Consider the following 48,628-nt stretch of genomic DNA (forward strand, 5'->3'; position numbering starts at 1 on the left):
GTTGCGGGGGCCGGATTTGAACCGACGACCTTCGGGTTATGAGCCCGACGAGCTACCGAGCTGCTCCACCCCGCGTCTGAGGTCGCCAATAATAGGCGCCAGCGCACAGATTGCAAGTAAATATCTCAAAAAAAGTTTATTCGTAGATTAATCGGACAAATAGTGCGGTCATTAGCAGCATCATGCTGTTTTTTCAGGCAATCGAGTCCTTGCCAGGCATCCGGCACTACACTCAATAAGGTGAACACTCCTCATTTTGGGTAGGTAGAATATGCGCATCTCCGCCGGTCACTGCCGTCAGTTGGGGGCCACACCCGACAGTCACGGCGTCAACTTCGCGATCTGGGCACGCCTCGCCAGCCGGGTCGAACTGCTGCTCTTCGCAAGCGCAGACGATGTGACCCCCGAGGTGATCCCCCTCTCCCCGCGCCTCAACCGCACCGCCTACTACTGGCATATCCATGTGGAGGGGATCTCGGTCGGGCAACGTTACGCCTATCGCATTCAGGGCCCGTGGCGCCCATATGGCGGCACCCGCTTCGATGCCGAGAAGGTGTTGCTCGACCCTTACGGCCGCAGCATCGAGCTTGGCGCCCATTACGATCGATGGGCGGCGGCCCGTCCAGGCAGCAATCTGGCTTGTTGCGCCAAGAACAAGGTGGTCGATACTCGCTACTACGACTGGGAAGGAGACAAACTGCCCGCTCACTCCCTCTCCCGCTCGGTGATCTACGAACTGCATCTGGGGGGCTTTACCAAGTCCCCGAGCTCCGGGGTCGATCCGGCGCTGCGTGGCACCTATCTCGGGCTGATTGAGAAGATCCCCTATCTGCAATATCTCGGTGTCACCGCCGTCGAGCTGCTGCCGGTGTTCCAGTTCGATCCTCAGGATGCGCCCAAAGGACTCTCCAACTACTGGGGTTACAGCCCCATGTCCTTTTTCGCCCCCCATGCCCAATACGCCTGCGGCGATGATCCGCTGACCGAATTTCGCGACATGGTCAAGGCGCTGCACAAGGCCAATATCGAGGTGATCCTGGACGTGGTTTACAACCACACCGCCGAAGGGGGTGATGATGGCCCCACCTTCTCGTTTCGCGGCATCGACAACGAGGCCTACTACATCCTCGACAACAACCAGAAGGACACCAACTATTCGGGATGCGGCAACACCTTCAACGGCGCTCATCCGGTGGTGCTGCGGATGATCATGGACAGCCTCCACTTCTGGCGTCAGGAGATGCACGTCGATGGCTTTCGGTTTGATCTGGCGGCCATTCTGTCGCGGGATGAATCGGGTCAGCCGCAGGCCAATGCGCCTACCCTGCGCACCATAGATACCGACCCCAACATCGCCGACATCAAGCTGATTGCCGAAGCCTGGGATGCGGGGGGACTCTATCAGGTGGGGTCACTGGCCGGCGCCCGCTGGCGTGAGTGGAACGGCCAGTTCCGGGATGATGTGCGCCGCTTTCTGCGCGGGGATGACAACAGCGTCACCGCCTTTGTCGAGCGGCTGTGCGGCAGTCCCGACATCTACCACTATCACCACGCCGATCCCGAGAAGAGCATCAACTTCGTTACCTGCCACGACGGTTTTACCCTGTGGGACTGGGCCAGTTACAACAGCAAACACAACGAGGCCAACGGGGAGGAGAACCGTGACGGCTGCGATCATAACTTCAGCTGGAACCACGGCCACGAAGGGGTGACGGAAGATCCCCAGATCAACGCCCTGCGGATGCGCCAGGCCAAAAACATGATGGTGGCGACCCTGCTCTCGGTGGGATCCCCCATGCTGCTGATGGGAGACGAGCTGCTGCGCACCCAGCGGGGCAACAACAACGGCTACTGTCAGGACAATGCCACCTGCTGGATGAACTGGCTGCCCAATGCCCGCAGTCAGGAGATGTTCCGCTTTATGAAGGAGCTGATCCAGTACCGGAAACACCTGTTTCAGCGCCCGGAACAGGAGAGCATGCCGCTGTCGCTCACCGAGATCCTACGCCACAGCGAGATCTGCTGGCACGGGGTCAACGCCGGACAACCGGATTTCAGCCCCCACTCCCACGCCATCGCCATGTCGGCGCTGTCGAGCGAAACCAAGCTGGCACTCTATGTGCTATTCAACGCCTACTGGGAGCCCCTCACCTTCAACTTGCCGAGCCCCCCCAAGGGGGTCGGCGGCTACTGGCGGCGGATCCTCGATACCGCCCTCCCCTCGCCGCAGGATATCTGCACCTTCGGCATGCCGCTGGAGGGACTGACCCGGGAGTATCTCGCCCAGCCGCGCAGCAGTTGCCTCTTTATCTGCGGGGCAGACGATTTCTATTGATCGATTGCTGTGAATTGATAGCAGCGATACCTGCAAGCCAGATATGCAAAAGCCCCGAGTGTTGGCTCGGGGCTTTCTCTTTTCAGCACTAGTGTCAGATCAGCTGGTGCAACACGCTGGTAGCGGCGATCTGGGCGATCAGCAGGCCACACAGGGAGGTAGAGACCACCACTGGCGCGGTATCACGCTGCAAGTAAAGCGGGCTGAACCAGAGCAGCAGAGAGGCCACCAGCAGCGCTGCCTGGGTCACCACCGCCGGGATCAGGGCATCGAGATTGGCCTCACCCCCTTGCCAGCCCACCAGCACTGCCAGCCAGACAAGGCTGGCCATCGCCCCCACCAGACCGGCCAGCGGCAACAGGGTGTTGAATGCCTTGAGACGATGACGGGCCCGCAGCAGCATCAAGTGGGCAAAGGCCGCCCCCAGCATCGCCATCTGCAGCAAACCGCTCACCCAGCCCTGCAGTTGCAGCAGCCCGATGCCATAGACAGCGAGCGGCAACGCCGGTAGCCAGAGCAGTGTCGAGGGGACTGAACGCTTGCCCTCCAGCCGTGACTGGGCCAACGACAAGCCAACCCCGAGCACCAGTGCGGCCCCACCACTCCAGATGAGCCAGCTGGCCGCCTTGGCCTCTACCGCCAGCATCAGAGAGAGCGCGGTAATGACCCAGATGGAGAAGAGCTGCTGACTGATGCGCGAGCGCTGGCCAGGGCAGATATCACCGCGCCACAGCACGATACCGAGGGCGATCAGGGCGCCAAGCGCCATCAATCCGGTGAGGGGAAAGAGCCAAAAAGGGAGTTGGACGAACACGACGCCTCCAGCAGTAAAGATTCGAGGTGCGCCACCGAGGCGCCAGAGAGGGGCGAGTATACCCAAACCGGCGGCTATCCCCAATCGCGACAAACAATCGTGGGCAAACAATCCGGGGCAATTTGTCGCCAGCAGGGCTCACCTTGAGGGGCGCCCTGCTGGCAGCCATATCATAGTGACGGGATGCGGTGGTGGCGTTAGCCCTGACCGCGGGCCAGCGCCACCACCCGGGCAAACATCTGGCGGATCACCGGCGGAATATGTTCGGCGCCGAGCCGCTCCGCCTCTTCCACCACCGCCAGCGCCATTCCCGGCTTGCTACGGTGATGGATAGCCTTGTTGATGATGTGACTGGCGCTCCACATGGCGCGCCCGCCCACCCCGGCCTCGCGACGAAACACAGCTTCAAAACCGTTGTGATAGAGGTAGTGCTCGATGTCGGCGGCAGGGAGCTGGGTCAGTCGGTCCCGCTCCCGCTCGCCCTTGAGCTGGCCACGGGCCGAGGTGGCATACTTGAGCCCCGCCTCGTCGCCATCGGTCAGCAGGTGCCACTCGATGCCAAAATCCCGCGCCACCTTGATGAGCGGCGACTGGCCGCACTGGGCAAACTCGATGATCCGCACCCCTTCGGCCCGCAGACTGTAACCGCAGATCTGCGCCAACTCGGAGAGCAGCCAGATCTCGGTCTCCCCCTCCACCAGCAGCCAGCAACGGGCAAACAGCGACATGGGGCGGTTGATCCGCACGTGAAAGGCGATCTTGCGCAGATCGTCGCTGCTGTAACGCTCGCCCCCCAGCTGGTGACAGAGGATATCCTGCTGACGGCGCACCAGCCGCCGCACCTGATTGAGCGGCAGGGAAGAGAGCAAGTCCCCCGAGTTGGTGGTGAGCAGCTTCTGACCCGGCAGTTGTTCCAGCAGCCCCCACGCCAGCGCCAGCATGGTCGGGTGCAGCCGGCTCTCAGGATCCTCCAGGATCATGATGGGGCGAGCCCCCTCCTCCAGCTCGCGGTTGCCACGCGCCTGCAACAAGGTAGCCGCCATCCCCGCCATCGCCAGCTGCAGCGCACGGTTATCGGCGCGGCGCAGCAGGGTATGCAGGTTGCCCGGATTGCGCAATGTCATGGGGCGATTGATGATGTCACGCTGACTGCGCGGCTTGTTCTTGATGGGGGCCAGGGCGTTGAAGTAGTGATCCATCAGCTGGCGCACCGCCTGCAACGCCTCTTTGAGCTCCGGCTCGCCGATCCGCTGGGGTTCGTCGATCAGCTTGTCTGACAGCTCGCTCAGACGATGTTCGGAGAGATCTCCCCACTGCAATGTCTCCACCCCGTTGCGAGCGGTACGGGCGTCCCGCAGCCGGAACAGCGGGTTCATGGTGATGAGCATGCAGACAAGCTCGTGGGTATTGGCGATGGGCAGGCTCTTGCCTACCCCGTCGAGAAAATCGTGAATGGTGAGCACAGAGCCATCCGCCTGCAGCTCGGCGCTGGCGCGATAGTGAATGCGGTGGAATTTGTCCTTGTGCAGCACCCAGGAGGGGCAAAGACGGGCCAGCCGACGGGAGTGCTGACACATCTGGGGTCTGTGCTCACTGAAGGTGAGCACCAGTTGCAAGTGGCGCGCCGGGGCCAGTTCGGGATCTTCCGGTTGGTGAAAATCCTCGGCGGTGAACTGATAGGGCTCGGCATCCTGCCCCAGCAAACACCAGAGGGCGCGCAGCAGGCTTGATTTGCCCCAGGTATTCTCGCCAATCAGCACTGTGGTCTGATCCAGCCCGAGCGACAGGCGATTTATACCGCGAAAACCTTTGACTTCAATACGTTCCAGAAACATCCAGCCATGTCCACATCATTGTGATGGGGCAATAGTGGCAAAGTTACCGGAAAAATCCTATCGCAGGCGGGGCTTTTTCAACGTGAACTGTGAGGCACTGCAGGTTCGGGAGGGGTAACAACAGCGGTGCGATCTTGCGGGGCATTCCAGTGGCTGAACCAGAGATGACGGGTACGGATTTGACGTTTGCGATAATTCAATGGGCATTCCTTTCAATGGATAAGTGGTAGAGAGTACACCTCTTTTGCCCAAAGTCTCAGGGTTATCTGTGACGAGAAGATGACAATTGCGCCCGCCACTGCCCCGGCGTCAAACCAAACGCCTCGCGAAAACGATTGCCGAAATGGGCCTGGGAAGAGAAGCCACACTGACTGGCGATACTGGCCAGCGGCTCAGGGCCGGCCAACAGCTGCTTGGCCCGTTTGAGCCGCAGCCCAAGCAGATAGCGGTGGGGCGGGCAGCCGAGACTCTGGCCGAACATGCGGGCAAAGTGATACTCGCTCAGCCCCGCCTGCTGGGCCAGCTCTGCCAGCGTGACCGAATCGGCCAGATGGGCCTGCAGATACTCCTGCACCCGCTTGATCACCACGGGCGCCAGCCCGCCGCGCAGAGGCGGCAAACCGAGAGCCTCCTCGGTGTGGTGGCGATAGGCGTGGAGGATCAACATCCAGGCGCCGTGGGAAAGCGCCAGCCGATCGACCCCTTGCTGCCACTGCAGTTGCATCAACTGGCGCTGCACCAGCGAAGCCGCCTGCGGATCGTCGATAAAGGTCTTGTCCACCAGTTGCAGGTGGCGCCCCTCCTTGTCACACACCTCCTCGGCGATACGGGTGAGGTGAGCCGGGGTGAAGTAGAGATGAAAGAAGCGAAACTCTTCGCGCACCAACCACTCGGATCTGTGGTGATCCGGCATGATGCACACCTTGCCGGTGCCGCCGTGGCCACCCGGCCCATCGAGTCGCTCGGTCTGCTCGCCCCCCTGCAGATAGACGCTCAGGGTGTGGTGGCCCGGCTTGTGATAACGGGTCTGGTCATAGCAGTTGCGCCAACTGGCGACGCCAAGCCCGGGTTCGAGCCAGCAAGCGTCCTCCAGCCGGGCGCCGGTGCTGACCAGTGCATCAAATACCCCTGCTGTTTTCATTCGCCCCTGCCGCCTGTTCCGGTGTACGTATTATGCCGCTGCCATCCATCTTACCGACCGCGCCCGCAGATGACAGCGCAAGGCGATGAAAAACCGCAAGATGGTGCAATCCAGCCATCAGGGCTCGCCCCATAGTGGGTCATCTCTCCCTGACTCACCGGAACTGTGATGAATCTGATGCTCTATCTTGCCACCGTGCTTATCTGGGGCAGCACCTGGATTGCCATCGCCTGGCAACTTGGCCCCATTCCCATCGAGGTGTCGGTGCTCTATCGCTTCCTGCTGGCGGCGGTGGCACTGTTTGCTCTGCTCACCGCCAGCGGCCGCTTTCCGCGCCTCCCCTGGCACGGCCAGCGTTACGCCGCACTGCTCGGTGCCCTGCTCTTTTCCACCAACTTTCTCTGCTTCTACCACGCCACCCGCTATATCCCGAGCGGAATGTCGGCAGTGATCTTTGCCAGTGCCAGCATCTTCAACGGCCTCAACCTCTGGCTGTTCGAGCGCAAGCGCCCCACCCTGCGCTGGTTGCAAGGCTCCTTGCTGGGTCTCTTTGGTACCCTGTTACTGTTCTGGCCGGTGCTGGCAGATGCGCAACTGGGTGCAAACGGCTGGAAGGGGCTGCTGCTCGCCTGTGGCGGTACTCTCTGTTTTTCGCTGGGCAATCTGGTCTCGGCACGGGGCCAACGCCATGGCTACCACGTACTGCAACTGGTGCCCTGGGGCATGGTTTACGGCGTGGTGCTGTTGCTGGGCTGGGTCACATTGCTCGGGCAGCAACTGATGGTGCCAACCGATGGCCACTATCTGGCGGCCATGGTCTACCTCGCCCTGTTTGGCTCGGTGATCGCCTTTACCGCCTATCTGACGCTGGTGGGGCGCATCGGTGCCAGCAAGGCCTCCTACGCCACCGTGCTCTTTCCGCTGGTGGCACTTACCCTCTCCACCTTTTACGAAGGTTTTGTCTGGCAGCCGGTCTCGGTGGCCGGAGTGGTGATCAGCCTCATCGGCAATCTGGTGATCTTCGCACCGCCCTTAAGCGAATGGCGCATTCGACCGGCCAAGGCAGCAAACGACCCTTGCTCCTGAACCAGTCAGCCCCTAAGGTAGCGCTGATCAATCTGTGACGATCCTGATGGCGATAAACAAGGGGGCGAGATGTTACTGGAAGGGCTGGAGACGCTGAGCCTGCTGGCAAGTGAAGGAACCATGGCCAAGGTGGCCAGTCGCCTCTATATCAGCCAGTCGGCGGTGAGCAAGCGGATTGCCCAGCTGGAGCAACGCCTTGGCAAGAAGCTGATTGAGCCGGAGGGGCGCCAGATCCGGCTCACCCCGCAGGCAAAGGAGCTGCTTGAGCGAGTGGCCCCGAGTCTGGCAGAGATGAAAGGTGTGCTGGCCGATAGCCAGGATCTGGCGGATCAGAGTCCCCTCCCCATCGCTTGCTCCGAAACCCTGCTGGCCGGTTATCTCGCCCACTTTATGCGCGACTATCTGGAGCGCGATCCCCATCTTGCCCTCTCCACCCACCACACGCCGGTCATTCTGGCGCGGGTGCGCAGTGGTGATGCCCTGCTCGGCATCTGCGCCGGTCGGCTCCCGCCCGGCCATGGCCTCGGCGCCGATCTGCTGCTTGAGGAACCCTTCTATCTGGTGGGCGAGGCACAGCAGAGCCTGCCGCCAGCCAGCGCAGAAAGCAGGCGCAAGATCCTCACCATGGATCTGGAGAACCCCTCCAACCGCTACCTGCGCGAAGCGCTGGCAGATATGGGATTGGAGCCCACCATGGAGCTCGACTCCTATCTGGCGCTCATCGAACTCGCCAAGGCAGGCATTGGCCCTGTGCTGCTCCCCGCTGGCCTGCTGGGGCTGGTGGGAGAACAGGGGGAGATGGCGCGCCCACTGCCCGGACTGGGCCGCCCCCTTCATCTGGTCTACCGGCCAAACAGCCTAAAGCGCGAGCGCATTGCCAGGCTGGTGAGCGCCCTGCACCAACACTTTCGCCACTGCAGCGACACACCGCGCTAGCGCTGTAAAACACCAGATATGACAACGGGGCCCGAGGGCCCCGTTAACAATTGCGATTCGGCAAGCAAGGCGCACATCAGATCCAGGCAAACAGCTCCGGATACTGGCTCCACACCAGCTTGGCGGACATCAGCAAGGAGACGGTCACCAGTAGCGGCTTGATCAGCTTCACCCCTTTTTTCAGCACCATCTTGGAGCCAAAACGAGCGCCGATGAACTGCCCCAGCGCCATGCAAAAACCGACACTCCACACCACCTTGCCGCCGAGCGCAAAGAACAGCAGGGAAGCGATATTCGAGGTGAAGTTGAGCAGCTTGGTATGGGCGGTGGCGCGCGCCATGCCAAAGCCCGCCAGCGCCACGAAACCAATGGCAAAAAACGAGCCTGTGCCCGGCCCGAAAAACCCGTCATAAAAGCCGACACCACCCCCCACCAGCAACGCAAACAGCATGGGAGTCAGACGGCGGGAGCTCTCGGCATCGCTTACCCGCGGCGAGAAGTAGAAGTAGCAGGCAAAGGCCATCAGCAGGAAAGGGAGCAGGCGCTCGAGAATGGCGGCGTCTATGGTCTGCACCGCCAGCGTGCCGATGGCCGCACCGATAAAGGTGCAGATCACCGCAGGCCAGATCATCGCCCACTCAAGCAGCCCCTTGCGAGCATAGAACCAGGTGGCGGAGAAGGAGCCAAAACTGCTCTGCAGCTTGTTGGTACCGAGCACCAGCGCCGGGGGCATGCCGGTCGCCAGCAGGGCCGGCACCGTCAGCAGGCCGCCACCACCGGCGATGGCATCGATAAAGCCGGCGACAAGCGCTACACCGAACAGGGCAAACAGGGTAACCAGTTCCAATTCCATCCATAGACCTCACGAGAGTGGGTTGCCCGAAGGGGCTGGGCAACCGGAGCTAACCAAAAACGATGTTGTGCGGGGGGCTGCACAGGCTGTCCGCTATCCTAACGGGCCACTGACCATGAATCTAACGAAACAGTGGCAGCCAATTGATTCCTGATTTTCATTGATTTGAGCTGTCAGGCCCTGCCCCCTCAGAGGGCTCCGTTAGCAAGCCGTTGAAGCGACGTTCGCTTCCTTGATGGCCGCCAGCGCCTCACAGAGATGATCCTCATCGGCACCGGGGAAACGGCTGACCCGACCGGCCATGTAGCGGCTGCTGAACAAGTTGAACCAATGCTGCAGTGCCTGCCCCGCCTTGAGCTCCCCCGCAACTTCCAGCACACAGGCCGCCACTTCGGCGGTGCAGAGGTGCTCCTCGCTGTTGGCCACCCGCATGCCATAGGTGGAGAGGGCATCGGGTTTGATGGCGAGCACCGGAAAACCGTCCAGATAGGGGCTCTTGTTGAACATCTTGCGCGCCTCTGGCCAAGTGCCATCGAGCAGGATAAAGAGCGGTTTTTTACCCGGTGCCAGCGTCACCTCGCCGGTCAGGCGGGCAGGCGCCTTCTCGCAAGCGGGAAAGACCACATAGGGCTGCCAGGCGGGATCGGCCAGCAGGGCCAGCAACTCTGGATGGGGCTGGGTACGTGACCAGAGAAACGCCCAGGTGGTATCCGGCAACACATCGGCGATCAGGCGACCGGTGTTGGAGGGCTTCATCGGCTCGCTGTCATACATCAGCAGGCAAAAGCCCGCCTCCGCTTTGAGCTCGGGGCGCCACTCGCAGGCACACCAATCCTCGCGCAGCTGACAGGCCGGACAGCGGGCCAGGGTGCCGCCACGGGCAAGAAACGGTCGGGTAGAGATACTCTTGCGCCAGGCCCGCAGGCGGTTGACGGCGTGATCAGGAACAGGCTTCATCTAGGTTCACAACTGGAGTCAAAACAGGAACGGCAGCGGTGCCAACATGTCACGGCGCCATAGGGCGCGATAACAGGGGGCTGCCGGAAAAGCGCAAGATTGTACCGAGTTACGCGCTGGCGGAACAGCAATCCCTGCCCCTTTCGCCAGATGCAGTGCCAACTCCTCTTGCCTTACGACTCCTGACAGCTGCGCAGCAGCTCCAGCAACAGGCTGCCATCGCGCAGTGCCTTGTGCACCTGCACCGAAGTGGGCTTGGTGGGATCTTCGTAGAAGTGGGTGGATTCAATTTGCAGCCGCACCAGATATTCGGCGGGCAACTGGCTGGCCAGCGACTGGTGCAACATGGGGAACAGCAGCCGATCGGCACGGGTGATTTCCCCACCCAGCAGCAGCTTGCCCGGATTGAGCAGGCAGATGAGATTGGAGAGCACCTTGGAGAGACGACCCGCCGCCTGATGGAGAATATCCTGACAAAGGCTGTTGCCTGCCAGCGCCAGCTCGCACAGCTCGCGGATGGTGACGCTCTCGGGCAAGTCGTGCTCCTGCATCCGCTCGCGCAGATCCCGGTATTGCGCCTCCAGCGCCTGATTGGTCACCAGGGTGCAGGCACAACCAAAGCCGCCGCAGTAGCAGCGCTGGCCATAGGGCTCGAGCTGCAGGTGGCTGAGATCCCCGAGCAGCGCATTCTCGCTCTCGATGAGCTGACCATTGACCACCATGCCGACCCCGATGTCGTTGTGGACAAACACCAGCACCGCGTCGGCGCAATTTTTGGCGGCCCCCCACTCCCGCTCGGCCTGGATCCAGGTGCGCACGTCACCGCTCACCAGCACAGGTACCGAGAACGCCTGTTGCAGAGTCGGGCCAAGGGGCCAGTTGCGCAGATCGTAGAAGGGGAAGTGCTTGACCATACCGGAGTGGCGCTCTACCTGACCCGGCAGACAGAGGGCGATACAGGCCAGACTGAGAGATTTTCTCGGCAAAAACACCTTGATGGCGTGTACCAGACTGCCCAGCAGATCGGCGCGCTCCTCCTCGGTAAAGAGGTGGCGCTGGCGAGCCAGCGAACGGCCGGAAAAGTCAAACAGCGCCATATCCACGTAGCCACGGCCGAGACGCATGGAGAGAAACTGGAAGCGGCGTTCGTTGATGCGCAGCAAGGTCTGACGACGGCCGCGCCCCACTGAACTTTCACCACAGGTGACCACCAAACCGCCATCGAGCAGTTCCCTGGTGATCTTGGTGATACTGGCAGGCGAGAGGCCGGTCAGGCGGGAGAGATCGGTGCGCGACAGCTCCTTGTGCTCTTCCAGGCTGGCATAGACCAGGCCGTAGTTGAGCTGCCGGATCAAATCGATACTACCTTTCACGATCTCATTCATAGGGTATGGGGCAAAGGCTGAAAAAAAGAGGCTGGCAATTTTCACACATTATTGGTCAATCCCCAAATAAAGTGCGGCCTGAACCGGGGGTCAGGCCGCATCTTGTGGTGGCCGTCACGGACCATTGCAAGATCAATAACGGAATTGCGAGACCAGTTTGCGCAATTTGTCGCCGGTACTGGCCAGATCCCGGGTGGTGCTGTTGGATTCCACCGCCGCGCTGGTCAGCTCGCTGACAATCTGCTGAATGGCCACCAGGTTCTTGTTGATCTCCTCCGATACCGCGTGCTGCTCCTCGGCGGCGGTGGCGATCTGGATGTTCATGTCGTTGATGGTACTGACCGCCATCACCATGCTGTCGAGGGAGCTGGCGATATGGCTCGCCTCCTGCACCGTCTCCTGGCTGCGATCCTCGCTCGCCTGCATCACCTCCACCGCCTGCTTCACCCCGCCCTGCAGACGTTGCAGCATCTCGTTGATCTCCTTGGTGCTCTGTTGGGTACGACCGGCCAGCGAACGCACTTCGTCCGCCACCACCGCAAAGCCGCGTCCCTGCTCACCGGCGCGGGCCGCCTCGATGGCAGCGTTCAGCGCCAGCAGGTTGGTCTGCTCGGCAATGCCGCGAATGACCTCCACCACCGAGCCAATCTTGGCGGTCTCTTGCGCCAATTGCTCGATAACGCCGGAGGCGGTATGCACCTCCCCCACCAACCGGTTGATACTGTTGATGGCCCCGCTCACCACCCCTCGAGCAGCGTCCGATTCACGGGCCGCATCGCTGGTTGCCGTCGCGGCATTGGAGGCACTGGCAGCCACCTCCTGCGCGGTGGAGCTCATTTCTGTCACCGCGGTGACCACCTGATCGGTCTCGCGACTGTGACCCTGCATCTGATGGTCATAGTGCTCGCTCAGATGGTGCAACTTGTCGACCGCGCTGAAGAGGTGGTTGCTGGTCTCGCCCACCTGACTCACCACCGACTGGATCCGCTCGACAAAGCGGTTGAAAGCGCTGGCCAGCTGGCCAATCTCGTCCTGGCTCTGCACCTTGAGGCGCTGAGTCAGATCCCCGTCGCCGTTGGCGATATCGTTCAATGCCAGCACCGCATCCGCCAGCGGCTTGGTGACCCGGTTGCCCACAATAACGGTCGCCGCCAGGGTGATACCGAGGATCAACAGGATCACCAGCACACTGCTCTGCAACGAGGCATGCATGTTGCTCTCGCGCTCTGCCCGCAGGGCCGCAAGCTCGTTGTCGATATCATCGATATAAAAACCGGTTCCAATGGCCCACTGGTATTTGTCCAGCACCAGAGTAAAGGCCAGTTTGGGAGCATCGCGACCGATGGAGGGCTTGGCCGTCCAGTATTCGGTAAATCCATCCCCCTGACGGGCCGACTTGAGGATCTCCTGGATCAGCAATTTGCCCTTGGCATCCTTGTCGTTCCAGCGGTTTTTCCCCTCCAGCTCGGTACGCACCGGCAGCAGTATGGTGTTGCCCTCGAAGTCATAGACAAAGAAGTAGCCGTCACTGCTGTAACGCAGCGGCCTGAGCAACTCTTTGACCTTTTGACGATTTTCCGGTGAATCCGGCAGAGAATACACGGCATCGACGGCGGTTTTGGCCATCATGATGTAACTGCTGAGCAGCGCTTTACGCTCCTTGATGGCATTTTCCCTCGCCACCACCAGATCAGACTCCAGATCGCGCTTGGAGACCATGTAGTTACTGAGATTGACCACCAGGGCCATCAACAGTACGGGGACTGCACCCAGTAACAGGATTTTCTGCTTTAGCGTCATCTTTCACATCCTTGCAGCTGTTTTTATTGGAATTCCTTGCTTACTCATCAGTATAGGTGCTGGCAGGGCGAGCCCAGCTTTCGTTACAATTCCCTTAAACAAATCGGCCAGAACGTGAAAATCATGAATCTTTGTCCTTGCGGCTCAACCCTTTCTCTCGAATTGTGCTGTGGCTCACGTCACAGTGGCGCAGTGGCTGACACCCCGGAGCAGCTGATGCGCTCTCGCTACAGCGCTTTTGTGCTCGGTCTGGGGGAGTATCTGGTCCATAGCTGGCACCCGGCCCACCTTGGCGGTCTCACCGCCGAAGAGCTTTCACGCATCGACACCCGCTGGGATGGTCTCGAGATCATCGCCAGCCAGGGCGGCCCGGAGGATGAAACCGGGATGGTGGAGTTCAAAGCCTGGTTTCTGGAAGGAGATGAGCGCCACTGCCTCCATGAGCGCTCCCGCTTCGTGCGTTATCAGGGGCGCTGGGTCTACACCGAAGGGGAGATCGATCCCCTGCCGCTCAAAACCGGCCGCAACGATCCCTGCCCCTGTGGCAGCGGCAAAAAGCACAAGAAGTGCTGCGGCTGATGCATCACACCCCCACCAGACTCGTCAAACAGTGACAAGGGGCATCCGATGCCCCTATTTTGTGCCTGTTATTCGCCACCAGCCCACAAACCGATGCGATAACAAGCGTGACAAATGTCACATAATGCTCATTAACGCGCGAGCAAATGAGCGTTTGCGAGCGCAAATTTGGCCCATATCAAACATTTCCACTCAGAAGTAGGCCACACTGGCCTCATCTGGAAGAGATGAGACGGGCAACAATGAAAAGAATAACTACACAAGTCGTCATCATAGGCGGCGGTGCCACAGGGGCCGGCATCATGCGCGATTGCGCACTGCGCGGCATCGACTGCATCCTGCTCGAGCGCGATGATATCGCCGCCGGCACCACCGGCCGCAACCACGGCTTGCTCCACTCCGGTGCCCGCTACGCGGTGACGGATCAGGAGTCCGCCCGCGAATGCATCCAGGAAAACCGCATCCTCAAGCGGATCGCCAGCCACTGTGTCGAGGACACGGGCGGCCTCTTCCTCACCCTGCCGGAAGATGACATCAATTTCCAAACCACCTTTATGGATGCCTGCGCCCTGGCCGGTATCGAAACCCGCCAGCTCGATCCCGGTGAAGCCCTGCGCATGGAGCCCAACGCCAACCCGGCGATGATCGGCGCCATCCATGTACCGGACGGTACGGTCGACCCGTTCCGCCTCGCCGCCGCCAACGTGCTGGACGCGAAAGAGCACGGCGCCCGCATTTTCACCCACTGCAAGGTGCTGGGGCTGCTGCGCACGCAAGATCGGGTACACGGGGTCAAGGCGATCAATACCCGCACCGGCGAAGCGTTCGAGGTGGAGTGTCAGGAGGTGATTAACGCCGCCGGCATCTGGGGCCAGCAAATTTGCGAATACGCCGATCTCGGCATCCGCATGTTCCCGGCCAAGGGATCCCTGCTCATCATGGATTACCGCATCAACCAGCTGGTGCTCAACCGCGCCCGCAAACCGGCGGATGCGGACATTCTGGTGCCGGGCGACACCATCTCCCTCATCGGCACCACCTCCAGTCGCATCGATTACAACAAGATTGACCAGCTCACCGTCGAACCCGAAGAGGTCGAAGTGTTGCTGCGCGAGGGGATCAAGCTCGCTCCCATCATGGCGCGCACCCGCCTGCTGCGCGCCTATGCCGGGGTACGCCCGCTGGTAGCGGTGGACGGTGACGACACCGGCCGCAACATCAGTCGCGGCATCGTGCTGCTGGATCACGCCGAGCGTGACGGCCTCAAGGGCTTCAACACCATCACCGGCGGCAAGCTGATGACCTACCGCCTGATGGCGGAGTGGGCCACCGATCTGCTGGCCAAGAAACTCGGCAACAGCAAACCCTGCCAGACCGCCGAACTGAGCCTGCCCGGCTCGCGGGATCCGGAAAAGGTCTCCGCCCCCGGTCTCTCGGTGCCGGTCGAAGGCTCAGCCCAATACCGCCACGGCGAGCGGGTCATCGCCTTCTTCCGTGACAACCCCAAGGCCAACGCCCTTATCTGCGAGTGCGAAATGGTCACCGCGGGTGAAATCGAATACGCCCTGCGCGAGCTGGATGTGGACAACCTCATCGATCTGCGCCGTCGAACCCGCCTGGGCATGGGCCCCTGTCAGGGCGAGCTGTGCGCCTACCGCGCCGCCGGACTGATGCAGGAGTACGGCAAGGCAGACGGCCGTCAAGCCTGTGTAATGCTGCGCCAGTTCCTGGAGGAGCGTTACAAGGGAACCCGCCCCGTCCTGTGGGGCGATGCCCTGCGCGAGGCCGAGTTCACCTACTGGATCTACGAAGGGCTGTTTGGCCTGGGAGAGTGGACGGCGCCGCAGCTGGTTGCCGATACCCCACGCGGCCCAACCAGCGAGACCACTCACAAGGAGAGCCGTCATGAAGTTTGACAATATCGTTATCGGCGGTGGCATGGCGGGACTCTCGGCTGCCCTGCGGCTGGTGGAGGCAGGCCAGAAGACCCTGCTGATGGCCTCCGGCCAGAGTGCCCTGCACTTCTCCTCCGGCTCGGTCGATCTGCTCGAAAGCGAGGGAGATCCCCGCGCCGCCCTGCCCGCCTTTATGGCTGCCCATCCGGATCACCCCTACAGCAAAGTAGGAATGCAAAATATCGAAGCGAGTCTGGCCGATCTGCAGCGCCACTGCGCCGAACAGGGATTGCCGCTGGTTCGCCAAGACACCAATCACCAGCGCCTGACTCCCATCGGTACCCTCAAGCGCACCTGGCTCTCCCCCGATACCTGTGCCTGCGTCACCGATGCGCCGCTCCCGGACGTGCTGCTGCTGGCCACCCTCGAGGGCTTTCGTGACTTTCATCCGGCACTGGCGGCAGCCAATCTGGCGACCCATCCCCGCTTTGCCCACTGCCGCATTCTGACCGGCGAAATCCGCCTGCCCCAGCTGGCGGAATTCAGCCGCAATCCCCACGAGTTTCGCTCAGCCGACATCGCGCGCCTGTGTGACAAGCATCATCTGGTGGCCGATCTGGCCCGCGAGATCAGCCGCATGGTGCAGGAGAGCGGTGTACCCGGCTGCCGCCATATTGTGCTGCCCGCCTGCCTGTCGCTCGGGCTGGTTGGCCCACGTCTGGCGGAGCTGGAACAGCGTACCGGCTGCACCATCAAGGAGGTGGCCACCATGCCGCCGTCACTGATCGGGATGCGGATGCAGGAGGCGCTCAAGCGCCGCTTTATGGCCCTTGGCGGCACCTTCCTCACCAGCGAGCGGGTACTGGGCGCCCGCTACGAAGGTGACCGGGTAGTCGGCGTACATACCCAGAATGGCGATGATCAGCTGTTCGAGGCGGACAACTTCGTGCTTGCCTCCGGCAGCTTCTTCAGCCGCGGGCTGGAATCCCGTCTGCGTGGCATTCGCGAACCCATCTTCGATGCCGATGTGTTGAGTCTGGAGGAACGTGATGCCTGGGCCGGTCGTCGCCTGTTTGACCATCACCCCTTCATGGGCTTCGGGGTCAAGACCGACGACAAACTCAGAGTGCTGCGTGGCGGCAAGCCGCTCACCAACCTCTATGGCGCGGGCAGTGTCTTGGCCCATTACGACCCAATTCGTGAAGGTTCCGGCTCCGGCGTTGCCGTTGCCACCGGCTGGCAGGCTGCCGGCCATATTCTGGGCGCGGCCCAATGATTACTACGTCCCATATCCCGTGTCTTCATCATCGCCGGGAGGAGAACTGACATGCTACTGGATCACGCCAACCAAACTTTCGATCAGTGCATCAAATGCACCGTCTGTACCGCCTACTGCCCGGTGGCCAAGGCCAACCCCGCCTACCCCGGCCCGAAACAGGCGGGCCCGGATGGGGAGCGGCTGCGGATCAAGAGCCCCGAGCTCTTTGACAGCGCCCTCAAGCACTGCACCAACTGCAAACGCTGCGAAGTAGCCTGCCCGAGCGGGGTGCGCATCGGCGATATCATCGCCAAGGCCAAGCATCAGTACAGCGGTTTCAAACCGGGGATCCGCGAGTTCGTGCTCTCCCACACCGATCTGATGGGCAGCATGTCTACCCTGATGGCCCCGGTAGTCAACTTCACCACCGGCCTCAAGCCGATGAAGCTGGTGCTGGACAAGGCGCTGGGGGTCTCATCCCACCGCGACCTGCCCAAATACTCCCAGGGCACCTTCCGCGGCTGGTACAAGAAGCAAAAAGAATCTCAGGCCCGCTTTGCGCGGCAGATCGCCTACTTCCATGGCTGCTACGTCAACTACAACCACCCGCAACTCGGCAAGGAGCTGGTACAGGTGCTCAACGCCATGAACATCGGTGTGCAGTTGCTTGAGCGGGAGAAGTGCTGCGGCGTGCCGCTAATTGCCAACGGCTTCATGGACAAGGCCAAGCAACAGGCGGCCTTTAATATCAAGCAGATGGAGAACTCCCTGCTGGGTAACGAGATGCCGCTGCTGGCTACCTCCTCCACCTGCGGCTTTACCCTGCGCGATGAATATCCCCACCTGCTGGAGCAGGACAACCACAAGGTGCGGGATCGCATCTCGCTGGTGACCCGCTTCCTGTGGAACGAGTTCTACAAGGGCAACAAACCGGCGATGAAGCCGCTCAATCTGCACATCGCCTACCACACCCCCTGCCACATGGAAAAAATGGGGGGCGTCATCTACACCCTCGAATTGCTGCGCGCCATTCCCGGGGTCAAGGTGACGGTACTGGAGTCCCAGTGCTGCGGCATCGCCGGTACCTACGGCTTCAAGTCGGAGAACTACCAGACCAGCCAGACCATCGGCGAGGGGCTATTTGATCAAATCAATCGCCTCTCCCCCGATCTGGTGATCACCGATTGCGAGACCTGCAAATGGCAGATCGAGATGAGCACCAGCTTCCGCTGTGAACATCCGATCCACCTGCTGGCCCAGGCGCTGGCCTGAATCCCCCGGCCCTTGCGGCCGCATAAAAACAATCCACGCAGAGATAAACAAAGAGCCGGCAATTGCCGGCTCTTCTTTTTTACGCTTCACGCACGCTATCAGGGGTGCTGGATGATCAGGCTATGCTGATCTTCCAGCATGCTCTGCAGGATATCGTGGGACGAGGTGCTGGTGAGATTCCAGCTGGTCAGGTCCACATCCTTCAGGGTGATCTGCTGGGTCACATGACCATCCCCGGCTGGCGCCACCGAGAGGTTAACATCGCTCAGGCCATTGCTCCCCGTGGTCACCGAGGCTGAGAGATGCTTGAGCAGGTCATCGACACCATTGCCAGTGACCCCTTGCAGCATATCAGCCAGATCGATCTTGTCCCCTTGCTCCGGATGGAAGTCGGTGATGGTATCGATGGCGGGCTGCCCCTGACTCCCCTCATCCCCGTACTGCCAAACGAAGAGATCGCTGCCAGCCCCGCCGGTGAGGATGTCGTTGCCATGCCCCCCCAATAGACGGTCATCGCCGGAGGAACCAAACAGCCAATCCCCCTGATCGGAACCGACCAGCTCATGACCACTCTGGCCATGCACCGTGATGGTCTCAAGGGGCGTGCTGACGGTTGAACCGCCGACACTCGACTCGGCACTGATCCCCAGCACATGGTCACCGTCGCCAAAACCGCTGAAGTAGAGCGGAACCGAGTGATCGGCTGGGATCAGCCAGTCGCCATTGTTATCGGCATGACCGATGCTCTGACCATGCTCATCCTGCACCTGCGCCCCATTCAGGCCGCTGATGCGGATGGAGAGTTCACCGGAGGCCGGATTGACCACGCTGGCATTGATGCCAAGGGGGATAACGGCCCCCTGCAAGGCATGGAACGCATGCTGATCCACCGTCAGACCCGGCATATCCGGCTCGGGAGTGACCGTGATGGTCACCTGATCGGTGTCGCTCAGAGAACCGCCCGCACCGCTGTTGCCCTGATCGGAGGTAGTAACGGTAAGGGTATCCTCTCCCCAGAAATCTTTGGCCGGTTCATAGTGCAGGTTGCTTGCCAGCAACTGGTTGAGATCAGCCAACGACCCCACCAGGGTGATCTCGCTGGTACCCGCCCCCTGCACCATCACGGCACCGGTTGCACCCAGCAAGGTCAGTACACCATGTTCGACCCGCAGCACCATGGATACAGGCGCACTGCCTGCATCCACATCCTTCACGCTGACACCGGAGAGCGACAGGGAGCCATCTTCCTTCACCGTCATGCTGCCAAGCAGCTGATTGACCGGCGCATCGTTGACCGGCTGCACCTCGATGGGCAGCACATCGGTATCGCTGAGTGCCCCGCCACTACCCGTGTTCCCCTGATCGTTGGTGACCATGGTCAGGGCGTCATTGCCGTAGAAATCACTGTTGCCCTGATAGGTGACCCCACCAGAGAGCAAGGCATTGAGATCGGCCAGCGTGCCGGTCAGCACCAGCGAACCGGTGCCGTTGCCGACTACCGTCACGCCGCTGCCAGCAGGTAGCGTCAGGGTGCCATGTTCCACCGACAGGGTGATCTTGATGGGACTGTTGCCCGCATCCACATCTTTCACCTGCAAACCGTGGATGACGAAGGGCTGATCTTCCTGCGCGACCTGAGGGGTCGTTGGCAATACGTTGATTGGCGCATCGTTGACCGGGCTTACATCCACATGGATGGTGCCATTGACCTCGGGACCGAGGGCGCCGTTGTCGAGGCTCTGGGCCGTGATCTTGAGATCCAGTGCACCGTTGGCATCATTGGTCACCAGCTCGACAGCACCCAGCTTGCCTCCCTCGGTAGTGACCTGCCAGCGACCGCCACCCAGATCAACAACCGTCCCCGCCACGCCATTTGGCAAGCGGATCTCGGCACCATCAGGCACCCCTTCGATAGTGACCCGCACCTGCTCGGGCTTGTTCTCATACACATTACCCGCACTGCCGCCGGTTGGCTGGGTATCCCGGGTCTCCAGCCCCAGATCCAGAGTAATCACATCCCCTTCGGTACCGCTCGCCTGACCCTGAATGTCGGCGATAAGGGCATCCCCCACCGGATTAACGGTAACGGTAAAGCTGCCACTGGTTTCGAGCGGGATGGTGAGCCCCTTGTCCAAGGTAAAGGCGCTGAGTGACAGATCCACGGTGCCGCTGAAATCAGCTGGCGGGATCAGGGTCAGCTTGGAGAAATCGGTCCCCACCGGGATCTGCCAGACGCCGCCGCCATTGTTGACCGCCGGAGCCGACAGGGTGAAGCCATCCGGTACCCCCTTGATCTGCAGCGCGACGATCTGCTCCGAGCCATCGTTATCGATTAGGGTTGCGCCAAATCCGGCAAGGTTGACCGTGCCATCCTCGCTCCCCGTGACGCTACGCACCGAAAGCTGGGCCGGATCGTTGACCGGTCTCACCTCAAAGCCGACCTGTCCGCTCCAGCTGCCGCTGTCAGTCACCTGCTGGCCGCCGACCAGCGCGGTATCGACGATATCGACCTTGATGTCGAGCGGTACCTGACCGCTGAAATGCTCTTTGGGCACAAACACCAAATCCTTGAGGGCTGCCACATCGTTGACCACCAGGGTGTTGACCGGCTTGCCGCTGCCATCGAGGAAGTAACCATATTTCGCATCCACCGTGATGGTGACCCGCTCCACGGTTTCGAGGCCGCCGCCCGCGATGGAGGGACTGATATCGGCCAGTTTCACCGAGAGATCGAGGTGGATCTCGCTATCTTCCAGATTGTCCGGCTGCCCGTCCTGGTTGGTGTCCTGCACGGTCAGTGTCAGTTCCGGATGCTCGCCACGGCCACCATTCACATCGACCACGGGGGCCACATCGACCCGTACCGTGCTGCTGTCAACCTTGATGTCGCCACTGGCGGTATCGGTATTCACCACCTTCACCTCGATATTGAGCGAACCGGCAAAGTCTTGCGGCAAGCCGAGGGTCAACCCTTCCAGGCCCGCCAGTGACGGCGGCACCTTGATGACGTACTCACCGGTCGAGATGTTGTACTCGGCCCCGCTGATGGTGACGCCCGCTGGCAGCCCCTTGAGGACAATGGTCACCTCGTCGCTCGCCTGGTCGGCGGCGCCGATATGGATCACGCCTTTGAGCTGCTGACCAAAATCAACCCGGATATCCTCCTTGCCCACCAGCACGGCGTTGTCGTCGATATCGACAGTCGCCGCCGGCGTCTTGGGCGTCACTGGCTGGTTCTCAAATTCGGCGCTGGTTTCCAGGCTCACTTTGACATGGGCACTGGCATCGCCATCGTCGCCCCGGTCGATAACCATGGCATCGATGCGGATCGGTTCGACCTTGCCGACAAACCCGTCCGGCGCATGCAGCTTGAAGCTGCCGAGGTTGCCCGCCGGCACGATCCAGCTGCCGTTACCGTTGTTGATACCGCCAACCACAACGAACTGATCGCCTGCACCACCGTTCAACACCGGCAGGTTGATCACCAGATAGTCGATCTCCTCCACGCTCGAGGGATCGAGGTCGGTAAAGACGAAGCGTCCAGTCAGGTCTATATCAGCACCGCTCTGCCCCACGAGAGCTCCACCGCTCTGGGTCAGCACGCCATCGGGCTCCACCACGGCCTGGATATCGACATGCAGATTGCCATCGATCACCTTCTCGGCCACCGCGCCCGAATCCACATCATGCTGGGTCACGGTGACATGGCTCTGGATATTGGTATCCCGATCGCTATCCTCCGGTGCCTTCACCAGCAGTTGCCCCCCGTTGAGCAGGCTGTCGAGCTGGGTGGCTGTCAGGGTGACCTTGCCACTGACCACGGTCAGCGGACTCTCGACACTGCCGACTCGCAGCCAGATCTGGTAGCCATCTTCCACCCCGGAGAGACTCAGTGCCGTGACCTTCTCGGCGCCGTCAGTAAGGGTCGGATGCCAGTCCAGCACGGTAAACTGATCTTCCAGGCCATGGCTGGTCTTGCTGTAGTCGGTGGCGTCAATCTCCGGTTCAACCTTGATATGCAGCGGCACATCGAAGCTCTTGTGATCGCCATCGTTCTCGGTCACTACCACCTTGGCGATCAGGTTCAAATCCGCCGTGCTGTTATGGGGCGGCTGAATAAGCAGGTTGCCAAAATCGGAGACATCGACCTGATAGGTCGGCTTGCCATGTGCGTCGAGTCCGGCAAAGGTGAGGGTCAGCTCCTTGCCATTGGTATCAAAGACCCGGGCACCTTCCGGCAGCCCTTGCAGCACCACGTTGAGGCTCTCGGAAGTATCGTGTGGGGTATCGACCCACTCGCCCGAGGTGAGGGTAAAGTTGAGCGGTGCCCGTCCATCCTCGCCCACTGTGATGGCATAGCCTGTCCCTTCGGCCTCCCAGCCGGTATTGCCAAGCTCGAAGTGAGGCTGATCCACCACCCCCACCAGATCCACATGAAGGGTCTGGGAGCCGGTCTCCTTTTCGTTCACCACGGTATGGGTCTGGCCGTTGGCATCGGTCAAGGTCGCCGTGTCTTTCACCACCCCCTTGATGGTCAGATCGAAATCGACGTTGCTGTTTTTCGGCGGTTGCAGCTTGAGTTCGCCAATCCGATCAAAAGGAACCTCATAGTAACCGGCTATGTTTTGTGCAACGGCGGAACCACCCAGCAACAAGGTTGCACCGTCAGGCAGACCACTGATGCGGACAAACATCTGCTCGGAGCCATCGAGTTTGTCACCCAGATGAGCAAGGGCAATCTTGCTGCCCAGATCGAGCAGGGTGTCTTCCTTGCCCTGAATGTCACGCACGGTGAGCTTGGCGTCATCGGCCACCGGATTGACGTTGATCACCAGATCAATTTTGTCTCCCTGCGCCGTACCCTGACCCTGAACGATCGGGTTCTTCTCGGTGCTGATCGGCGTCACCGACAGCTTGATGTCACCACTGAAATCCTTGCCGGGAACCACAGTCACCTTGTTGATGTCGCCAGCAGCCACCGTATAGAGGCCGTTTGCCCCCGGGGTAAGCACCTTGCCGTTCAGGGTAAGCGTCCCCTGACCCGACTCCCACTTGATCTGGTAGCTCAGTGTTTCGGAGCCATCGATGTCGGTGAGAGTGGCCTTCACATTGAGAGCGATGCCAGTGCTGTCTTCATTGGTGGTGTAGTGCTGATTTGTGCTCGCTCCATCCCAGAGTGGCTTGTCGGCAATACCTTGCACCGTGATGTCCAGATTGCCGGTGAGCACCGGGGGCTTGCTCCCCTCGGTGACGCCCACCTGCAACTGCACCGGGAAGCGCAGCGGATTGCCACCGAGGTCGTAGTTCGAGTAGTCGTGGTTAGGCACGAAGGTGACACCGGTGAGCTGGAACTTGTCGTTGGTGTTGGCCACCGCCACCATGGCCTCAGGCGGCACCTGATACCAGGTCTTGCCACCCAGGGTAATGGTGGTCAGCGCGACACCGTTGAAATAGAAGGTTCCCTGGGCATTGGCAGGTGCCTGGATAAGCAGCTGCTCCACATGCTCACCCCGATCGAAATCCCCCACATCCAGATTCATGGTAATGGGGATCCCCTGGCTAGGATCGGTTGCTCCGGCATCCTCCTGGCCGGTGACGGCGCTCACGCTGAGCGTGCCAGCCTCGTCCCGGATGGTCAGGGTCAGGACCCCATCATCGATATCCCCGTCACCGTCCATCAGGTGGAACTCAATCTGCTGCACCAGAGTGTTGTTGCTGTGATCAATGCCCGACCTGGCAGTGAAGCTGTAGTTACCCTCGGCATTGATCACCAGAGTGCCGATGACTTGTCCTGTGCCATCTGTTACCGAGATGGTGGTATTGCCCGCTGCGGCGATGGGGTGCTCGGTGCCATTGATGGTGACCGATTTCACTACTGCATCGTCCGCCCCCTCACTGGCGGTGGCCAGCAGATCGCCGGTCACTTTCGCTCCTTCATTCAGGGTCTTGTTCGCATCCACGGCGACGGGCACATCATCCTGCACGCTCACATGACCAATCACTTCTGCGCTGAGGTCTCCATCACTGTCCCGCGCCTGTAACGGCAGCTGGATATCCAGCAGATCCTTGCCCTGAGCCCTGTGATCCAGATTGCCGATGAGCTCGAAGGTGTAGCGGCCGGAGACATCCAACGTCAGCTTGAAGATGAGCTTGCCTGCGCTGTCCTTGCCAAGATAGACACCCGGCTGGCTATCGGCGCCAATGGTGACAACCTTGCCCCCCGACGTGAGGGTGTTGAGGGCGTTGAAACGGGCCACATCCAATTGCAGAGAAGCCACCCGGTCGCTCCCGGCGGCAATCGCCACCTGACCGATGGCAACTTCTCCCCTGCCTGAGGGACTTGTGCCACTATGCTGGCCACTGCCCCCATTGAGATCCGACTCCTTGACGGTGACCCCCTCGATAGATGTGATCACGGGATTGTCAGCATCGGTGATCACCGCAGTGGTACTGCCAGTGATCACGCTGCCATCGCTGTCGGTTACCTTGATTGGCAAGGTCAGGTTGAGTTTGTTATCCGCCCCGTGATCCAGGTTGGTATGCACCGTCACCTGATAACCTATCTCTGCGCTGGTATGAGCGGCGATGGTGGCAGGGACGGTGGGGATGGAGACCGTCATCACTACAAGACCGCCACTGGTCACCGCCTGGAAGGTGTGGCCATCGGTGCCAACCGCTTTCCAGGTCAGGGTTTCGCCGTTATGGGTGATGGGCTTGCCGCTGGCATCCATAACCTGACCGAAGAGGGTCAGTCGCACATCGGTCACCGGATCCGAGTCAGCCTTGATGGTGATCTTGCCGCTCGCCTGCTGGTCATCCACGGCCGAGTTGGCGCCATCGAAACGCCCTTCGCTTAAGGTGACGCCAGTCAGGGTGAGGGTCGGTTTCTCCCCCTCCCCAATCTGGATATTGAGGGTGCCGCTAGTGCTGTCGTTGTTGCCGCCCGCCTTGTCGTAGTCGTTGACGATCACCTTGATGGGCAGCTCGGTCACGGCGTTGCCGCCCTGATGAAGCCCCTGATAGAGGGTGACCTGATAGTCAAACCCGTTCTTGCCCGCCTGATCGAGGCTGCCAATCAGCTTGACCTCAAACACCTCGACCCGCTGGCCATCCACCATCACATAACCCTTGATGAGCTGGCTACCGGGGATGGCGGAGTCCCCATCAACCAGCTCGTATTTGACGGGCTGGCCAAGTGCAGTGAGCGCCGGTTGCTGGCTGCCATCGGCAAACACCACCTCCACCACCCGATCCGACCCGGCTTGCACATCGAAGTGACCGGTTTGACTCAAGCTGTTGCTGCCGGTGAGGTCCCCCTCATCCAGGGACACGCCTTTGCCCGGGATAAAGCTTGGGGCCTTGCCATCCACGATGGTGAGCGGCAGCGTGGTACCAATGCGATCGCCATCCTTGTCAGCCAGCGTGACGGCAAGCGGCAGGTTGAGGGATTCACTCCCCTTGTGATCCAGCTCGCCGCTCAGGGTGACCTTGGCGGTGACGCTCCAGTTACCGTTGTTATCGACCAGGCTCAGCTCGGCGCGCAGCACCACCTGGCCACCGGCGGTTCCGACCAGCTGGCCGGTTGCGGGATCGATGGTGAAAGTAACCGGGTTGCCGTGGCTGGTGAGTCCGGTCAGGGTGCTCTGAATAGCGGCGATATCAAAGCCGAGGGTGTTGGGGTCAAGGGCATCGCTGCCGTGCGCGACCGAGAAACTCATGGTGCTGACCGCTGCCGTCTCCCCTTGCGCCTTCTCGGTAATAGTGGTGCCGGTCACGGCAGAGATGGTCGGATTGGCACCATCACCCACCGCCACGGTAATGGTGGAGGAGACCTTGTCACCATCGCTGTCGAGCAGGGTAAAGCCCGCCTTGAGCAGGCTGTCGGCACTGCCCTGATCCAGCGGTTGATGGAGGGTGAAGCTGTATTTGCCATCGTTATCGAGGGTCAGCTCAAACACCAGCTTGCCATCTGGGGTACGCCCCTCGATACGATGGTCGGCCACCGTGATGGTCACGGCCTGCTTGCCCGAGGTGAACCCTTGCAGCCCCGGCTGATTGGCATCGAAAGTGATGCTGGCCAGCGGATCGCTGCCCGCAGTGATAGCCAGATCGCCGTCAAGGGTCTGGCCCTGCTGCCAGTTGCTATCTTCGGTGAGCGTGAGGGAGACAGGATTAACCTGCGGCAAGGCACCATCGCTAATGGTGATATTGAGGGTGCCGAGATTGCTCTTGTCGCCGTCAAAATCTGAGCCCTGTACCTTCAGGCCAAGGTTGAGGCTGTTGGTCGCTTCCGGCTCGTCAAACACCCCGGTCAGGGAGACGCTGTATTTGCCATCCAGCCCGATGGTAACAGTGAGGATCGTCTTGCCCTGCCAATCCTTGACGATCAGCTGGTTGTCCTGAACCTCGTAAGTCGTCGCCTTGCCCTGGCTGGTGAGCCCCGCCAAAGCCGGCTGGCTCGCCTCAAAATTGAGGGAGACCAAACGATCGCTCCCCACCGTCACCGGCAGTTGGCCATCGATGCTCTGGTTGCCCCCCTCTTGCAGGGCGACCCCCTTGTCGATGCCCAATGCGGGATCACTGCCATCATTGACGGTCAGGGTCAGGTTGGCGCTGGTGCTGTCGCCATCGATCTCGTTGGCGCTCACCTGCAAACCGAGGGAAAGCGTGTCGCTGCCCTGATGATCGAGCGGGCCGGTGAGGGTGACCACTACCCGCCCAGCCAGATCGCTGCCCTGCTGCTCAGCCTTCAATTCGGCGCGCAGCACCTCCACCCGTTGACCACTGCCATCCAGGTAGTAACCCACCAAGGTGCGATCATCGGCAAATTCAAAGGTCAGCGGATGACCATCGCTGGCAAGACCCGAGCCGTTGAGGGTAGTCAGGGTGCTGCTCTGATTGCTGAACACCAACGACTCTACCAGCAGAGGATCGGCGGTGTGTTTGACTACAAAGCTGCTCTCGCCCACCACGGCGGCGCCGTTGGTAAAGGCATCTTCGGTCAGAGGAATGGCCGGGATCTCGAAGCTGGGCGGATTACTGTCCACCAGATTGATCACCAGCGGCGCCTTCACCAGATCGCCGTCGCTGTCGCGATATTCGAGGTTAAACGGCAGGCGCAACGCGTCCTGACCGTGATCCAGGCTCTGACTCCAGACGATGCGGTAGCTGCCGTCATTGTTGAGGGTCAGGGTGAAGATAGTCGCCCCACCGGCACTGGCGGTCAGGGTCTGACCGTTGATGGTATAGCCAAGAGGCGCGCCATGGCTGACGAGCCCCAGCCCTTCCAAAGCACTCTGGTCGGCGGCGAACTGGACTTGCAGATTGCCATCCTGGCCAGCACCGGTATTGAGGCTACCGGTCGCGGAGATCGGGCCACCGGCCAATCCGGCTTCGGAGAGCGTCAGGGTCTCGCTCTGACCGATCAGCGGTGCCCCATCGCTGGCGCTATTGCCCGCCAGATCGGTGACACTGGCACGCACTTCAAAGGATTGATTGATACCGGAGAGATCAAGACCTGATACCTGCCAGCGGCCATCGGCCCCCACCAGTGCCGAGGTGGTCAACAGCGGCTGGCCATTGCTGTCGACCAAAGTGATGATGACACTCTGACCCGCTTCCACATTGCTGGTGGAGCCGCTCAGGGTGGCGCTGCTGTTGCCAAACAGGGCTGCGGAATCGAGATCATCGATATCGATAAAGGCCTGGGTATCGACATTGATAACGAGGGTATCGCTGGCACGGTTGCCGGCAATATCCACGGAATTGACCTGAAACTGGTACTGGCCATCGGCCAGGGTCTGCGGCAGCTGATATTGCCAGTTACCGGCGGCATCCACCGTCAGGACGGTGAGCACGCTACCGCCAAGGCTCAGGGTTACGGTGGCACCGGGCTCCCCCTTTCCTTGCAGCAGCGGGGTATTGTCGCGGGTCAGATCATCGATCTGGCTGGCGCCGGTGTCGCTCTCATCGGCGAGATCGAGGGTAATGGTGGTGATGGTATCAAGCAGAGTCTGTCCGGTGTCGCTGGCATTGTTGCCCGCCTGATCCTGGGTGTTGGCCACAATCTGCAACGGGCCATCCACCAACTTGCCGGTCACATCGCCAAAATTGGCTTCCCACACCAGGCCGGGCAGCACCACGGTCGTCACCGTCAGTGAATTTCCCGCCTGATCGATAAGGATCACAGTGACTGGCTGGCCTACCTCCACATCATCCACCACACCACGAATGATGACGCCAGCCGCTTCATCGGCGTTGATAATGTTGTCGCTGGTTTGGGGCTCGGTGATGGTGATGGCGGCAAAGAAATCGCGCTCTTCGGAAAACAGCAGCTCATCGCCGACAGGTTGCACCGCATGGTCGGTATCAAAACCGGCCTCGGCCAGGGTGGCATCGTTGGTACGCTCGACCACCACAAAACCACCCGAGCTGGAACCGGCCACACCACCGATATTGCCCGCAGCGGCTGCGTTGCCGGCGGCGGTCTCCTGGAACAATTCGGTCGGGTCAATACCCTGACGGATCGCCTCTTGCAACGAGGCCAGTTCCGGATCAGTCGGTTGTCCATCAGCAGCAGGCTCAGGTTTGGCGGCCATATCTTGCTCACCAGCAGGATCACTGCCCGGCTCGGCTAGTTGAAAGTGGCCACCTTGGGCAGCTTGCAGGCGATCCCCCGGCTGCAATGCCATCCCCACCTTTGCTCGTATGACAGATCCATCTGCACTGATGACAAACACGGAGCCCTTGAGTTGGGTGATCACCGTGGACTTTTCAATTTGCAACTCTGCCATACAACCTCCAGCAAAACCTTAACCACCAACATCAGTACCTACAGGGCACTTGTCTGTTCAATAATCATACCGCACCAGACTAAGTGGGTCTTTTCGCTATTTTCGACAATGATTGCCATAAAATGGCCATAACTTACAAGATTGTGCATCTAACAGGCCCTTTTTAATAAAATGAGATTTGGATGAACCCAATTCAATCACCTTTATTAACAGGTCTATCAGACTTCATGTGACCATTTCTGTCGTTTGACGATAAATCCACTGCAGCCTCAATAAATGGATCATAATCCGAAGGTCAAAAGCTCACACCACAACACCGCAGATTTGCATATTTAGTCAATTATTAGCATAAGACATTACCAAAATCTGTGAACAATACGGCAGCAATCAGGATCAGCAGCAAAAAGTGCCAGTACGCAACTGTATCGATCAAACTCCTGCCATCGAATGCTCGGCAGTTAACAAGAAGTTGAGTTTCCATAAAATTTAATCCAGATCTCATTTCAGCGATCAATCCTGTTCACCAATTGATCTGGCACAACTCTCCCTCCGATAAATCATCATTAAATTTACCTATTTGTTAGGGTAACCCTCGAGCAATCATATATTGCGCGGTTTTATTCACCCGCAAGCGAATGTCTGCCCACCCCGCCGGACGGGGGGAAGATCCACACCAAGATGGAACGGGTCAGACGAGACCAAAACATTTATCTGGGAGTGATAAACGTGGGTTCACAACACAGGCATATCAAACTGGGCCTCGCCACCCTGCTGCTGACTACCAGCCTTGGCACCAGCGGCTGGGCACAGGCAGATGACGCAACCACCAAGGGCAAGATAGAGGCGCGCAGCGAGCTGTTCGCCAAGGATCACGCCGATCAGTTCACCAGCTGGCAAGCCACCAGCGAAAGCAAGGAGCGCACCGATGCGCTGGCGGAAGATCCCAATATGGTGGTGTTGTGGGGCGGTTACCCCTTCGCCAAGGATTACAACAAGCCGCGCGGCCACTTCTATGCGCTGACCGACGTGCGGGAAACCCTGCGTACCGGCGCCCCGAAAACAGCCGAAGATGGTCCGCTGCCCATGGCCTGCTGGAGCTGCAAAGGCCCGGATGTGGCCCGCGTTATCAACGAGAAGGGTGAGGATGGCTACTTCAAGGGGATGTGGGCCAAAGGCGGGCCGGAAGTAGTCAACACCATCGGCTGCGCCGACTGCCACGACACCGCCTCGAAGGAGTTCAAGGAGGGCAAACCTGCCCTGCACCTCTCCCGTCCCTATGCCGATCGGGCCATGACCGCCATCGGCAAGCCGTTCAAGGATCAGGGGCGCTTTGATCAGCAGTCCCAGGTGTGCGGCCAGTGCCACGTGGAGTACTACTTCAGCGGCCCCACCAAGGCGGTCAAATTCCCCTGGGACAAGGGCACCACGGTTGAGCAGATGGAGGCCTATTACGATGAAATCGGCTTTGCCGACTGGACTCATGCCCTCTCCAAAACCCCCATGCTGAAAGCCCAGCACCCCGAGTACGAAACCTGGCGCGCTGGCATTCACGGCCAGAACAACGTCGCCTGTGTCGACTGCCACATGCCTAAGGTGCAGAACGAGCAGGGCAAGGTCTACACCGATCACAAGGTGGGTAACCCCTTCGATCGCTTCGAGCAGACCTGCCGCAACTGCCACACCCAGAGCAAGGAGATGCTGCAAGGGATTGTCAAACAGCGCAAAGAGGCGGTGATCGAGACCAAGCTGAAGGTCGAGAAGCAGCTGGTACACGCCCACTTTGAAGCCAAGGCGGCCTGGGATGCCGGCGCCACCGAGGCAGAGATGAAGGATATTCTGCAGGACATCCGTCACGCCCAGTGGCGCTGGGACTACGCCATCGCCTCCCACGGGGTGCAGATGCACGCCCCCGAAGTGGCCCTCAAGGTACTTGGCAGCGCGCTGGATAAAGCCGCTGACGCCCGCACCAAGCTGGCGCGCCTGTTGGCCAGCAAGGGGATCAGCCACGAAATCGCCATCCCCGACATCTCCACCAAGGAGAAAGCGCAAGCGGCCCTTGGCATGGATATGAAGCAGTTCAACAGCGACAAGGCCCAGTTCCTCAAGACCACGGTCCCCGCTTGGGATGCCGAGGCTAAAGCGGCCGGACGGCTGGCACAGTAACGGCGCCTGCGGGCCCGGCGCCAAGTCGGGCCCGCAGCGGATGGAGGCTTCCTATGGGTGATTTAACGATGGATTTTTTACGACTGATGCTGATGGCAGCCATGCTGCTCACCAGCCTGCAGGGTCAGGCGGCCGAGTCAGCAGCAGCCCCTGTTCCAGCTACACATGAGGTGGAATTTTTACGCAATCCCGACAAGGCCTGTACCGACTGTCACAAGGAACAGAGCGAAGGGATGCACGGCAAGCATGGTCAGGCGACCAATCCCAACAACCTCAAGCCGGTGACCTGCACCAACTGCCACGGCCAGCCCTCCCCCCAGCACCGGGAAGGGGTCAAGGATGTGATGCGTTTTAGCCACAGCCTGAAGGATAAAGAGAGCATCAAGCTTTATCCCATCAGCGAGCAGAATGGAGTCTGCATGAGCTGCCACGAGCCCAAAGAGCTGCGCGAGGCGCTCTGGGCCCACGATGTGCACGCCACCAAGCTCACCTGCACCAGCTGTCACCAGTTGCATCCGGCCAAGGAGCCCATGGTGGGGATCCCGGAAAAATCCCGAATCAAGCTCTGCGTCGACTGCCACAGCAAGCAGCATGAGGCCAGCAAGGCCCGGCAGGAGCAGTCCAAACCGGCTACCGGCAAGGAGGCCTCATGAGCTGCTCTCGCCGTGACTTTATGGCGGGCATGGGCGCGGGGGCCCTTATCATGATGACGGGGACTGCTCGTGCCAACACCCGCTCCCTTGCCACCCCCATCGCCCACAGCCAGACCATCGACGGGATACGCTATGGCATGATCCACGATGAGACGGCCTGCATCGGCTGCACCGCCTGCATGGACGCCTGCCGGGAGGTAAATCAGGTGCCACAGGGGGTCTCGCGCCTCGAGATCATCCGCTCAGGCCCTATCGGTGAATTTCCCGATGCCGAGTACCGCTTCTTTCGCAAATCGTGCCAGCACTGCGACAACGCCCCCTGCGTACACGTCTGCCCGACCGGTGCCTCCCATATCCGCAAGGAGGATGGCATCGTCGACGTCAACCCGGATCTCTGCGTCGGTTGCATGTATTGCCTGGCCGCCTGCCCCTATCAGGTGCGCTTTATCAACCCGGTCACCCGAGTGGCGGACAAGTGCGACTTTTGCCGCAAGACCAACCTGGCGGCGGGCAAGGAGCCGGCCTGCGTGGAATCCTGCCCCACCAAGGCGCTGGTGTTCGGTAATCTGGATGATCCGGACAGCCCCATCGCTCAACGGCTGGTGAAGGAGACCACCTATCGCTACAAGCAGGCGCTCGGCACCTCGCCCAAGATGTACCGCGTGCCCAAAGGGGAGATAACGTCATGACCATGCAAGCGGCATTTTATTTTCCCTCCCTTATCTGGGGATTTGTCCGATCGCCATCTACCGCAGTAACAGAGGGAGGAATGGATCATGTTGCATGACGCATTTCACTTCCCTTCCCTTGTCTGGGACTGGCCCATCGCTATCTATCTCTTTCTGCTCGGCATCTCCGCCGGGGCCACCACCCTCTCGGTGCTGTTGCGCCGCAAGGGGGCAGGCAGCGAGAGCGGCATCATCAAAGCGACCGCCATTCTGGCGCCGGCAAGCGTGATATTGGGGCTGCTGATCCTTATCTTCCATCTGGCCCGCCCCTGGACCTTCTGGAAGCTGATGTTCCACTATCAGTTCGACTCAGTGATGTCGATGGGGGTCATGCTGTTTCAGCTCTATATGGCGGTGCTGTTCGCCTGGCTGGCGGTGGTGTTTCGCACCGAGATCGAGACAATGCGCAGCCGGTTGCTGAAAGAGAAGTTCGCTTTTGTGGATGGGCTGATTGGCTGGCTTGCCCGCATCGAGCGGCTGCTGGCCCCGCTGTTGCTGCTGCTTGCCGTGCTGCTGGGGGCCTACACAGGCTTTCTGCTCTCTGCGCTCAAGACCTATCCGCTCTTGAACAACCCGGTGCTGCCAGTGCTGTTTCTGGTCTCGGGTATCAGCTCCGGCATCGCCTCCACCATCTTGCTGGCGGTGACGATCTTCAAGGAGAACCATCACAGCCAGGGGGTGAGCTTTGTCCATCGCTTCGAGCGGCCGGTGCTGGCGATGGAGGTATTGCTGCTGGTCTGCTTCTTTACCGGCCTCTACTTCGGTGGCGGCCAGAAAGAGGTGGCGATGTGGGCCGCCATCGGCAGCGGCTTCTGGGCTCAGGTGTTCTGGCTCGGGGTGGTGGGCATCGGCATGCTGCTGCCCCAACTGCTGGCCCTGCTGACCCCGGCGCCCCTGCGGGAGCGCAATGGCCATCTGGTGCTGGTCTGCAGCCTGACACTGGTGGGGATCCTGCTGCTGCGCTACTTCGTGCTTTATGCTGGCCAGATGACGGTAGTTTAAAAACCGGTTCACGCTCCTGTTGCGAGGCCGTGATCAAGGCTCATGTGCTGCTCGGAATCCTCATGTATTCACATACACTCCGGTTCCTGCGCTGCTCTTTACCTTGCTGACGACCTCTCACGACGGATCGTGAACCGGTTATTGAAAGCTGGGGATAAGCACCAGCCACCTTCGGGTGACTGGCGCTTATTTGTGGCGATGAGTTTTTGCGATTGGTTGTTGCCAGGAGTGTGGATGTTATCCCCCAGCGCCGGTACGGTGCAGACGCTGCGGCATAACATAGACGAATGATTGACCGGAGGTTATGTGCTGGCGGAGCTCGGCTATCTCTCACTGTTGCTGGCGGCGGCACTCTCCTTGCTGCAGGGCACACTGCCTTGGCTGGGATTACGGCTCGCCTCCCCGACTCTGCTGCGCAGCGCAGCGCCGCTGGCGCTGATCAATGCCGTCCTGCTATTGGCCTCCCTGCTGCTGCTCGCCAGCTGCTTTGGCCAGGATGATTTCACCGTCAGCTATGTGGCCCAGCACGCCAACAGTGCCCTGCCGCTGGGCTTCAAGCTGGCGGCGGTGTGGGGCGGCCATGAAGGCTCCATGCTCTTTTTCGTCTTTGCGCTGGGGCTGTGGGGCGCTCTGGTGGCCCTTTGCTCCAGGCGGGTCGATCCGCTTATTACAACCCGGGTATTGGCCATCATGGGGCTGATCGTCGGGCTCTTCGGCCTCTATACCCTGATCTTCTCCAGCCCGTTTGACCGCCAGTTTCCGGGGCCGCAGGAGGGGCGCGATCTCAACCCCATGCTGCAGGATATCGGCCTTATCATTCACCCGCCCCTGCTCTATCTCGGTTACGTCGGCTTTGCGGTCAACTTCGCCTTCGCCATGGCGGCGCTCCATTCGGGCAGACTGGATGGCGCAGTGACCCACTGGAGCCGCCCCTGGGCGCTCGGCTCCTGGGTGTTTCTCACCGCCGGCATAGTGCTGGGCTCCTGGTGGGCCTATTACGAACTGGGCTGGGGCGGCTGGTGGTTCTGGGATCCGGTAGAAAACGCCTCCCTGCTGCCCTGGCTGCTCGGCACTGCATTGCTGCACGCTCTTGTCGTCTGCGAGAAGCGCGGCGCCTACGGCCACGCCGTGCTGTTGCTCTCCATCTTCACCTTCGCCTTGAGCCTGCTCGGCACCTTCGTGGTGCGCTCCGGGGTGCTCACCTCGGTGCACGCCTTTGCAGTGGATCCCAACCGGGGGCTCACCCTCTTGCTGCTGCTCGGGCTGCTGTTAACCTGCGCCCTCACCCTGTTTGCCCTGCGCGCAGACATTCGCGCCCCCTATGCCCGCTTTGGCTTGCTGTCAAAAGAGGGGCTGCTCGGCGCCGCCATCCTGCTGCTCTGCGTGGCCTGCGCCAGCGTGCTGCTCGGCACCTTCTACCCCATGGTGTTCCAGTCACTTCATCTGGGCTCGCTCTCGGTGGGCGCCCCCTATTTCAATGCCATCTTCGTACCGCTTGCCCTCTGCCTGATGGCGCTGATGACCCAGCTGCCACGCCTGCGCTGGCAGCAGCTTGCGACACATTCCCGACTAAACGCTCTGTTGCCGCCGCTGTTTGGCCTGCTTGGCGGCGGGCTCATTAGCCTTGCCTATCTGGAACAGGGATCGTTTTCCGGTAACTGGAACGGCATCCTCGCCAATATGGTGAGCCTCTGGCTGATGGCCAGCCTGCTGCTCCCGCTCTTGCAACCGACGTCGCTGCGCGAGTTCACCCTCAATCGGTTTGGCAGTCTGCTGGCCCACCTCGGGGTGGCGGTGTGTGCCCTCGGCATCGCTCAGGTGAGTCACCACAGTCAGGAAGGGGGCACAGTGCTTGGTGCCCACCAACCCTACCAACTCGGCGCGTTCGAATTTCGCTATGAGGGGCGCGAGCCGGTGATCGGCCCCAACTATACCGCCGAGCGGATCACGCTTAGCGTGCACAAGAGCGGTAAAGAGGTAGCGCAGCTGACACCGGAGCGGCGCCACTACAGCGTGCGCACCATGAACATGAACGAACCGGGCATTACGTGGGGAATGCTCGGCGATCTCTACGTGGTACTGGGTGAGAAGATGGGACCAGATGCCTATGCCATGCGGCTGCACTACAAGCCGCTGGTGCGCTGGATCTGGTTCGGCGGCCTGTTGATGATGGCGGGCGGCACCCTGCGTCTGCTCGCCCGTCGCCCCTTGCTCGCCTCCCGTTCCGTTATGGTTGGCACCTCCCATCACCCGCTCGAACAGGAGGCGTTATGAGATCCCGCCTGCGCCTCTTTCTTCCACTGCTGCTGACCCTGGGCCTCGGCACCCTGCTCTGGCTCGGCCTTGGCAACAATCCCTACAGCCAGGATGACGCGACGCTCGGACGTACCCTGCCTGCGTGGCAGAGCGACAATCTGCTGGATGGGAGTCCGATCCAGACCGCCAGCCTCAAGGGGGAGCCCTTTGTGCTTAACGTCTGGGCCAGCTGGTGCGCCAACTGCCGCGCTGAACATCCGCTGCTCAGCGAGCTCGCGGCAACAGTGCCCCTCTACGGTCTCAACTACCGGGACAAGGGGGATGCGGCCCGCGCCTGGCTTATCCAGGCGGGCAACCCCTATCGCGCCGTGCTGGCCGACCCCGACGGCAAACTGGCCCTTGAGCTCGGTGTCTACGGCACGCCTGAGACCTATCTGTTTGATGCCGATGGCACCCTGCTCGCCCGCCATACCGGCGAACTCACCAAAGGGATCTGGCAACGCCAGTTTGCCCCCCTGCTCGACCAGGCGCGAACGGACGCACAGATGAAGGCCGCCACAACGGCACCCGCGATTGCGCCATCTATTGCGCCATCTATTGCAACATCAGCTCGGGAGACACAGCCATGATGTGCCGTTCTCTTGCCTGCTCCCTGCTGGCCCTCGGCATGCTGCTGAGTGCCACTGCATATGCCAGCGGGGTCGATACCTATGAGTTTCGCCACCCCGAGCGGCAGACCCGCGCTCAGGAATTGGCCCGCGCCCTGCGCTGCCCCCAGTGCCAGAACCAGAACCTGGTGGAGTCCAATTCCCCCATCGCGCGGGATCTGCGGCTAGAGGTCTACCGCTGGGTGGACGAGGGGCAGAGCGATGAGCAGGTGATCACCCGCATGACAGAGCGCTTCGGCGATTTCGTCCGTTACGCTCCCCCCTTCAAGGCCAGCACTGCGCTGCTGTGGGGCGGTCCCCTGCTGCTGTTGGGGCTGGCGCTGTTGACCCTGTTTCGCCGCCTCACGCGCACACAGGTACAAACCATCCCTGTAGCCAAGGCCATCCATGAACCCGCCGCCGATCCCCGCAGCGAATTGAATTGGCTGATCATGCACGGGGAGCAGGCAGGCCTCGCCCCCGACCAACCACTCTACAGGGAGCTGAGCGCCGCCCGCCTGGCCAACGCCATCCCGTCGGCTGAGCTGGCCCTGCGCGCGCAACTGGCCAGCCAGCGTGACAATCGCGGCCGCAATAACCAGCACGGGCGGGCCTTGTTGCTGCTTGGCATCATGGCCATCGCGGCCGTTGCCGCTGTGTATTTCAGCAGCGGCCGCTATCAGGCATGGCAGGATTATGCATCCCGTCCCGATCCGCTGGCGGGGTTGAGCCCGCGGGATCTGCAAGACAAGGAGCTGGGGAGTCTGCATCAGAAGCTTCAACGCAGCCCCGCCGATCTCGACAGCTGGGCGGCGCTCGGCCAGCTTTATCTCTATCGGGGTGAATATGACAACGCCCTGCTCGCCTATAAGCGTATTGCCCTGCTGGAGGGGGGCGCCAGTGCAGCGACCCAGGCCGCCCAAGCCACTGTACTCTACTATCAGGCAGGCCAGCAGCTGACTCCCGAAGCAACCCGCCTGCTGGAGAGTGCCCTCAAGCAGGACGCGGGGGAAGTGAGCGCCCTGATGCTGCTCGCCTCCGATCACTTCCTGCATGGTCGCTACAGTCAGGCCATTGCGCTGTGGCAGCAACTGCTCGATGGCGAGCGCCCTCGTATCAACCGGGCCGCGCTGATCGAGGCGATCCAGACGGCAAGCATAATGGGGGGCTGACCGCCTCCTGTCACTTTGGCCCTCCCCGTCGGCACAGACCAGTGCCGACCGTAAAATCACTTGCCACTCTGACTCGTCCGCCAAACAATACGGCTCTCTTTGGCCAACCTCTGGAGTCACATCATGATCCCCATTCGCTGCAAGGCCGTCTCTGGCGTTGCCCTTACCACTGTCGATGGCGAAACCAAATTGATGGTGATGAAACGGGTCAAGGGGGGCTTCTGGTGTCATGTGGCGGGCACGATGGAGGCGGGTGAAAACGGCTGGCAGACCATTATTCGGGAGTTTGGCGAAGAGACGGGTATCCGGGTCACCGAGCTCTACAACGGCCAGTATCTGGAGCAGTTTTACGATGCCGCCTTGAATACGGTGGAGGTGGTGCCGGTCTTTGTGGTCTATTGCCCGGCCAATCAGGCGGTGACCCTCAACGACGAGCACACCGAATATCGCTGGTGTTCTCTGACCGAAGCCAAGGCGCTGGTGAGTTTCCCCGGCCAGAAGGCGCTCTACGACCATATCTGGCACCACTTTGTCGACAACGCCCCCTCTCCCCTGATGCGGGTCGATATCCGCTGACCGCGCACAACTTCCCCCTGTAGATACAACACGCCCCCGGATGGGGGCGTGTTGTATCTAAAGCCAGCCATGCGCTTTTGTTAGACCAAGCAGATGGCCTACGGCCGCTCGCCAGCCGCCAGACGGCGGTTGATATCGGCGATAACCGGGGCGATGTCGGCCAGGGTATCAATCACATAGTGTGCCCCCGCCGCCCGCAGTTTGGCCTCGGCCGGTGCGCGCCGGGCGGCGATCTCTGCCTCGCTCATGGCGGCAAACTCGTCCCAGGTGGCACCAAACTCGTTGCCGGAAACCGACAATCCCACCGTCCACATGCCCGCGTTAAGCCCTTCGCTGATACCCGGCACGGCGTCATCCACCTTGATGCAGCGATGCACGGCGCTTATTCCCAGCTCAATCACGTTGGCCAGCGCCATCCAGGGACCGGGGCGACCACCTGCCTTGAGATCGTCGGTGGCGACCCAGTGATCCGGCCGATAGCCGTGATCGGCAGCCGCTGGTACCAGCGCCTCCATCACCGGACGGGGGTAACCGGAGCATGAGCCGATACGCAGCCCCTGACCCCGCAGAGCATCCAGCACTGGCAACACGCCGGGGATGGGGGCGGCAAAGCGGGTCACGGCGGCAATCTGCAGCGGCATAAAGGTGTGATAAATGTGGTCCACCTCGGCGTGGCTCATAGGATGGCCGAAGCGAGCCTGCCAGCGCGCATCCACCGAGGGCAGACGGCCCAGCGCGGCGATATGATCCCACTTGCCAAGGCCCATAGGCTGGCGCGCCTCATCCAGGGTCACGGGGAAGTCATAGGCGCGGGCGAAGGCCTCGACAAAGATGGAGGTGGGGGCGAAGGAGCCGAAATCGACGACGGTACCGGCCCAGTCGAGGATCAGCGCCTCCACGTCGGTGGTCGGGTGAATGGCAATCTGCAAGTCAGTCATGGTGGTGTTCCTGTTTCGGTGAAAGTGCGATCTCGCCCAATGCGCGATCGAGAATGGTGATGGCGCGCACCAGATCGGCGCGGGTGATATTGAGCGGTGGCGAGAGCTGGATAACGTTCCCTTGGGAGACCTTGAAGCTGAGCCCCAGCTCCAGACAGCGGTAGAGCAGCCGCTCGGCGGCTTGGCTATTGCGGGCGCGACTCTGATGATCGACCACCAGATCGAGCGCCCAAAGCATACCGATACCGCGCACCTGCCCGATCAGCGGGTGACGTTCGGCCAACTTGCCGAGCTCGGCCGCCATAAAACGGCCATCCTCCTGCGCTTTTGCCAGCAACCCCTCTTCGCGGATGGTACTGATGGTAGCGAGCGCCGCCGCGCAGCCGATAGGGCTCTTCTCGTGGGTGTAGTGACCGAGTGAAATAGCTGCGGCCTGATTGAACCGGTCGCGGGTGATGAGAGCTGCAAACGGCACTACCCCGCCCCCCAGCCCCTTGCCCAGACAGATGATGTCTGGCTCGATGCCGAACTCTTCAAAGCTGAACCAGTGGCCGGTGCGCCCCAGGGCGTTGGGGATCTCGTCGACGATCAGCAGCACCTTGTGGCGATCGCAGATCTCCCGCACCCGCTGCCAGTAGGCCTTCGAGGGCACCTGCACATCGGTGTTGCGGATAGGTTCGGCGATAAAGGCGCCGATCCCTCCCTCCTTCTCGATGACGTACTCCAGATAATCGGCGTAGTGCAGGTCATCACCCTCCCCGCGGTACCAGACACCGCGATAACGGGTGGGCGGCGGGATGCGCTCCACTCCGGCCATCAAGGGGCCCATACCGGCGCGAAAACAGGCCTCGCCGCCGACCGAGATGGCATCGAGGGAGGCGCCGTGAAAGGCATCCCACAGGGATACCACCTTGCTGTTGCCGGTGATGAAACGGGCGAGCTTCAGGGCAATCCCCACCACCTCGCTGCCGCCGGGGGCGAACAGCACCCGGTTAAGATCGCCGGGGGCCAGCTCGGCCAGGGTGCGGGCGCAGTCGATGGCAACCTGATGGGTGTAGCGGCGGGGCGCAAACGGCAGATCGGCGAGTTGCTGCTGCACCGCGGCCACCACCCTGGGGTGACCGTGGCCCAGCTGATGGACGCTGTTGCCGTGGAAATCGAGATACTGTTTGCCCGATACACTGGTCAACCAGCTCCCCTGCGCGCGCTCAAGCAGATCCAGACAGGGGGTAGAGAGCGCCTGATGGAGGAAATAGCGGCTATCCTCCGCCAATCCGGCCCGTACATCTTCGCTCTGGTCGGCCCACCAGCGCGCCCGCCCCTCGCCGAGGTTGATATCCCCTTCGCTGTCGGCACGGCCGCTGCCGTGCAGCTTATGGTCATGCAAATCGCGGCCACGCAGATCACGACCCTGAGCCAGCATGCTGGTCATTGCGCGTCCCCTTGCCAGTAACAGGCGCTGGCCATGGCGGCGAGCAGCTCGCGCACCCGCTCCGGGGTCACATCGCCGATATTGCCAATCCGGAAGCAGTCGGCCTGGGAGACCTTGCCCGGGTAGATGACAAAGCCCTGCGCCTTGAGCCGCAGGTAGAAGTCGGCGAAGCGGTAATCAGGGTGGGTCGGAGAGTAGAAAGCGGTGATGATGGGAGATTGCCACTGTTCTGGCAGCAGTGGCGCAAAGCCGAGGGCAGCCATCCCCGCCACCAGCGTGCGCTGATTTTCACTGTAACGCTGATGGCGGGCGGCGATGCCCCCCTCCTCGTCCAGCTCGCGCAGCGCCTGGGCAAAGGCAAGCACGGTATGGGTGGGCGAGGTAAAGCGCCACTTGCCCCCTTGCTGCTCCATGGTCTGCCACTGGGCATGCAGGTCGAGGGAGACCGAGCGAGCACGACCGGCGCAGGCCGTCAGCGCGGCGCGGCGAGCGATGACAAAGCCAAAACCCGGCACCCCCTGAATGCACTTGTTGGCCGAGCTGATGAGAAACTCGATGCCAAGTCGCCCCATGTCGATGGGGATGCCGCCAAAGCTGCTCATGGCATCGACGATCAGGCGAATGCCGCGGCGCTGGCAGAGCGCAGCCACCTCCTCAAGGGGGTTGAGCATGCCGGTAGTGGTCTCGCAATGCACCGTGGCCAGATGGGTGATCTCGGGGTGGCGCGCCAGCATCGCCTCGATGGCGTCGGGTTCCGGGCGGATGGTCTCGCCGCAGTCCAGCTCATGGTGGCGCAGGCCAAGGCAGCGGGCCATCTCCCCCATGCGGGCACCGTAGGCGCCGTTGTTGATGATCAGTAGACACTCATCGACGCCGATCGCCGAGCCCAGCACGCTCTCCACCACATAGCTGCCACTCCCCTGCAGCAGCACGGCGCTGTAGTCACTTTGATATTCCGGGCCGGTGGCGAGGCGCACCAGCTCGCGGCGGATGGGCTCCACCACGCCCAGGTTGTAGTCCGCATCCCAGGTGCAGCTGTCTTGCAGCATGGCGGCACGCACAGTCGCGGTGGTCGAGAGGGGGCCCGGGGTCAGCAGCAGGTAATCGACGGCGGCGGGGGCCGCAGGAATATGGGTCATGACTTCGCTCCTTTTGGTATATACCAGAATGAGCGCATTGTGGGTAACTGCCCCGCCAAGGTCAAAGGGGTGGCGCTACGTGCAACAAAAAATTCATTTTCAGCGCCGGGATCGCGATAATCTAGGAAGCCTGAACAGCAGGGGCGCTGCTGGTATCTACCAACGCATGTTGATGTTGCCGTGTAACGACCGGGCAGATGACCTGCCCTGTGCCCAGCCCATTGCCCAACTCATTGCACAACTTATTGCAAAACCAGGGATTTTCATGAGCAAACCCCAATATCTGCAGATCAAGGATGCCCTCGCCAACCAGATCCTGGCGGGGGGTCTGGCCCCCAACGACAAGCTCCCCTCCGAGCGGCTGCTGGGAGAACTCTATGGCACCACCCGGGTCACCATCCGCGAGGCACTGGTGCAGCTGGAGGCGAACGGCCTTATCTATCGGGAGGATCGCCGCGGCTGGTTCGTCACACCGCCGCGCTTTCGCTTGAACCCCAGACGCACCTCCAACTTTCACCAGATAGTGCGGGAGCAAGGGGGTGAGCCGCGCACCGAACTGCTGGAGAAAAGCCGCCAGGCGGTACCGCCCGCGTTGATGGCGCAGCTTCAGCTCAAGCCGTTTGACAGCCTCTTTTTGCTCAAGCGACTGCGCTACGCCAACGGGCGCGCCATCTGCTACTGCGAGAACCACTGCCTGCCAGAGCGGGTGCCCGGCCTGCTGGCACTGGATCTCAACGGCAGTCTGACCGAGATCTACCAGGCCCATTACGATCTCCACTACGCCCGCATGCAGGTACGTTTCTTCCCCACCGCCCTGCCGGACGAGGTGGCCAAGGCGCTGGGGGCCACCGCCGGTCTGCCCGCCCTGCGCCTCGAGCGGCTCAACTTCGATCAGCACGGACGGGTGCTCGACTTCGATCTGGAGTACTGGCGCCACGACAGCCTAGAGATCGAAGTAGATACCCAGGATTAGTCACGGATAAATCAGGAACGGCAAAACGTCACGGGGCTGTCACGGTCACGTCATAAAGATCCCCTAGCCTCTCTCTCGACCAATCTGGTTTATACCAAACCAATTTAACTGGAGAAGAGGATGAAACAGGGAACCCATCTGCTGGCCGCCGCCGTGCTGGCTGCCATGACCGCCCCGGCACTGGCCGCGACCGATCTCACCGTCTACACCGCCTTCGAACCGGAGCAGCTCAACGAGCTGAAAACCGCGTTCGAGCGCCAGCATCCGGACATCAACATCAAGTGGGTGCGTGACTCCACCGGCGTGGTTACCGCCCGCTTGCTGGCAGAAAAAGCCCAGCCCAAAGCGGATGTGGTGTGGGGACTGGCCGCCACCAGCCTGATGCAGCTCGATCAGCAGCAGATGCTCAATGCCTATGCACCGAAAGGGCTGGATAAGCTCGACAGCCGCTTTCGCGACAGCAAGGCCGAGCCGCACTGGATCGGTCTGGACGCCTTCTTCAGCGCCATCTGCTTCAACAAGGTAGAGGCGGAAAAACAGGGGATCCCGGCCCCCACCAGCTGGGCCGACCTCACCAAGCCCATCTACAAGGGCAAGGTGATCATGCCCAACCCCAGCTCCTCCGGCACCGGTTACCTGAGCGTCGCTGGCTGGCTGCAGACCATGGGTGAGCAGCAGGGCTGGCAATTTATGAACGGCCTGCACCAGAACATCGACCGTTACACCCACTCGGGCTCCGCCCCCTGCAAGCTGGCCGCCAGCGGCGAGACGGTGATCGGGATCTCCTTCGACTTCCCGGCCACCAGCCTCAAGGCCAAGGGTGCCCCCATCGAGGTTGTGTTCCCGAAAGAGGGGTCAGGTTGGGATATGGAAGCTGCCGCCATCATCAAAGGCACCCCCAAGCTGGATGCCGCCAAACAGCTGCTCGACTTTGCCGCCACCGAACAGGCCAACGCCCTCTACAACAAGTCGTTTGCCGTGGTCGCCATCCCCGATGTAGCCCAACCGAGAGCGGGCTATCCGGCGGATATCAAAGGCCAGATGATCGACAACGACTTTAGCTGGGCAGCCCGCGAGCGTAACGCCATCCTGGCCCAGTGGAGCGCCAGCTTCGACGGCAAGACCGAAGCCAAGCAGTAAGCGTGAAGGGCGGCGGTTTGTTCACGCCAGACACACCGCTGCCAATAAACTGCCAGTCGAAGGCCAACAGCTGTTGGCCTTCGCTTTTTGGTTTTAACTTCCCGAGTTTGTATTGCCTTCAATTAGCGACGCTTCGCCCATCCACACAGGGCCCAGCCACTTGTTGACGGCCCGATCTCATTTGACTGTCATCAAGCTGTCATCCCCCGATCACCTGACCGTCACACTTCACCCGCAAACTGGTATATACCAAATCAGTAGCGAGTCGAACCATGACCCAGCCCTATCTGGACATTCAACATCTCAACAAGCAGTTCGGTGCTTTTCAGGCCCTGAAAGGGATCTCTCTGACCATTGAGCCGGGGGAGTTTATCTGCTTTCTCGGCCCCTCCGGCTGCGGCAAGACCACCCTGCTCAGAGCCATCGCCGGCTTGGATCTGCCGGACAGCGGCGAGATCTGGCAAGGGGGGCGCAATATCTCCCGCCTGCCGCCCCAGCAGCGCGATTTTGGCATCGTGTTTCAGTCCTATGCTCTCTTCCCCAACCTGACGGTGTCCCAGAACATCGCCTTCGGCCTTGAAAATCAGGGGTTGGCGCGGGATCTCATCAAGGAGCGGGTGGACCACTGGCTGGGGCTGGTGGATCTCACTGCCCAGTCCCACAAATACCCGAGCCAGATCTCCGGCGGCCAGCAGCAGCGGGTGGCGCTGGCCCGGGCGCTCGCCCTCTCCCCCGGTCTGTTGTTGCTGGACGAACCGCTCAGCGCGCTGGATGCGCTGGTGCGCACCCACCTTCGCAGCGAGATCCGCGCCCTGCAGCAGCGCCTTGGCATCACCACCATCATGGTGACCCACGATCAGGAAGAGGCGCTGACCATGGCCGACCGCATCGTGGTGATGGAGGGCGGCCGCATCGTACAGGTGGGCACTCCGCAGGAGATCTACCACCAGCCTGCCAGCCGTTTCGTAGCAAGCTTTGTCGGCACCATGAACTTCCTCGAGACCCTGGTGCTGAGCCCCAATCAGGTGCGCCTCAACGAACAACCGCTGACACTTGCCAACCAGGCCGCAGCCGGCAGCAAATTGCAGGTGGCGATCCGCCCCGAGGCAATCACCCTGAGTGCGCCGAGCGAGCCGTATCTTGGCCAACATGGCGTTGAAGCAACCATCGATCAGGTGGAGTTTCTCGGCGCCGCCCAGCGCCTGATCTGCACCGCCGACACCTATCTGGGCCCACAGCAAATTCTGGTGGAGCGCCCGACCCACGAGCTCCCCCGCCACGAACAGGGTAGCTGGCGCAGCGGCATGCGCTGCTCGCTGCACTGGCCCGCCGGAGCGATGCAGCTGTTTGAAGGAGATCGCCCATGACAGCCCCCTTCGCGACCTCCTCCCTGCTGCCACCAGTGACAGCCCGTCAAGACGCCCGCTGGCAGCGGCTCTGTCGCGGCTGGAGCCGGGATCAGCTGCTGCAACTGATCCTGCTGGTGCTCGGCATTGCCCTGCTCACCGGCGGTCTGCTGCTGCCACTGCTCACCATGCTGCAAAAAAGTCTGCAGGATGAGAACGGTCTCTGGGTGGGCCTTGCCAACTTCAGCGCCTACTTCGACTCCCCTCATCTGGGGCGCACCATCGGCAACACCCTCTGGCTCGGGGTGCTGATCACCGCGCTGGTGGTGACCATCGCCTTTGGCTACGCCTACGCCCTCACCCGCACCTGTATGCCGGGCAAGCCCCTGTTTCGCCTCATCGGTTTGATCCCGCTTCTGATGCCCTCCCTGTTGCCCGCCATCAGTCTGGTCTACTGGTTTGGCAATCAGGGGATCGCCAAGGGGCTGCTCGGCGGCGAGAGCATCTACGGCCCCATCGGCATCGTCATCGGCCTTGGCTTCTGGTGCTTCCCCCACGCCCTGATGATCCTTATCACGGCGCTGGGTCAGAGCGATGCCCGCCTCTATGAAGCCTCCCGGGTGCTGGGCAGCAGCGGCTGGCGTACCTTTGTCACCGTCACCCTGCCTACCGCTCGCTACGGTCTTTTGAGCGCCGCCATCGCGGTCTTCACCCTCACCATCTGCGACTTCGGGGTTGCCAAGGTGATTGGCGGCCAGTACAGCGTGCTGGCTACCGATATCTACCGGCAGGTGATCGGGATGCAGAACTTCTCGCTGGGCGCCGTTGCCAGCGTCACCCTGCTGCTGCCGGCACTGTTGAGCTTTGCCCTGGAGCACAGGGTACGCAGCAAGATGCAGGAGCAGAGCAGCACCAAGGCGGTACCCTATCAGCCCAAACCCCATCGGCTGCGGGATCTGCTGGCGCTCGGCTGGTGTACCCTCTGGGCCCTGCTGTTTCTGGCACTGGTGGGGATGGCGGTTTACGGATCCTTGGTACAGTTCTGGCCCTACAACCTCGGGCTGACGCTGGATCACTACGCCTTTGACAGCAACAGCGTCTACGGCTGGCAGCCCTTTACCAACACCTTGCAACTGGGCCTCTATACCGCGCTTATCGGCACCGTGCTGGTGATGGTGCTGGCCTGGGCGCAGGAGAAGGGGCGCCACTTTGCGCCGCTGCGCCAATTGCTACATCTGCTTGCCATGCTGTCGCTGGCGGTGCCCGGCATGGTGCTGGGGCTAGGTTATATCTTCTTTTTCAACGGCAATCCGCTCTTTGGCGGCCTCTATGGCACTCTGCCACTGATGGTGCTCTCCTGCGTCATCCACTACTACACCGTGGGTCATATGACGGCGCTGACCAGCCTCAAGCAATTGCCCAAGGAGTTGGAGCTGGTGGCCATCTCATTGCGCATTCCGCTCTGGAAGGCGTTTTGGCGAGTCACCCTGCCCGCCTCCCTGCCCGCGCTGCTGGAGATCTTCATCTATCTGTTCGTCAACGCCATGACCACCACCTCGGCGGTGATCTTCCTCTATTCGAGCGACAGCGTGCTCGCCTCCATCGCCGTGCTCAATATGGAGGATTCCGGCGATACCGCCGCGGCCGCCGCCATGGCCACCCTGATCCTGCTGGCCGCCGCCACCGTCAAGCTGCTCCAGCTCTTTTTAAGTCGCGCTCTGCTGGATCGCACCCAGCGCTGGCGCCACCAATAACCTTATCGAGGAGTCATCATGTCCACTCTCCCCTTCTGGCTGGCCGAGGCGCTCGCCGCCGAACAGCCCGCGCCCCCCGCGCCACTTCACGGCAACCACGAGGCCGATGTCTGCATCGTCGGCGGCGGCTTTACCGGGCTGTGGAGCGCCATCGCCCTTAAACAGGCCGAGCCCCACCTGCACGTCATAGTGCTGGAGAAAGACCGCTGCGGCAGCGGCGCCTCCGGGCGCAACGGCGGCTGTTTGCTCACCTGGTCGGCCAAGTATTTGACCTTAAAGCGCCTCTTTGGCGAGCAGCAGGCCGCCTGGCTGGTGCAAAGATCCGAGCAGGCGGTACACGAGATCGCCCGCTTCTGCGAAACGCACAACATAGAGGCACAGCTGAGGGTCGAGGGCACCTGCTACACCGCCACCAGCGAGGCCCAGCGCGGCCTGATGGAGCCGGTATTGCAGGAACTCAAGCGAGCCGGTCTTAACCAGTGGCAGGCGATTGAAGAGGGTGAGCTGGCGAGCCAGTGCGGTTCCCACGTTCATCTGGAGGGGCTCTACAGCCCCCACGCGGGCTCGGTGCAACCGGCGCTCTTGGTGCGCGGCCTGCTGCGGGTAGCGCGGGAACTGGGGGTCGAGGTCTATGAGCACTCCCCCATGCAGCGCCTTGAGGCGGGCCAGCCAGCGCGGGTGCCAACGCCGCAGGGTGAGGTACGTGCCCGCAAGGTGGTACTGGCCCTCAACAGCGCCATGGTGCAGCACTTTCGCGAGTTTAGCCGCAGCATAGTGCTGGTCTCCTCCGATATGGTGATAACCGACCCCGCGCCGGATGCACTGGCCGCCCAGCAGCTTGAGCACGGCCGCTCCGTGGTGGATGGCCGCACCTTTGTGCATTACTACCGCTCCACCCCGCAAGGGCGGCTGATGCTGGGCAAGGGGGGCAACACCTTCGCCTTTGCCAACCGCCATCTGGCCGAGTTCGATGCCCCTAGCCGTTATCTTGCCCCCCTTACCCGCACCCTGCGCCGCTTCTTTCCGGCGCTCAAAGAGGTGCCCATCGCCGCCAGCTGGTGCGGCGCCTCCGACCGCTCGGTAGATGGCCTCCCCTTCTTCGGCCACTGGCGAGGGCAGCCCAATATCGTCTATGGCCTTGGCTATTCCGGCAACGGGGTGGCCCAGAGCTGGATGGGCGGCCAGATCCTGGCGGCCCTGGTGAGAGACGAGATGCGGGAGGAGGACAAACCGTGGCGTGACTGCGCCCTGGTCAGCGGCCCGCGCGGCTATTTTCCGCCCGAGCCGTTTCGCTGGCTGGGGGCCATGGCGGTGCGCAACGCCATCCGGCGCAAAGAGCGGGCGGAAGATGAGAACCGCCCTGTGGCCTGGTATGACAAACAGCTGGCCAAACTTGCCGATGCGGCGGGCAAGGCGGATAAATAGCCCGGCGATAGAGGGCAACCATTTCCCATACTGTTCGCCCTACAGCCAATTTCTTGAAAATGCCGACCCGAGGGTCGGCATTTTTACAGGTGAAATCTGAGGGAGCATTATCGCCAAGCGTGATCCGCTGATGGGCCCCAGCGGCGGCAGGGTTGAGATAGCGTGATTTGTAGGTTGGCGCAGAGCGTAGCGCAGCGAAGCCCAACAGGCGAGCATGATTGATAGGCATATTTCACGGTAAACGTTGGGCTTCACTTCGTTCGGCACCCAGGGCGGGATCATACCCTGAGATTTAATGGAACTTTCTGATTTTTCAGCGATCTGATCGGGTGTTCTCATCTTATT

The 48,628-nt window shown here is 61.2% G+C and carries 32 protein-coding genes and 1 tRNA gene; 20 read left to right on the forward strand and 13 right to left on the reverse strand.

Translation table 11 applies throughout. The features are described 5' to 3' along the window. Position 1: 1 nt before the first annotated feature. Positions 2–75 (reverse strand) — tRNA-Met (locus tag OKB77_RS15040). Positions 76–271: 196 nt separating this feature from the next. Here OKB77_RS15040 and glgX point away from each other — a divergent pair. Beyond that, a complete protein-coding gene (glgX, locus tag OKB77_RS15045) occupies positions 272–2,335 on the forward strand; it encodes a glycogen debranching protein GlgX (protein ID WP_199428594.1) in 2,064 nt (687 codons plus the stop codon). A gap of 94 nt (positions 2,336–2,429) precedes the next feature. On the opposite strand, the gene OKB77_RS15050 is transcribed toward glgX, so the two are convergent. The 3 genes from OKB77_RS15050 to OKB77_RS15060 all read right to left on the reverse strand — a co-directional run bounded on the left by OKB77_RS15050 (position 2,430) and on the right by OKB77_RS15060 (position 6,125). Beyond that, a complete protein-coding gene (locus tag OKB77_RS15050; RefSeq protein ID WP_021231328.1) occupies positions 2,430–3,149 on the reverse strand; it encodes a hypothetical protein in 720 nt (239 codons plus the stop codon). 197 nt (positions 3,150–3,346) lie between these two features. Beyond that, on the reverse strand, positions 3,347–4,984 hold the full coding sequence (locus OKB77_RS15055) for an ATP-dependent endonuclease (protein ID WP_265776484.1): 1,638 nt from the start codon (positions 4,982–4,984) through the stop codon (positions 3,347–3,349). Between the two features lie 262 nt (positions 4,985–5,246). After that, the gene (locus OKB77_RS15060) at positions 5,247–6,125 is read right to left on the reverse strand and encodes a helix-turn-helix domain-containing protein (RefSeq protein WP_245097664.1); all 879 of its coding nucleotides are present in this window, start codon (positions 6,123–6,125) and stop codon (positions 5,247–5,249) included. A gap of 168 nt (positions 6,126–6,293) precedes the next feature. Here OKB77_RS15060 and OKB77_RS15065 point away from each other — a divergent pair, with 168 nt between their 5' ends. Together OKB77_RS15065 and OKB77_RS15070 are read left to right on the forward strand one after the other, a co-directional pair. Beyond that, positions 6,294–7,211 carry a DMT family transporter gene (locus tag OKB77_RS15065; RefSeq protein WP_139440619.1) on the forward strand — a complete coding sequence of 306 codons (918 nt, stop codon included), beginning with the start codon at positions 6,294–6,296 and terminating at the stop codon, positions 7,209–7,211. A gap of 69 nt (positions 7,212–7,280) precedes the next feature. Then, the gene (locus OKB77_RS15070) at positions 7,281–8,147 is read left to right on the forward strand and encodes a LysR family transcriptional regulator (RefSeq protein WP_268012096.1); all 867 of its coding nucleotides are present in this window, start codon (positions 7,281–7,283) and stop codon (positions 8,145–8,147) included. Between the two features lie 76 nt (positions 8,148–8,223). Here OKB77_RS15070 and OKB77_RS15075 read toward each other — a convergent pair whose 3' ends face one another. The 4 genes from OKB77_RS15075 to OKB77_RS15090 all read right to left on the reverse strand — a co-directional run bounded on the left by OKB77_RS15075 (position 8,224) and on the right by OKB77_RS15090 (position 13,142). Continuing rightward, positions 8,224–9,000, reverse strand: coding sequence for a TSUP family transporter (locus OKB77_RS15075; RefSeq protein ID WP_005333472.1), 777 nt, complete (start codon positions 8,998–9,000; stop codon positions 8,224–8,226). Between the two features lie 201 nt (positions 9,001–9,201). Further along, the gene (locus OKB77_RS15080; protein ID WP_179903793.1) at positions 9,202–9,957 is read right to left on the reverse strand and encodes a tRNA-uridine aminocarboxypropyltransferase; all 756 of its coding nucleotides are present in this window, start codon (positions 9,955–9,957) and stop codon (positions 9,202–9,204) included. Positions 9,958–10,130: 173 nt separating this feature from the next. Next, positions 10,131–11,342, reverse strand: coding sequence for an ROK family transcriptional regulator (locus OKB77_RS15085; RefSeq protein WP_005333476.1), 1,212 nt, complete (start codon positions 11,340–11,342; stop codon positions 10,131–10,133). Between the two features lie 132 nt (positions 11,343–11,474). Continuing rightward, on the reverse strand, positions 11,475–13,142 hold the full coding sequence (locus tag OKB77_RS15090; RefSeq protein ID WP_005352447.1) for a methyl-accepting chemotaxis protein: 1,668 nt from the start codon (positions 13,140–13,142) through the stop codon (positions 11,475–11,477). Positions 13,143–13,265: 123 nt separating this feature from the next. Here OKB77_RS15090 and OKB77_RS15095 point away from each other — a divergent pair, with 123 nt between their 5' ends. From OKB77_RS15095 to glpC, 4 genes are all read left to right on the forward strand, one after another. Next, positions 13,266–13,721: a YchJ family protein gene (locus OKB77_RS15095; RefSeq protein WP_139732239.1), complete on the forward strand. Its 456-nt coding sequence runs from the start codon at positions 13,266–13,268 to the stop codon at positions 13,719–13,721. Between the two features lie 242 nt (positions 13,722–13,963). Then, positions 13,964–15,637, forward strand: a complete 1,674-nt coding sequence (gene glpA, locus OKB77_RS15100; RefSeq protein WP_136502201.1) for an anaerobic glycerol-3-phosphate dehydrogenase subunit A — start codon at positions 13,964–13,966, stop codon at positions 15,635–15,637. Further along, a complete protein-coding gene (gene glpB, locus OKB77_RS15105) occupies positions 15,627–16,892 on the forward strand; it encodes a glycerol-3-phosphate dehydrogenase subunit GlpB (protein WP_265776481.1) in 1,266 nt (421 codons plus the stop codon). The genes glpA and glpB overlap by 11 nt, the downstream gene beginning before the upstream one ends. A 51-nt stretch (positions 16,893–16,943) precedes the next feature. Beyond that, positions 16,944–18,146 (forward strand): anaerobic glycerol-3-phosphate dehydrogenase subunit GlpC, encoded by a 1,203-nt coding sequence (gene glpC / locus OKB77_RS15110; RefSeq protein ID WP_075115084.1) that lies wholly within the window; start codon positions 16,944–16,946, stop codon positions 18,144–18,146. A gap of 98 nt (positions 18,147–18,244) precedes the next feature. On the opposite strand, the gene OKB77_RS15115 is transcribed toward glpC, so the two are convergent. Continuing rightward, the gene (locus OKB77_RS15115; RefSeq protein ID WP_270817926.1) at positions 18,245–28,939 is read right to left on the reverse strand and encodes a retention module-containing protein; all 10,695 of its coding nucleotides are present in this window, start codon (positions 28,937–28,939) and stop codon (positions 18,245–18,247) included. A gap of 726 nt (positions 28,940–29,665) precedes the next feature. Between OKB77_RS15115 and nrfA the strand changes: the two genes are divergently transcribed. From nrfA to OKB77_RS15155, 8 genes are all read left to right on the forward strand, one after another. After that, complete coding sequence (nrfA, locus tag OKB77_RS15120; protein WP_404974338.1) at positions 29,666–31,102, forward strand: ammonia-forming nitrite reductase cytochrome c552 subunit; 1,437 nt, start codon at positions 29,666–29,668, stop codon at positions 31,100–31,102. A 53-nt stretch (positions 31,103–31,155) separates the two neighbouring features. Further along, positions 31,156–31,755, forward strand: a complete 600-nt coding sequence (gene nrfB, locus OKB77_RS15125; protein WP_265776479.1) for a cytochrome c nitrite reductase pentaheme subunit — start codon at positions 31,156–31,158, stop codon at positions 31,753–31,755. Next, positions 31,752–32,444 carry a cytochrome c nitrite reductase Fe-S protein gene (nrfC, locus tag OKB77_RS15130; protein ID WP_265776478.1) on the forward strand — a complete coding sequence of 231 codons (693 nt, stop codon included), beginning with the start codon at positions 31,752–31,754 and terminating at the stop codon, positions 32,442–32,444. Before nrfB ends, nrfC begins: the two co-directional genes overlap by 4 nt. An 87-nt stretch (positions 32,445–32,531) precedes the next feature. Next, positions 32,532–33,485, forward strand: coding sequence for a cytochrome c nitrite reductase subunit NrfD (nrfD, locus tag OKB77_RS15135; RefSeq protein ID WP_265776477.1), 954 nt, complete (start codon positions 32,532–32,534; stop codon positions 33,483–33,485). A gap of 306 nt (positions 33,486–33,791) precedes the next feature. Beyond that, positions 33,792–35,759, forward strand: coding sequence for a heme lyase NrfEFG subunit NrfE (nrfE, locus tag OKB77_RS15140; protein WP_265776486.1), 1,968 nt, complete (start codon positions 33,792–33,794; stop codon positions 35,757–35,759). Continuing rightward, on the forward strand, positions 35,756–36,370 hold the full coding sequence (locus tag OKB77_RS15145; RefSeq protein WP_244776063.1) for a DsbE family thiol:disulfide interchange protein: 615 nt from the start codon (positions 35,756–35,758) through the stop codon (positions 36,368–36,370). Before nrfE ends, OKB77_RS15145 begins: the two co-directional genes overlap by 4 nt. After that, the gene (gene nrfF, locus OKB77_RS15150; protein WP_265776476.1) at positions 36,367–37,560 is read left to right on the forward strand and encodes a heme lyase NrfEFG subunit NrfF; all 1,194 of its coding nucleotides are present in this window, start codon (positions 36,367–36,369) and stop codon (positions 37,558–37,560) included. Before OKB77_RS15145 ends, nrfF begins: the two co-directional genes overlap by 4 nt. A 123-nt stretch (positions 37,561–37,683) precedes the next feature. Then, positions 37,684–38,136: an NUDIX hydrolase gene (locus OKB77_RS15155; protein WP_270817927.1), complete on the forward strand. Its 453-nt coding sequence runs from the start codon at positions 37,684–37,686 to the stop codon at positions 38,134–38,136. Between the two features lie 98 nt (positions 38,137–38,234). Here OKB77_RS15155 and phnX read toward each other — a convergent pair whose 3' ends face one another. From phnX to phnW, 3 genes are read right to left on the reverse strand one after another with little or no spacing between them, the layout of a single operon-like run. Continuing rightward, positions 38,235–39,074 (reverse strand): phosphonoacetaldehyde hydrolase, encoded by an 840-nt coding sequence (gene phnX / locus OKB77_RS15160; RefSeq protein ID WP_181223997.1) that lies wholly within the window; start codon positions 39,072–39,074, stop codon positions 38,235–38,237. Next, positions 39,067–40,506, reverse strand: a complete 1,440-nt coding sequence (locus tag OKB77_RS15165; protein WP_265776475.1) for an aspartate aminotransferase family protein — start codon at positions 40,504–40,506, stop codon at positions 39,067–39,069. The genes phnX and OKB77_RS15165 overlap by 8 nt, the downstream gene beginning before the upstream one ends. Next, positions 40,503–41,645, reverse strand: a complete 1,143-nt coding sequence (gene phnW, locus OKB77_RS15170; RefSeq protein ID WP_270817928.1) for a 2-aminoethylphosphonate--pyruvate transaminase — start codon at positions 41,643–41,645, stop codon at positions 40,503–40,505. The genes OKB77_RS15165 and phnW overlap by 4 nt, the downstream gene beginning before the upstream one ends. 265 nt (positions 41,646–41,910) lie before the next feature. Here phnW and phnR point away from each other — a divergent pair, with 265 nt between their 5' ends. The 5 genes from phnR (at position 41,911) to OKB77_RS15195 (ending at position 48,283) form a co-directional block, all read left to right on the forward strand. Beyond that, the gene (gene phnR, locus OKB77_RS15175; RefSeq protein WP_021231304.1) at positions 41,911–42,618 is read left to right on the forward strand and encodes a phosphonate utilization transcriptional regulator PhnR; all 708 of its coding nucleotides are present in this window, start codon (positions 41,911–41,913) and stop codon (positions 42,616–42,618) included. Between the two features lie 120 nt (positions 42,619–42,738). Continuing rightward, the gene (locus OKB77_RS15180; protein WP_088868815.1) at positions 42,739–43,758 is read left to right on the forward strand and encodes a putative 2-aminoethylphosphonate ABC transporter substrate-binding protein; all 1,020 of its coding nucleotides are present in this window, start codon (positions 42,739–42,741) and stop codon (positions 43,756–43,758) included. A gap of 272 nt (positions 43,759–44,030) precedes the next feature. Beyond that, a complete protein-coding gene (locus tag OKB77_RS15185; RefSeq protein ID WP_265776473.1) occupies positions 44,031–45,125 on the forward strand; it encodes a putative 2-aminoethylphosphonate ABC transporter ATP-binding protein in 1,095 nt (364 codons plus the stop codon). Then, positions 45,122–46,858, forward strand: a complete 1,737-nt coding sequence (locus OKB77_RS15190; protein WP_270817929.1) for a putative 2-aminoethylphosphonate ABC transporter permease subunit — start codon at positions 45,122–45,124, stop codon at positions 46,856–46,858. The genes OKB77_RS15185 and OKB77_RS15190 overlap by 4 nt, the downstream gene beginning before the upstream one ends. Positions 46,859–46,876: 18 nt before the next feature. Then, entirely contained in the window at positions 46,877–48,283 is a 1,407-nt protein-coding gene (locus OKB77_RS15195; RefSeq protein ID WP_270817930.1) for an FAD-dependent oxidoreductase, read from the forward strand. A gap of 39 nt (positions 48,284–48,322) precedes the next feature. On the opposite strand, the gene OKB77_RS15200 is transcribed toward OKB77_RS15195, so the two are convergent. Next, the coding region (locus tag OKB77_RS15200) for a hypothetical protein (RefSeq protein ID WP_270817931.1) at positions 48,323–48,628 on the reverse strand (306 nt) is incomplete at its 5' end.

The organism is Aeromonas sp. Y318-3 (genome assembly GCF_027706185.1).
GTDB lineage: Bacteria > Pseudomonadota > Gammaproteobacteria > Enterobacterales > Aeromonadaceae > Aeromonas > Aeromonas veronii.

What these genes read in the sequence shown, in the direction of transcription:
- glgX (WP_199428594.1), top strand. Translation starts at nt 272, where the DNA reads ATGCGCATCTCCGCCGGTCACTGCCGTCAGTTGGGGGCCACACCCGAC.
- OKB77_RS15055 (WP_265776484.1), bottom strand. Translation starts at nt 4,984, where the DNA reads ATGTTTCTGGAACGTATTGAAGTCAAAGGTTTTCGCGGTATAAATCGC.
- OKB77_RS15060 (WP_245097664.1), bottom strand. Translation starts at nt 6,125, where the DNA reads ATGAAAACAGCAGGGGTATTTGATGCACTGGTCAGCACCGGCGCCCGG.
- OKB77_RS15065 (WP_139440619.1), top strand. Translation starts at nt 6,294, where the DNA reads ATGAATCTGATGCTCTATCTTGCCACCGTGCTTATCTGGGGCAGCACC.
- OKB77_RS15070 (WP_268012096.1), top strand. Translation starts at nt 7,281, where the DNA reads ATGTTACTGGAAGGGCTGGAGACGCTGAGCCTGCTGGCAAGTGAAGGA.
- OKB77_RS15075 (WP_005333472.1), bottom strand. Translation starts at nt 9,000, where the DNA reads ATGGAATTGGAACTGGTTACCCTGTTTGCCCTGTTCGGTGTAGCGCTT.
- OKB77_RS15080 (WP_179903793.1), bottom strand. Translation starts at nt 9,957, where the DNA reads ATGAAGCCTGTTCCTGATCACGCCGTCAACCGCCTGCGGGCCTGGCGC.
- OKB77_RS15085 (WP_005333476.1), bottom strand. Translation starts at nt 11,342, where the DNA reads ATGAATGAGATCGTGAAAGGTAGTATCGATTTGATCCGGCAGCTCAAC.
- OKB77_RS15090 (WP_005352447.1), bottom strand. Translation starts at nt 13,142, where the DNA reads ATGACGCTAAAGCAGAAAATCCTGTTACTGGGTGCAGTCCCCGTACTG.
- OKB77_RS15095 (WP_139732239.1), top strand. Translation starts at nt 13,266, where the DNA reads ATGAATCTTTGTCCTTGCGGCTCAACCCTTTCTCTCGAATTGTGCTGT.
- glpA (WP_136502201.1), top strand. Translation starts at nt 13,964, where the DNA reads ATGAAAAGAATAACTACACAAGTCGTCATCATAGGCGGCGGTGCCACA.
- glpB (WP_265776481.1), top strand. Translation starts at nt 15,627, where the DNA reads ATGAAGTTTGACAATATCGTTATCGGCGGTGGCATGGCGGGACTCTCG.
- glpC (WP_075115084.1), top strand. Translation starts at nt 16,944, where the DNA reads ATGCTACTGGATCACGCCAACCAAACTTTCGATCAGTGCATCAAATGC.
- OKB77_RS15115 (WP_270817926.1), bottom strand. Translation starts at nt 28,939, where the DNA reads ATGGCAGAGTTGCAAATTGAAAAGTCCACGGTGATCACCCAACTCAAG.
- nrfB (WP_265776479.1), top strand. Translation starts at nt 31,156, where the DNA reads ATGGGTGATTTAACGATGGATTTTTTACGACTGATGCTGATGGCAGCC.
- nrfC (WP_265776478.1), top strand. Translation starts at nt 31,752, where the DNA reads ATGAGCTGCTCTCGCCGTGACTTTATGGCGGGCATGGGCGCGGGGGCC.
- nrfD (WP_265776477.1), top strand. Translation starts at nt 32,532, where the DNA reads ATGTTGCATGACGCATTTCACTTCCCTTCCCTTGTCTGGGACTGGCCC.
- OKB77_RS15145 (WP_244776063.1), top strand. Translation starts at nt 35,756, where the DNA reads ATGAGATCCCGCCTGCGCCTCTTTCTTCCACTGCTGCTGACCCTGGGC.
- nrfF (WP_265776476.1), top strand. Translation starts at nt 36,367, where the DNA reads ATGATGTGCCGTTCTCTTGCCTGCTCCCTGCTGGCCCTCGGCATGCTG.
- OKB77_RS15155 (WP_270817927.1), top strand. Translation starts at nt 37,684, where the DNA reads ATGATCCCCATTCGCTGCAAGGCCGTCTCTGGCGTTGCCCTTACCACT.
- phnX (WP_181223997.1), bottom strand. Translation starts at nt 39,074, where the DNA reads ATGACTGACTTGCAGATTGCCATTCACCCGACCACCGACGTGGAGGCG.
- OKB77_RS15165 (WP_265776475.1), bottom strand. Translation starts at nt 40,506, where the DNA reads ATGACCAGCATGCTGGCTCAGGGTCGTGATCTGCGTGGCCGCGATTTG.
- phnW (WP_270817928.1), bottom strand. Translation starts at nt 41,645, where the DNA reads ATGACCCATATTCCTGCGGCCCCCGCCGCCGTCGATTACCTGCTGCTG.
- phnR (WP_021231304.1), top strand. Translation starts at nt 41,911, where the DNA reads ATGAGCAAACCCCAATATCTGCAGATCAAGGATGCCCTCGCCAACCAG.
- OKB77_RS15180 (WP_088868815.1), top strand. Translation starts at nt 42,739, where the DNA reads ATGAAACAGGGAACCCATCTGCTGGCCGCCGCCGTGCTGGCTGCCATG.
- OKB77_RS15185 (WP_265776473.1), top strand. Translation starts at nt 44,031, where the DNA reads ATGACCCAGCCCTATCTGGACATTCAACATCTCAACAAGCAGTTCGGT.
- OKB77_RS15190 (WP_270817929.1), top strand. Translation starts at nt 45,122, where the DNA reads ATGACAGCCCCCTTCGCGACCTCCTCCCTGCTGCCACCAGTGACAGCC.
- OKB77_RS15195 (WP_270817930.1), top strand. Translation starts at nt 46,877, where the DNA reads ATGTCCACTCTCCCCTTCTGGCTGGCCGAGGCGCTCGCCGCCGAACAG.